A 57,671-nucleotide genomic window follows, 5' to 3' on the forward strand; every position below is an offset into this window, starting at 1 on the left:
GACATGGGCGGGGCGGCGGCGGTGCTCGGGGCGATGCGCATCATCGGCAAGCTCAAGCCGAAGGCCAACGTCGTCGCCGTCATCCCTTCGGCGGAGAACATGATCTCCGACCGGGCGTTCAAGCCGGGCGACGTGCTGACGATGATGAACGGCATGACCGTCGAGATCGTCAACACGGACGCCGAGGGCAGGCTCGTGCTGGCGGACGGCCTCACGACCGCGATCCGGCGCGGAGCGACGAAGCTCGTCGACGTGGCGACGCTGACCGGCGCCGTCGTGTCGGCGCTCGGCGACGCGGCGTCCGGCGTCCTCGGCAACGACGACACGCTGCGGCGCGAGCTGGAGGAGGCGGCGATCCGGGCGGGCGAGCGCGTCTGGCCGCTTCCCGCCTATGCGGACTACCGCCGCAAGCTCGACAGCGCCGCCGCCGACCTCAAGAACGGCGCGGGCCGCGAAGGCGCGGCGAGCATCGCCGGGCTGTTCGTCGGCGCGTTCGCGGAGGAGAAGCCATGGGTGCACGTGGACATCGCCGGCACGTCTTGGATCGGCCGCCCGCGAGGCTGGGAGAGCAAGGGCGCGACCGGCGTCATGACGCGCACGCTCGCGGAGCTCGTCCTGCAAGACGGCGGCAGGGGCCTCCGCTGAAGCAGGCCTGGACCGACAAAATCCTTTGCGTTCTTTACCGATTTCCCGTATCATAGGATAAACGTTACCCTACCATGTAAGGAGTTCTGCGATCATGACCGCCAAACCGAGCAAGATTGTCGACTGTACCGTCCGTGATGGAGGCCTTGTGAACAACTGGGACTTCAGCATCGAATTCGTTCAAGACCTGTACCGCAGCCTGGATGAGGCGGGCGTCGAGTATATGGAGATCGGCTACAAGAACTCGCCGAAGCTGCTCAAGGGCGCGGATGCCGCCGGTCCTTGGCGCTTTCTGAACGATGACTTTCTGCGCAAGGTCATCCCGAACAAGGGCAGGACGAAGCTGTCCGCGCTCGTGGACATCGGGCGCGTCGACGAGAGCGACGTGCTGCCCCGCACGGAGAGCATGCTGGACCTGATCCGCGTCGCCTGCTACATCCAGGACGTGGACAAGGCGCTGGAGCTCGTCTCGCTGTTCCATGAGCGCGGCTACGAGACGACGCTGAATATCATGGCGCTGTCGAACGTCATGGAGAACCAGCTGATCGAGGCGTTCGACGCCATCCGCGAGAGCGTCGTGGACGTCGTCTACGTCGTCGACTCCTACGGCAGCCTCAAGCCGAGCGACTTCGCCTACCTGATCGACAAGTTCAAGCAGCATCTGCCGAACAAGAAGCTGGGCGTGCATACGCACAACAACCAGCAGCTCGCGTTCGCCAACACGCTGCTCGCCGTCGACAAAGGCGTCGAGTACCTCGATACGAGCGTCTACGGCATGGGCCGCGCCGCCGGCAACTGCAACACGGAGCTGCTCGTCGCCCACCTGCCGGGCACGAAATACAGTGTCCGCCCGGTGCTGGAGATGATCGAGAAGCACATGCTGCCGCTTCGCCAGAAGGAAGAGTGGGGCTACATCATGGAGTACATGGTGACCGGCCTGCTCGACGAGCATCCCCGCTCGGCGATGGCGCAGCGCGGCTCGGACAAGCAGGACCGGATCGTCGATTTCTACGATCAGCTGACGACCCCTGAAGTGCTGCACGGCAAATAAGCCGCGTCCGCTCCGACCGGAGCCTGCAAAGCCGCCCCTGACGACCGCCAAGGTCCGAGGGGCGGCTTCTTTGCGTCCGCATGCCCAGGAAGTATGCGTTTACAAGGGAGGCGCGACCTGCTATTGTTTTAGTTCCGAGAGAGAAGAAGGCAGGAGAGGATCGCATGTACCGAGTGTTGCTGGCCGATGACGAGGCCGACGTACGGGAAGGATTGCTGACGGAAATCCGCTGGGAGGAGTGCGGCTTCGAGATCGCGGCGACGGCCGAGAACGGCCTGGAGGCGCTGGAGCTGGCCGAGCGGCTGCTGCCGGACGTCGTGCTGACGGACATCCGCATGCCGTTCGTGGACGGGCTCGAGCTCGTGCGGCGGCTGCAGACGGCGCTGCCGCTCGCCAAGACGGTCATCCTCACCGGCTACGACGAATTCGACTACGCCCGTCAGGCCGTCTCGCTGAGCGTCGACGAGTATCTGCTCAAGCCGTTCACGGCGGCGAGCCTGACGGAGCTGCTGCGCGGCCTCAAGCAAAGGATGGACCACGAGCGGGCGGAGCGCGAGGATGCGCGCGAGCTGCGGGAGCACTATCACCGGAGCCTGCCGCAGCTGAGGGGACAGTTTCTCAGCTCGCTGCTGTACCGCCGCTATCCGGAGGCGTCGATCCGCCGCAAGGCCAGTCAGTACGGCCTGAGCCTCGAGGGAGAAGGCTGCTCGGTATCCGTCGTCCGCATCGGAGAGCCGGAGGAGGGAGCGCCGTTGGTCGGCTCGCTGCAGCAATCGCCGGATGAGGAGCTCAAGCTGTTCGCCGTGCTCAACGTGGCCGAGGAAATCTGGTCGGAGGCGAGCCGCGGCATCGCCTTCCTCCATCAGGACAGCATCGTGCTCATGGACTTCGGCGTCGCCGAGGAAGGCTGGAAGGAGAAGCGCCAGCAGACGCTGGAGCAGCTGGCGCGCAGCGTGGAGTTCTACCTGCGGCTGCCGGTGACGATCGGCACGGGACTGCCCAAGCGCAGCCTGTCCGAGCTGCAGGAAGCCTACGAGGAAGCGCTGCTCGCGCTCGACTACCGGCTCGTGCCGGGCATGGACCGCCTCGTCTTCCTGCAGGACGTCGAGAGCCGGCCATCGGAGCCGCTGCGCTTCGACGAGCTGTGCGAGCAGGCGCTCGCCCGCTGCCTCAAGGTCGGCACGCCCGAGGAGCTGGAGGCGCTGCTTGCGGACATTCTCGGCGAGATCCGCGAAAGCCATGCGTACAGCGGCATCCAGATGTACCTCATGGAGGTGCTGACGGCAATCTGCCGCACCGCGCAATCCGCCGGCGTCGAGCTCGAGGAGCTGCTCGGAGCCGGCGCGCAGCCGTATGCCGAGCTGTCCCGGCTGACCGGCCTCGGCGAGGCCAGGCGCTGGCTCGGGGAGCTCGGCGCTGCCGTCATGCAGCGCATCGCGGGCACGCGGCAGCATGCGTACAAGGACCTGGTGGAGGAAGCGATCCGGTTCACCCGCGCGCATGCGCACGAGCCCGAGCTGTCGATCGCGATGGTCTGCTCGCATCTGCACATCAGCGCCGGTTATTTCTGCGGTCTGTTCAAGCGCGAGGTGAAGCTCACGTTCCTCCAGTACGTGCTGCAGCTGCGCATGGAGCTGGCGCAGGAGCTGCTGCGCTCGACGGAGCTCAAGGCGTTCGAGATCGCGGAGCGCATCGGCTTCTCCGAGCCGAACTACTTTAGCTTCTGCTTCAAGAAGCATACCGGCACGACGCCCAAGGAATACCGCAGCCGGGCCAAGGAAGCGGAAGCGGGGCCGCTGCCGTGAAGCGGACGACGCTGAGGGAGGCGGCCCGCCTCAAGGAGCGGGTGCGCCATTCGCGCGTCAGCAGCATCCAGTCGATCGTCACTTGGTCGTTCTCCGTCATGATCGTCATCGCGATCGGCACGGTCGCGTTCCTGCTGCACGACAAGTTTTCCGCATCGGCGGAGCGCAGCGCCTTCACCTCCTCCAGCCAGATCGTCGATCAGGTCAGCTACAACCTGGAGGACTACGTGCGAGGCTTGTCCAGCTTTTACCGGGCGATCGAGCAGAACCTGCTGGACAAGGGCGAGTGGGACGGCAGCGAGGTCGACACGCAGCTCGATACGCTCATGGGCAGCCGCGACGACATCGTGTCGATCGCGCTGTTCGCCGAGGACGGCACGCTGCTCAAAAATCGTCCGGCCGCCCAGCTGCGCCCGAGCGCCAACGTGACGGGACAGGGCTGGTTCCAGGCGGCGCTGCGCGTGCCGGACCATCTCGGATTCTCGCTGCCGCATATCCAGAACCTGTACAAGGGCGGTTATCCGTGGGTCGTCAGCATGAGCAAGCGCGTCACCGTGCTGCAGAACGGCCGGGAGCAGGAGGTCATCCTGCTCGTGGACATCAACTTCAAGCAGATCGACGAGCTGTGCAGCCGGATCAGCCTCGGGCGCAAGGGCTACGCCTACATCATCGACGAAGGAGCAGGCAACATCGTCTACCATCCGCAGCAGCAGCTCATCTACATGGGGCTCAAGCGGGAGAACGTGGAGGGCGCGCTCGTCTCCTCGGGCGACTACGTGGAGGAGCTGGACGGAGAGCGGCGGCTCGTCACCGTCAAGTCGGTCGCGAACATCGGGTGGAAGATCGTCGGCGTCAGCTATCTCGACGAGCTGCTCACGACGCGGGAGGAAGTGAACCGCTATCTCGTGCGCGTCGTGGCGGTCGCGCTCGTGCTCGTGCTGCTCGTCGGCATGGCGCTCGCCCGCTCGATCATCCGCCCGCTCAAGCGGGTGGAGAAGATGATGCGCTCCGTGGAAAGAGGCCAGTTCGACGTCGAGCTGCCCGTCGAGGGGCCGCTCGAGGTCGAGCGGCTGTCGCGCCGCTTCAACCTCATGGTGCACAAGATCCGCCAGCTCATGGGGCAGATCGTGCTGGAGCAGGAGTCCAAGCGGCGGCATGAGCTGGAGGCGCTCCAGGCGCAGATCAACCCGCATTTCCTCTACAATACGCTCAACTCGGTCGTGCGCATGGCCGGCATGAGCCGTGGCGAGGAGGTCGTCACGATGATTACCTCGCTGTCCAAGCTGTTCCGCATCAGCCTCAGCCAAGGACGCACGCTCATCCCGGTGAAGGACGAGCTGGAGCACGCGCATCATTACCTCACGATCCAGCAGATGCGCTTCGGCCGCAAGTTCACGTTCGCCATCGAGGCGACGGAGGAGGCGGAGAGCTGCCGGACGCTGAAGCTCGTGCTGCAGCCTTTGCTGGAGAACGCGATCGAGCACGGGCTGGAATACTCGGCGGACGAAGGGCGGATCGAGGTGCAGGCGTTCGTCGAGGACGGCGTGCTGACGCTGCTCGTCGAGGACAACGGCGCCGGCATGGCGGCGGAGGCGGCCGCGCTGCTGCTGGAGCGGGGATCGGGCGAGGCGCTGGCGGAGCGCCGGCCGTCCCGCACGGGCAAGGGCTCCGGCGTCGCCCTGCGCAACATCCACGACCGGATCCGGCTGTATTACGGCGCTCCGTACGGCCTCGAGTTCCGCAGCGAGCTGGAGGAGGGCATGACGGTCACGGTGCGCATGCCGGCGGAAGCGGCAGAGGAGGAGATCGACGATGAAAAGCGATGACGGAACCGATCGGCCGATCTTCGCGTACACGAGCCGCGAGGGACGGCGGCGTCCGGCCAGCCGTGCCGTTGGCGAGGGCGGACGCCGCCCGCGGACAACCACATGGGCAAGGCGGACCGGCGGTCTGATCGCTCGGTGGACGGGAGGGCTCATGCGCAGCCAGGCCAGCCGCCGCCCGCGGCCGGCCTGGCTGCTGGCGATGCCGCTGCTGGCCGTCCCGCTGCTGGCGGCCGCCGGCTGCGCGGGCTCCGCAGAGCCGTCTCCGCCGCCGTCGCCGCGTCTGGCCGCGCTGATCGCGCCGCAGACGGACGGCGCACTCGCAGGCGCGATCCGGATCGGCGCGGAGGCGGCGGCCAAGGAGTTCGGCTACCGGCTCGAGTACGTCGACAAGACGGCGGGACGCCCCGGCGCAGGCCAAGTGGAAGCGGCCGGCCGCGCGCTGAAGGCGGGCGCGGAAGCGCTGCTCCTCGACCCCGACAGCGAGCAGCAGCTCGACGAGGTCGTCCGGCTCGCGCGTGCTGCCGGAGCGGCCGTCATCACGCTGAGCGACGCCTATCCCGTCGGCGGCGTCGCGAGCGCGGTGACGATCGACAACCGCGAGGCCGGCCGCCAGGCCGGAGCGGCGATGGCCGAGCTGCTCGGCGGCTACGGACGGGTGGCGGTGCTCGGCGCCGACTCCTCCGCGCTCGGCTACGCGGAGCGGCAGGAGGGCGTGCTGGAGGAGCTGGCCCGCCATCCGGACATCACGATCGCCAAAGGCTATTCCTGCGGCATGTCCTCCGACGGCTGCGCGGAGGCGGCGCGCCAGCTCATGGACGAGACGGACGGCATCGTCGCCCTCCAGGAGCAAGGCGTGCTCAGCTCGGCCAAGGAATCGCTCCGGCGCGGGGCGTCCTCCGAGGTGAAGATCGTCGGCTTCGGCAGCGAGACGGAGCAGCTGGAGCTGCTGCAGGACGGCGTCATCGACCGCCTCGTCGTGCAGAGCGGCTTCAACGCCGGCTATCTCGGCATGCGGCAGGCCGACCTGCTGCTGCGCGGGGAAAAGCCGGAGGCGAGGATTACGCTCGCCACCAAGGCGGTCAGTCCCGACAGCATGTTCTGGATGGACAACCAGAAGCTGCTGTTCCCTTTCGTCAAATAGGCCCGGACGGGCCTATTTTTTGTCTGACGGAGAAAAGCTGATGAAGATTTCGATAGAAAGCAGGAAGATTTTCGATTCGAAAAAAACGCAGGCCCTTTCATAATAAGAGCATGAGAACGGACGGCGGCGCCAAGCGGGCGATCGCCGCCGAATCCCCATCCCACACCCTCCAGGAGGTCATCCGAATGAAAAAACAAGCAGCACTCGCGGCCGCGCTCGCGGCGGTCATGGTCACGGCGGCCGGCTGCGGCGGCAACAACGGCGGCGGCAACGCAGGCGGCGACTCCGGCGGAAGCGGCGGCGACCAGCCGAAGATCGGCGTAGCCATCTACAAGTTCGACGACACGTTCATGACGGGCGTCCGCAACGCGATGACGGCGGCGGCCGAGGGCAAGGCCAAGCTCGACATCGTCGACAGCCAGAACGCGCAGCCGACGCAGAACGAAAAGGTCGATCTGTTCATTTCCAAAAAATACAAGGCGCTGGCGATCAACGCGGTCGACCGCACAGCGGCCGGCGTCATCATCGACAAGGCCCAGGCGGCCGACATCCCGGTCGTGTTCCTGAACCGGGAGCCGGTGGCCGAAGACATGAACAAGTGGGATAAAGTGTACTACGTCGGCGCGAAAGCAGAGGAGTCCGGCACGCTGTCCGGCCAGATCATCGCCGATTACTGGAAAGCGAATCCGGAAGCGGACAAGAACAAGGACGGCGTGCTCCAGTACGTCATGCTGCAGGGCGAGCCGGGCCATCAGGATGCCGAGCTGCGCACGAAGTACTCGATCCAGGCGATCGAGGACGCCGGCATCAAGGTCGAGAAGCTGGAGCAGGATACGGCGATGTGGGACCGCGTCAAAGGCCAGGACAAAATGCAGGCTTGGCTGGCGGCACGCGGCGACAACATCGAGGCCGTGCTGGCCAACAACGACGACATGGCGCTCGGCGCGATCGAAGCGCTGAAGGCGGCGGGCTACTTCACAGGCGACAAGTTCATGCCGGTCGTCGGCGTCGACGCGACCGCTCCGGCGATCCAGGCGCTGCAGGACGGCACGCTGCTCGGCACCGTGCTCAACGACGCGAAGAACCAAGGCGGCGCGACGGTCGCTCTGGCGGCAGCGCTGGCTAAAGGCGAGACGCCGACGAAGGAGAACACCGGCTACGACATCACGGACGGCAAGTACGTCTGGATCGCGTACAAGAAGATTCTGAAGGACAATATCGCCGACGCCCAGCAATAAGCGGGGCTTGCGGCTGGGGAGCCCGAAGCCCGGGACGCGGCGGGCTCCCTTTTGCTTCCCGCCGGTCCATGGCGGCAGCGGCATGGACGACTGACTTTTCTCGCAAAGGAGGCGCGAGCGATGAGCTCCCCTTACCGATTGGAGATGCGCGGCATCTCCAAAGCTTTTCCCGGCGTGCAGGCGCTGAGCCAGGTGACGCTGAACGTGCGCCCCGGCACGGTCCACGCCCTCATGGGCGAGAACGGAGCCGGCAAATCGACGCTCATGAAATGCCTGTTCGGCATCTACAAGCCGGATGAAGGCGAAATCTATCTGGACGGCGAGCGGGCCGACATCCCGAATTCCAAGGCCGCGCTCGCCCATGGGGTATCGATGATCCACCAGGAGCTGCATCCGGTCCCGCACCGCAGCGTCATGGAAAACATCTGGCTCGGCCGGTTTCCGCTCATGGGCGTCTGGCCGCTGCGGCTCGTCGACGAGCGCCGCATGCGCCGCGATACGGAGGCGCTGCTGCAGGACCTCGGGCTCGACATCGATCCGATGGCGCAGGTCGGCAGCCTGTCCGTCTCCAAGATCCAGTCGCTGGAGATCGCCAAGGCCGTGTCGTTCCAATCCAAGGTGATCGTCATGGACGAGCCGACGTCGTCGCTGACCGGCAACGAGGTCGAGCAGCTGTTCGAGATCATCGAGAAGCTGCGGGGACGCGGCGTCTCCATCATCTATATCTCGCACAAGATGGAGGAGATCCTGCGCATCTCCGACGACGTGACAATCATGCGCGACGGCAAGTACATCGGCACCTGGGAGGCGTCCGAGCTGACGACCGACCTCATCATCAGCCGCATGGTCGGCCGCGACCTGAACGACCGGTTCCCGGAGCGCAGCAACGTGCCTTCCTCGGTCATCCTCAAGGCCGACGGCCTCACGTCGACGAATCCGATGTCGTTCAAGAACGTCAGCTTCGAGCTGAGGCGCGGCGAGATCCTCGGCGTCGGCGGGCTCGTCGGCGCGCAGCGGACCGAGCTGATCGAGGCGCTGTTCGGCCTGCGCCAGCTGAAGGCCGGCACGATCGAGATCGACGGGCGCAAGGTGAGCATCAAGTCGCCGGCCGACGCCAAAAAGCACGGCATCGCGCTGCTGACGGAGGAGCGCCGGACGACAGGCATTTTCCCGGTGCTGTCCGTGTACGAGAACACGATCATCGCCAACCTCGGCCGCTACCGCAGCCGGATCGGACTCATCGACGAGCGCAAGGGACGGCGCGAGGCGGCGGACAACGTCGCGAAGTTCCGCACCAAGACGCCGAACGTAGATACGCAGATCCGCAACCTGTCGGGCGGCAACCAGCAGAAGGTGCTGCTCGCCCGCTGGCTGCTGACCGATCCGGACATCCTGCTGCTCGACGAGCCGACGCGCGGCATCGACGTCGGCGCCAAGTTCGAGATCTATACGATCATCGCCGAGCTCGCGCGGCAGGGCCGCACCATCGTCATGATCAGCTCGGAGATGCCGGAGCTGCTCGGCATGTCCGACCGCATCATGGTCATGAGCGAAGGACGGATGACGGGCATCCTGGACGGCCGCAAGGCGACGGAACAGGAAATCATGCGGCTGGCCGCGCAGCAGCGGATGGCTTAGCCAGGAGGGAACAGCAATCATGAGCACTCAAATGAACACGCCGGCGAAAAGGCCGGCCGGCCAGGCGATCCTGGGCTATCTGAAGCATCTTGTCACCAATCGGGCGATCTTCCTCGTCCTCATCCTGCTCGTCGTCGCGATCGCGATCATGGACCCGACGTTCCTCGCGTACTCGACGCTGCGCGACATCCTGCAGCAGAACTCCACCCGCGCCATCATCGCGCTCGGAGCGGGCTTCGTGCTCATCACCGGCGGCACCGACCTGTCCGCGGGCCGCGTCGTCGGCCTGACGGCGGTCGTCTCGGCTTCCATGCTGCAGGTGGACACCTATGCGGCGAAGTTCTTCCCGAACCTGCCGGAGCTTCCGGTCTACATCCCGATCTTCGTCGGAATCTTCGCGGGCCTGCTCGTCGGCTGCGTCAACGGCTTCATCATCGCCAAGCTCAAGGTGCCGCCGTTCATCGCCACGCTCGGCACGATGGTCGCCGTATATGGCCTGAACTCGATCTACTTCGACTCCGAGCCGAACCAGTCGCAGCCGATCGCCGGCCTGCGCAAGGACTTCACCATCTGGGGCACGGGCTCGATCGACTTCGGCGGCGGCTACACGCTGCCGTACATCGTGCTCATCGCGATCGGCGTCGCGCTCGTCTGCTGGGTCGTCTTCAACAAGACGCGCCTCGGCAAGAACATGTACGCGATCGGCGGCAACGTGCAGGCGGCGCATGTGTCGGGCATCAACGTCGCCCGCAACCTGATCTTCATCTACGCCATCGCTGGCGCCCTGTACGGCCTCGGCGGCGTGCTGGAGGCCGCGCGCACCGGCGGCGCGACGAACAATTACGGCAACATGTACGAGCTGGACGCGATCGCGGCCTGCGTCGTCGGCGGCGTGTCGACGGCGGGCGGCATCGGCACCGTGCCGGGCATCATGGCCGGCGTGCTCATCTTCGGCGTCATCAACTACGGCCTGACGTTCATCGGCGTCAGCCCGTATTGGCAGCTTATCATCAAAGGACTCATCATCGTGGCGGCGGTCGCGTTCGACATCCGCAAGTATGTCGCGAAGCGGTAGGAAGTCGAAGCTGCGCGAGGCAACGCGAAGCTTGGCAAAGCTGGGCAACACGATGCTAGGCGACGAGGGGCAGCGAAAAGAAAGCTAGTCGAGGCGAGGTCGGGGCGCAAGCCCGGACCTCGCCTATTTTTGCTCTAGGTGCGGCCCTAGGGGTATGGTAAACTATTCCCAACCGAACGAAAGCGAAGGAGGAAGGCCGATGGCGAGAGACAAAGTGCCCCGTTAATCCCAAGACCGGACCGAAGCAAGAGCTAGGGCTGACGTCCGTGCAGGCGCCTGCCCAGGCATCTGGGCTGCCGTCCACGCAGGCATCTGTGTCGCCGTTCGGGCATGCTTCAAAGCGGGCGTTGATGCAGACGCGCATGCACGCTCCCATGCAGACGTCCGTGCATCCGCTCACGGCGCCGCTCGTGCTCGCGCCCCTCCCCCGTTTTTCTTCTCTGCTGGAATGGAGGAAAAGCGAAAGGGAGGATGGGGACTATGAGAGACTTGACCGAATGGAATCGTGCAAAACGGATGGATGTGCCTTGGAGGGAGCTGCGCTTCGGGCTGGAGATCGAGTTCGTCGGCGGCGAGCCGGATCGGCTGGAGCTGCTGCCAGGCTGGACGATGGCGCTGGACGAGAAGCAGATCGATGGCGACGGAGAGGCGTCGGGCAGCGAGCTGCAATCGCCGCCGCTGCGCTGGGAGGAGCTCGGCCAGGCGGAGGAGATGCTGATGCGGCTGAAGCGGCAAGGGGCGGAGGCCAACTGGAGCTGCGGCCTACATGTGCATGTCGGGCTGGAGGCGTTCGGCGAAGCCGCGATGCCGGCGCTGCTGCAAGCGGCGCTGAGCTCGCAGGCAGCGCTGAGCGGGCTGCTCGACACGAGCCCGCATCGCCTCTTCTACGCGCCGCCGATCACGGCGGAGATGGCGGAGGCGTTCCGAGCGACTGGAAATCTGGATGCGCTGAGGCGCAGCGGACGTCCGCAATCCCATCGCTGCGGGATCAACTTGAGGCCGTGGAGCGAGATCGGCACCGTCGAGATCCGCTATGCGAACGCATCGCTGGAGGCGGTCGAGGTGCGGCGTGTCGTCGAGCTCTGCCTTCGGTTCGTGGATGCCGCCTGCAGGGGAGAGCGGCTTCCGGCTGAGCCGGCCGCTCTGGCCGCGACGCTCGGAGTGCCGTCCGGCGGCTATCCGCCGCGCGCGGAACCGCCTCGCTGGCATCGAGAGCGGATGGCGCTCGAGAACGCCCTGCTGCCGCAGCTTGCCGCTCAGGCGGCGCAGCTCGTGCCGGACGGCGAGATCCATCACATCATCGCCGCGGACGGCGGCGTCGAGGTTTTTGTAGAGGACGGCGAAGGCTCGCTGCATGCGTTCCGCTGCACGCTTGCGGCGGGCGGACTGGAGCGGCGTAGACAGGAAGGAGTGGAGGTCAATGGAACAGCACCTTCAGGAAATTCAGCAAAGGCTCCTCGTGGAGCTGGCAGCGGTGCAGAAGGAGCGGAGGCTGCCGATGGCGCCGGGCGATGAGCCGCTCGACCAGGAGCGGGAGGCGCGCCTGGACCGGGAAGCAGCGCGGCTGCTGGAGCTGCGGGACCGGCACGTCGGGGACGATGGATCAAGGCTGCGGCTGCTGGCGCTCGTGTCGGGGCTGCAGCTGCGGAACGGCAGCTTGAACCGCTCGCATGAAATTTCCCAGGAGCTGGACTGTCCGGAAGGCAGCTACCTGCATGGCTTGATGCACCGGATGGAAGGGGACTTCTCCAACGCGAAGTACTGGTTCCGCCTGGCTGGACCGCATCCCCGCGCGGATGCGTGGCGGGAGCAGACGGAAGCGCTGCTGGACGGGACGCCGGACGCGGAGGCAGCTCTGGTCCGCCGGCTGCGCCGCGAGCCGGGCGTGGACGCCGCGATGCTGACCGACCTGGCTGCCGCCTCGGCCCTCACCGGGCATGCCGGAGCGGACACGCCGCTGCTGGAGCGGGTGCAGGAGCTGGAGCTGCAGCTGCTGCTGGAAGCGCTGGCTGAAGGCGGGGAGGACCGGTCATGAGCGTCGGGACGGCATTCGGAGGCACGGACTGCAGGCAAGACCATGGTCCAGTCCGCAGCGCCGGACAGCTGCCGGACGCGCTGGTGTACGCCGGCGAGGTCCGTTCATGAGCGGCGTACTGACGCCGGTCGTCTGGCTGCTGATCGCCGTCGCGCTCATGGCAGGCCCCGTCTCCCGCCTGACCCGGCGCATCCGCGAGCTGGAGGACAAGGTGCGGGAGCTCGAGGCAGAGGTCCGTTCTCCCGAGCGGAGAAGGCGCGGCCTGCGCGTGCTCGATGGCGGGGACAAGGAGAAGTAGAGGAACACGGTATGGTTGCGGAGCAGGATCGTCGGAGCTCCGATGGAGCTTGGAGGAGCCTCGACGGAATCCGGGCAGAACTTAGACGGAATCCGGGCAGAACTTAGACGTAATCCGGGCAGAACCTAGAAGGAATCCGACCAGAACCTAGACGGAATTCTGGCAGATCCTCGACGGAAATCTCGCAGAACCTAGACGGGATTTCTGGTAAATCCTCAACGGAACCCCGCAGGAAACGGTGCACGGAATAATCCGGCTGGAGGAATCGGCAGTTCAGCCAAGCAAACAAGACGAAGCCTATGGAATAGAGGCTTCGTCTTGTTTGCGTTTCCGCAGCTTGAAGGCATGGAGGGCGACGGCACAAGACTCGGCATTACTGGTTACCGCCGAGGCTGTGGCCTTGGTTTGACGCCGAACCGCCATTGACGCCGAACCCGCCAGTGATGCCGAAGCCATCAGTGACGCCGAACCTGCCAGTGACGCCGAACCTGCCAGTGACGCCGAATCAGCCATTGACGCCTAACCCGCCAGTGACGCCGAACCTGCCAGTGACGCCGAATCAGCCATTGACGCCGAACCCGCCAGTGATGCCGAGCCCATCAGTGACGCCGAACCTGCCAGTGACGCCGAATCAGCTATTGACGCCTAACCCGCCTCGCTGCCGAGCCTGCTGCTATGATCGAACTTGGGCCAGCTCCCACCGCTGAAAGCGGGGGATAACGACGAATCAAATCGTTACGAGGCCATAATCGGCCAGGTTCAGAATCTAACGACGTCTGGTGAGCTTAGAAGTCCAAAAAGCAATTAAATGGGGGTCAATGAGGGAATTGGGGCTGTTTAACCGTCTGACGCGTCGTTAGCTTTTAAAAGCCGTTCCAAAGCGCCCCCTAAGCGCTTCAGGAATCGTTAGGAAATAGGCCGGACCGGTCGGCTTTCAGAGAACGCACTGCAAGGTCGGAGAAAGCGCGGTAGCGCAGAGTCGTATCGAGCGATAAGCGGGTTCACCATCTGAGGGCTCATTTGCTGGCGGCGGCGCTTCGGGCCACCGGCTCATCGTTGCCGAAGCCGCCTGCGAAAAAAGAAGCCTCCGCCTAAGCGGCGTCCCGGCCAGCATCTGCTTGCCGCGCACTCGCGTCCATGCTCGCCGAAGTCTGAATCAGACGCCCTTCAGCTCGCCGTCTCCGCGCAGCGCCGCCGCCCGGTGAAGCTTGTTCGCATGGAAGTACGCCGTTCCTTCCAGCATCCGTCCGTCCCTCGCCAGCGCCGATATCTCGACGCCGATGTCCGCTGCCGTGTAGAAATAATCCAGCAGCTCGTCGTCGGCCACGCCGTTCACGTCGATATACCACAGCCGCGAGCCGGCTTCCGTGACGAGCGCCAGCTCGGCCGACTCCATCTCTAGCTCCTTCGTCCAGCCGCCATGGGACAAGGTCAGGCTAAGCAGCGCATATGTTTCCATGTCGATGATCTCTCCGTTCTGCTTGTGTCCGTCCGTCGCCGAACCGACTGCCGGCAGCTGAGCGAGCCTCGAGCCGCCGGGAATATGCTCCTGATTGTACCTGCCGACCTGACGGGATGCAACCTTTGGCCAAGGAACGCCGTCCATCACAGCAGGACCCATAATTGGGCCAAAGTTCCATGTCGAGTCGAAGGGGGCGGTGGAATGAGCGATAAAGACACGAGCATAAAAGGAACGAGTGTAAAAGGAATGAGTGTAAAAGGAACGAGCATGAAAAGAATGAGTGAAGAAGAGAAAAGCGCAGCAAGACGCGCGTCGAACAAGCAGGGACTCCATGCTTCAGTCGATCAGAAGCTATGGGCGAAGCAGGAGTTCCAGGCATCGCGGTTGAAAAAGCTTCGCATGTGCAATGCGAGCAGCGGAAGGCTGCTGCGGGGAACGATGGCTGGACTGCTCGCGGTCGCCATGCTGGCCGGCTGCGGAGAGGCGGATGAGGATCGGCGCTACGACGCAGGATCTGCAGCGGGTGGCGAGACGACGGCGTCCGCCGATACGGCCCAAACGGCATCCGGAGCCTCTGTCGCTGCCCGAAGCTCCGAAGCTTCCAAAACGCCTGAAAATTCCGGTTCCACTCCCTTATCGACTTCCAAACAGGATCGGAGCCTGTCTCTTCCGCCGGAAAAGCAGCAGCGGCCGGAGCCGCAGGCCGGCATGCTGACGGCAGGCGAGTGGGATGACCTCGGCGCCTGGAGCCGGTGGATGAAGCTGGTTCAGGACAGCCCTTATCCGGCGGCTTGGGGCTTCGCTCCGACGAAGCGCCTCGCGGTGCAGGTGATGGCCCAGGGCGAGCCGGCCCGCGATGCCGAGGTCATCCTGCACTGCGGCGGCAAGCGGGAGTGGACGGCTCGCACCGACGCCGACGGCAAGGCGACGCTGTTCGCGGATCTGCTGGAGGCGGAGGACGGGCAGGAAGGTCCGATTCGGAACGAGCCGGCTGCTCCGACCGAGGGGAAGGGGAGCATCGAGGATCGGCCGGCGGCTCCCCAAGGCTGCTCGGTCCAGATTGATGCAGGCCACGGGCTGATCGTGCGCGACGCAGAGACAAAGGACTGGGCCGGGCGCGTCATGAAGCTCGAGACGGAACGAGAGGCGCCGCAGCCGGATGCCGTGCTCGATCTGTTGCTCATGATCGATACGACCGGCTCGATGGCCGACGAGCTGGATTACTTGTCCACGGAGCTGACAAACGTCGTCTCCCGCGTCAAGAAGAACATCGGGCAGGACCTGACCGTCCGCATCAGTCCGAACTTCTATCGCGACCGCAAGGACGAGTATGTCGTCCGCTCGTTCCCGTTCCTGGAGGATGCCGTCAAGGCGCAGGCTCATATCGCCCGGCAAGAGGCCGACGGCGGACAGGATTATCCGGAGGCGGTCGCCGAAGCGCTGACCGACGCCGTGCTGGAGCATGACTGGAGCCGCAGCGCGAAGGCGAGACTGATGCTGCTCGTGCTTGACGCGCCGCCGCATCAAGGGGAGCAGGAGCGGGAGAGCATCCAGCTTGCAGCCGCCGAAGCTGCGAAGCAGGGCATCCGCATCGTGCCGATCGCCGCGAGCGGCACCGATCTCGAGACGGAGCTGCTGATGCGCACGCTGGCCGTCGCGACCGGGGGCAGCTACGTGTTTCTGACCGACGACAGCGGCATCGGCAACGGCCACAAGAAGCCGGAGGGCGTCGAGCCGCAAATCCTGCCGCTGAACGATCTGCTCGTCGATCTCATCTCCCGGTACGCGGGGGGAGAAGCTTGACCTTGTCTTGGCGAACGCGCGCATGGACGGGACGGCGGCTCTTGCCAGGCCTGTAAGGGATTCGGTCTAAGCCAGCCGCCATACGAAGCAGCAGCCCCTCGCAGGGCTGCCGCAGCAGCAGCCTGATTTCGGCCATCGGCCGCAGTCAGGCTGTTCAGCATTTCTGAAGCACGTACCGATAACTAATTAACGGCCGACGTCTCTTGCAACGGCAACGGCGGATTCCACGTCACTCACGAACCCCCAGGCCGATCCGCGAAAAGGCGGTCCCGCAGCCGGAACTTGCACCAGGAAGGACTCCTCATGAAGAAACAATCGCTGCTGCTCATCGCCCTGGTCCTGACCTTCCTCGCCGCCGCGGCCTGGATCGTCTATGCCTGGCTCCAGCCGGAAGAAAGCTATCCCGAGGCAAAGGAAGGCGTGCTGGACGCCAGAGGGTGGGACTTCTCGAAGCAGGGAATCATCCCGCTGCGAGGGGAATGGGAATTCTACAAGGACAAGCTCCTCGCCCCGGCCGATTTCGCCCGCAACAGCGATGAGCTGCAAAGCGGCCGCAGCCTGCTGAGCGTGCCCGGAAGCTGGAAGGGCGACGGCTTCGGAGCGGGGACGTACCGGCTCCGCATCGAGGTGGGCGAAGCCGATTATTACAGCCTGCGGGCGAAGAAGATCCGCCTGTCCAGCCGGATCTACATGGCCGGCGACGAGATCGGCGGCAGCGGCTCTCCCGATCTGGATCCGCAGAGCTTCGTGGCCAGCAACCTCCCGGTTTTCGGCACGGCCAAGGCGGAGAGCCGCACGATCGACATCGTCATCCAGGCGGCCAGCTACCGCTATCTGCAGGGCGGGCTGGTGCAGCCACCGGAATTCGGCTTGGCCGAAGACGTGGCGGACAAGCGGGACATCTCGCGCATGGCGGACATGATCCTCGTCACGACGCTGCTCGCTTTCGGCATCTATTTCACCGGGATGTTCAGGCAGTGGAGACGGGAGCCGTACCTGTTCTACTTCAGCCTGTTCTGTCTGACGCTGGGGATGTTCTTCAGTCTCGACAACGAGATCGTGCTCGCCTCGCTGCTGCCGTCGATCTCGTTCCTGCTGCTGCAGAAGCTGCTGTTCATCCTGCCTTCGCTGTCGATCCTGTTCTTCATCCATTACGTCCGGCTGTACCTGGGCGACAAGCCCAGCAGGCGGCTCAAGGCGTTCCTCGGGGCCAGCTACGGCTATCTGGCGGTCCTGATCCTCATCCCCAACGAGGGCCTGGTCCCGATCCTGTGGCCAGGCATCCTCATGCAGATGCTGGCGTTCGTCTTCATCTTCACGTCGATCTTCCGCAACCGGCATCTGGGCGTGAGAGTCTACTACATCCTGCTCGGGACGTTCTTCCTCATCATCAGCTGGGTGTTCGCCCAGACGCGCTATCAGCTGGCGCTGGACAGCCCATACTACATGATCGTCACGCTGCTGCTCGTCGTGCTGTCCCAATCGTTCCTGATGACGGACCGGCTGCGCTCCGCCTATCGGCAGAGCGAGCGGCTCGCCAGCAAGCTGTTGGTTCAGGATCGGCAAAAGGACGAGTTCCTCGCCAAGACGTCGCATGAGCTGCGCACGCCGCTGCACGGCATCGTCAACCTGTCCCAGTCGCTGCTGGACCAGGAGCAGGCGCCGCTTCTCCCGGACCATCGCGACAACATCCTGCTGCTGAACCGGCTCGGGAGGCGGCTCGCCGGGCTGGTCAACGATATCCTCGACCTCAACCGGATCCGCTACGGGGAGCTGGCCGTGCAGATTAGGCCGGTGGATGTCCGGGTCTCCGCCGAAATCGTGTGGGAGACGCTGTCGATCGCGCCCATTCGTCCCGGCATCCGGCTGCTCGACGAGCTGCCGGAGGGGCTGCCGCTCGTCCTGGCGGACGAGAACCGGCTGCGCCAGATTCTGCACAACTTGCTGGAAAACGGACTTAAATACACCGACCGTGGAACGGTGTCCCTTTCCGCCGAACGCCAGGGCGACATGCTGGCGATTACCGTCGGCGACACGGGTAGAGGCATCCCGCAGGACCAGCGGGACGAGCTGTTCCTGCCCTTCGTGCATGGCCGCGAAGCAGGAGCCGGCTCGCGCGAAGGCATCGGGCTGGGCCTGAGCATCGCCAAGCAGCTGGTGGAGCTGCAGGGCGGGATGATGTCGCTGGAGTCGGAGCTCGGCCGCGGCTCCCGGTTCACGTTCACGCTCCCGGTGGCCGGAGAAGCCTCGGCGCAGGAGGCGGCAGCTTTTGCAGTAGCTGGAGGTGCCGCCGGGGCTGCCTTCGCGTCGGAGGCTGCGGACGTCTCCCCGGCCGAAGGCCGGGATGGCGATATGGCGCACGGACTCGCCGTCCTGCCGCCTGCCGCCCCGGGGAACGAGGGAGCCGGGTTTTCAAAGGCTTTCCACATCCTCGTCGTCGACGACGAGCCATCCAATCTGAAGATCGCCACCGACGCGGTCGCCTCGCTGGGACATCGCTTCACGGCGGCCGGCAGCGGGGCGGAAGGGATCGAGGCGCTGCGGAGGACGCAGCCGGATCTCGTACTGCTCGACCTGATGATGCCCGGCGTGTCCGGCCTGGACATCTGCCGGGACATTCGCTCGCGGCATGGCTTGGCCGAGCTGCCGGTGCTCATGCTGACCGCGTCGGGCCAGACGGGGGACATCCTCGCCGCCTTCGCCGCCGGCGCCAACGACATCCTGCAAAAGCCGTTCGAGCTGGCCGAGCTGAGAGCCCGCGTCCAGTCGCTGCTGGCGATGAAGAGCTCTTCGGAGCAGGCGGTGCGCCGGGAGATGGACTTCCTGCAGGCCCAGATCACGCCGCATTTCCTGTACAACACGCTGAACGCTCTGATCGGGCTGAGCTACAAGGACGTGGACCGGCTGCGGGACACGATCCAGCATCTGACGACCTATCTGCGCGCCAAGTTCACGTTTGTCCTGCTGGGCGAAGCCGTGCCGCTGGAGAGGGAGCTGGAGCTGGCCCGGGCGTACCTGGCGATCGAGCAGCTGCGCTTCGGCCAGCGGCTGCAGGTGGAGGTGGTTGCCGACGAGGAGGCGCATGCGCTGCTGCCGCCGCTGACGCTTCAGCCGATCGTAGAGAACGCCGTCCGCCACGGCATCGGGCCCAAGCCCGAGGGAGGCACGGTAAGGATCGAGATCCGCAAGACGCCCGGCGCGGTCGAGATCAGCGTCGAGGATGACGGAGTCGGCATGGACGCGGACATGCTGGCGCGGCTGGAGGCAGGACAAGCCGGCGGCATCGGCATCGGCAACGTGAACCGGCGGCTGCAGATGAAGTACGGGCGGCGGCTCGCCATCGTCAGCGAGCCGGGAGCCGGCACCAGGATAACGATGACACTGACAGAGGAGAGGCTGCCGTGAGGGCGATTCTGATCGACGATGAGGAAATGGCGCTCGACGTGCTGGAGATCCGCCTGAACGAGGCCGGCGGGGTCGACGTCGTCGGCAAGTTCCAGCAAGTGGCGGACGCGCTCGCGCGCTGCGGGACGCTGCGTCCGGAGCTTGTCTTCCTCGACATCGAGATGCCGGGGATGAACGGGCTGGAGGCCGCCGAGGCGCTGCGCGGCATCTGTCCGGACGTCGAGGTGATCTATGTGACGGCTTACCACCACTACGCGGTGGACGCCTTCGGCACGGCGGCGATCGGCTACCTGCTCAAGCCGGTCGCCAAGGACAAACTGCTGCAGGCGCTGGCCCGCTACAAGAGCCTGCAAGACCGGCGCGGCATCCGCCGGTATGTCGCTCCGGGCGTCACGGGCTATATGGATCCCCCGGCCGGTCCGGCAAGCTTGTCGAGCGCCGAGGACGGCGCTCCGCCTCCGCTGACGCTGAAGGTGCTCGGCAGCATGGAGCTGTACAGCGCGGACGGCCGCTTGCTGACCTGGCGCACCCGCAAGACCAAGGAGCTGTTCGCGTTTTTATGGCATCACCGCGGACAGCCGGTCTACAAGTACGCCATTCTGGAGCACCTATGGCCGGATGATCCCGGCGACCGGGCGCAGAAGCTGCTGCATACGTCGCTGTATTACTTGCGCAGCCTGCTCAAAGCGGAAGGCTGCGGAGAGATCGTCCGCTACGGCGACGAGCGCTATTGGATCGACCCGTCCGCCATCCGAAGCGATCTGGAGGTGCTGCTGGAGAGGGTGAAGGGGGGCCTGTCCGCAGAGGACGGACGGCAGGCGATGGCTCTGTACCGAGGCGATTACCTGGAAACGGAGCATTATCCGTGGGCGGACGCGTTCCGCATCGAGCTGCGCTCGACGGCAGCCGCAGCGCTGAAATCCGCCATCCCCGGTGGGGACATCGAGCTGCGGACGTCCCTGCTACGCAAGCTCATCGAGCTGGAGCCGGGCAGAAGCGAGCATTACGACCGGCTGGCCGAAGCGCATGAGCAGGCCGGCGATGCGGGTGGCGCGCGCCAGGTGCTGGCGCTCAAGGAAAAAAACAAGCTGGAAGAAGGCTAGCGCCAGATGGCCGGATGAAAACGCGAAAGGCGGTCGGGAATTCGTTCCCGACCGCCTTTTTTGTCGGTTTTTGACAGCGATGTTGTGAAAGTGTTGAGAAGGGGCGTGGTACGCTGGGCCAAGCAAGCGCAGCATCACTATCCGGAGAAGGTGGAGGAACAATGAAAAAATGGGGATCGCTGCTGGTCGCGATCACGATGCTCTTCACGATCGTGCCGACGGCATTCGGAGCTGTCCGCACGGGCTGGGACCTGAAAAGTCCGCGCGGCATAGCGACGGACAGCAGCGGACGCATCTATGTGACGGATACGGGCAATCATCGCGTCCAGGTGTACAATCGCGACGAAAGCCTGGCGATGACGATAGGAGAATCGGGCGTACCGGGCTCGGACAACGCTCATCTGAATACGCCTCTGGCGGTCGCCGTCGATCCGTCGACGGAGGAAATCTACGTCCTGGAGAACTATGTCAATCGTCGGATTCAGGTCTTCAGCAGCCAAGGAAGCTGGCTTCGCAGCCTTCCGTTGGGTCCTTCGCCCAATCCGGCTCCAGAGGCGATGGCGCTGGACGGCAAAGGGCATCTGTTCGTCTCCGATCAGAATTACCTGGTCTATCGGATGAATACGGACGGCACCGGGTACAAGCAGATCGCGAACTCGCCGCCGATGACCGATCGCCCGATGGGAATCGCGGCGGATTCCAAGGGCAACGTGTACATCACGCAATATTTCACGCATACGGTGCTTGTCTATAGCTACAACAGCGCTCAAGACACGTATGCCCTGACAAAGACGCTCGGGGAGAAGAACGTGCCCGGAACCGACAACGCCCATTTCAACAAGCTCTGGGGGGCGCATGTCGACCGCAGCGATCGACTGCACGTCGTCGACGGCGGCAACAAGCGCGTGCAGGTATACAACAGCGACGGCAGCTACCGCATGACGCTGACGGATCCAACCCTGACCAATCCGTACCAGGTGACGACGGACCGCGACGGCAACGTCTATGTGAGCGACAACTACAGGTCGATCCTGATGTTCGACGCTCAGGGCAGATTCGTAAAGACGCTCGGCCAGAACGTCGTGCCGACGTTCGACGGCAGCCAGACGACGCTGACCGTCGCGCAGGACTCGCTAGCCACGGACCTTACGACGCAGCTGAGCGTCACCGACAGCGACAGCGGCCAGACGCTGAGCTGGACGGTGACGTCAGCTCCGGCGCACGGTACCGTGAGCTTGGGACTAGCGACGGCCGCAAGCGGCGGCTCGGGGCTGGCTCCGGCCGGCGGAATCCGCTATCAGCCAAGCGCGGGCTACTACGGCGCGGACCGGTTCACGGTCGCGGTGAGCGACGGAGCGGGCGGCACCGCTTCCCGCACGATCCAAGTCACCGTAAAAAGGCAGGCGGCGGCGCCGACGGCTGATCCGGCCAGCGGCTCCGTCCTGCCGGACGGCAGCGTCATCGCTCTGTCCACGGCGACAGCCGGCGCGGCGATCCACGCCACGACGGACGGCACGATGCCGACGACAGCGAGCGCTTCCGGCACGACCGTCGCCATCAGCGGCGCGCCGGGAGAGACCGTGACGGTGAGGGCGATCGCCGCAGGCCCGGGCCTGGTCGACAGCGCCGTGGCGGACTTCTCCTACACGATCGCGATGCCGATGTCCAGCAATGCCGATCTGCAAGCCTTGTCGCTGTCGGCAGGCGCAATGAATCCGACATTCGCGAGCGGCACGCTGCATTACACGGCGGATGTGTCCAGCGATGTCTCCAGCTTGACGGTGTCGCCTAGCGTGGCGGACGCGGTCTACGCCACGGTAGCCGTCAGCGTCTATGACGGCGCAGGCCGCCTGGCCGGCGGCCCGCATGTGTGGAGCGGCGCGGCTTCTTCGCCCGCGCTGCCTCTGGCGGAGGGCGACAACCTCATCGAAGTGACGGTGACGGCGCAGGACGGCAGCAAGGCCGTCTACACGGTGAGCGTGCGGAGAGCGGCAGTCCCGACGCCGACGCCGTCCGACAAGCCGGCCGAGCCATCGGCGGAGCCGACGGAGACGCCGAAACCGAGCGAAACTCCGACACCGACGGAGGAACCGTCCCCGAAGCCGACCGAAACGCCGAGACCGACACCGAGCGAAACCCCGGCACCTACATCGACGCCGACCTCCGGCCTGAGCATGACGGTGAACGGCCAGCCGAAGGAGCGGCTGGTGCAGACAGCGACGGAGCAGGCGAACGGGCAGACGATCCTCGTCGCGTCCGTCGACAGCGCGAAATTGCTGGCGCAGCTGGCGGCTGCGGGCGACGGGGCCGTGATGGTCATTCCCGCTGCGGGCGAGCCTGTCGACGGCGTCTCCGTCCTGCTGACCGGAGACGTCGCTCAAGCGATGGGCGCGCGCCGGGCCGTACTGGACGTGCAGGCGCCGGGCGGCAGCTACGCGCTGCCGGCGGCGCAGATCGATATCGCGCGCCTGGCGGCTGAGCTGGGAGCGGGCGAGCGTCTTTCCGAGATCGCCCTCCGCATCCAGGTCGTGCCGAGCGACGCCGCGACTGCGGAGCTGGCGCGGCAGGCCGGGCTCCGCCAAGGCTTCCGCGTGGCGGCGGCGCCGGTCGAGTTCGCCGTCACGGCGACCTACGGCGGCAAGACCATTTCCGTCGACCGCTTCAGCTCCTATGTGAAGCGCGGGATTCCGCTGCCGCAAGGCGCGGACCCGGCCAAGATTACGACCGCCGTCGTCATCGGCAAGGACGGCACGGTCCGGCATGTGCCGACCTTTATCGAGAAGCGGGGCGACTCGCATGTTGCGATCGTCAACAGCTTGACGAACAGCGACTACACGCTCATCTACCATCCGGCCTCCTTCGGCGATGTCGCAGGGCATTGGTCGGAGCGGGCGGTGAACGACCTGGCCTCGCGGATGGTCGTGAGCGGAGCGGACGCGGACCATTATCGTCCGGACGCGGCGGTCACCCGCGCCGAATTCGCCGCGATTCTCGTGCGGGCGCTCGGCCTCGGCCCGAGCTCCGCAGCCTCGCCTTTCGCTGACATCGACCCGGCAGCCTGGCATGCGGGCTCGGTCACGGCGGCAGCGGCCTATGGCCTGGTCCAAGGCGACGGTCAAGGCTCGTTCGGTCCGAGCCGCAGCGTGACCCGCGAGGAAGCGCTGACGATGCTGGCCCGTGCGATGACGCTGGCCGGCTTGGATGCGGCCGGATCACCCGCCGGCCCCGATTCCCTCGCTGCGCACAGGGATGGCGGGCAGGTCAGCGCCTGGGCGCAGGATGCGTTCGCGGCCGCCTTGCGCCACGGACTCGTCCAAGGCTCCGATAAAGGCTTGGAGCCGAAGCGGCCCATCACCCGGGCGGAGACGGCTGCGCTCGCGCAGCGGCTGCTCGTCGCCGCCGGACTGATCGACCAAGCGGGCTCCAGGTAACAAAAGCAAAAGGGCTGTCCCATCGATGCCGGCGTGAAGCCGAATCGAACGGGACAGCCCTTTTTTGCCTGGAATCGATTAGTTTCGAAGCCGCGCCCGCGAGCGCAGGAAGTAGGCGTCCTCGAGCGTCGGCTCCTGGACGGAGAACTCCGGACCGGGACAGTCCGGCGCGAGCAGCCGGACGCTCAAGCAGTCCAGCTCCGGCCGAACCTGGAGCAGATTGCCTCCCGGCAGCTCCCGGTAGCGCTCCGGCGAGACCGAGCCGCCCCATACCGAGCCGGGCAGGGAGGACGTCCATGCCTGCGGCGTGCCGTGGAACTGCGGCTTGCCGTCCGCGAGCCATAGGATGCGGGACGCCCAGGCTTCCCATTCGTTCAGCTCATGCGTCGAGACGACGACCGCTCTGCCGCGGGCATACGAGGCGAGAAAGCGGATCAGCCGCAGCCGCTCGAGCGAATCCAGCGCGTTGAGCGGCTCGTCCAGAAACAGGTAGTCCGGCGAGCCGATGACGGACTGGGCGAGCGCGATCCGCTGACGGATGCCCTGCGGCAGCGTCTTGATCGCGCGCCTGCGGTACGGCTCCAGCTGGAACAGCCCGATGACGCGGTCGGTCTCCGCGCGGCCGGCCTCGCCCTTGAGCTCGGACAGATAGCGGAGCAGCCGCTCCATCCGCATGTCCTCGTACAGCTCCAGACCCGTCGGCACGTAGCCGATCGATGCGCGGATCGCCGCCAGATCGCGGTCGCCGCTCATGATGCCGTACCGGATGCCGCCTTTGTCGGGGAATTCGGCCGTCGCCAGCAGCTGCAGCAGGGAAGACTTGCCGGAGCCGTTGGCGCCGGCCATGACGGTGATGCCTTCGCGCAGCAGCAGCCGGGGCACGTCCAGCGTGAACGCGCCGGCCCGCCGCTCCCAGCGCACGCCGCTCAGCTCGATCATCGGCGGGCCTCCTTAGACGACCCGCTTGATGACGAGGCTGCGGCGGTACGCCATCGAGATCATGAGCGCGCCGGCCCCGAGGCAGAGCCAGTAGATGGCGGTGCGGATCGCTTCCGGCGCGGAGCTGCCGCTTTCCGGCATGCGCAGCACGTACTCCATGATGTTCCACGCCATCCAGAACAGCGAGCCGATGACGAACGAGCTTTTGACCCCGGCCCGCAGCATGACGTAGGCCGCGCCTCCGGCGATGAGCAGGATGAGCGACATCCACTGGAGGATGAACGGCAGCACCGGGAACTGCTCCATGCGCGTCGCCAGATAGAGCGAGGCCGCTACGCCGAACAGCACGTTGAGGCCGCCGACGATCATGACCCGGGCCATCAGCAGCAGCGCCGGCGGATACGGCGTGATGCTCTCGATCGTGCGCATCTCGCGGTTCCAGCTGCGGAAGCTGTACATCAGGCCGGAGAGGAACATCATCGGCAGGAACAGCGACAGCTTTGCACTCACCTCGCTCAGCATCGACGAGCCTTCCTCGCCGGAGCCGTAAGGCAGAATGTACATCAGCATGAGGAACACGCCCAGGCTGGCGAGCCAGTAGGCCCGCGAATACGCGCCGAGCTGGGTGCGCAGCAGCTTCAGCAGCGTCGGACGCCGGGCATCCGGCACGCTGCCTCCCATCCAGTCCGGCACGCCTCTGCCGGCCAGCTCCGGGCGCAGAGAGTCGAAGGCCGGCTGCAGCGATACCAGCAGGCGCGCCGTATCCGAGGCCGTCACGGGCCGAACCTGCAGCGAAGCCAGGGGACCGCGTAGCTCTTCTTCGAGCTGCTTCAATTCCTTATCGTTCGGCGATTCCATCCGCTTCCCCTCCTTCCGCCCGCTTCGGGGCTTCCTGCTCCTTGCCGAGCTTCGTCTTGAGCCTGCGCAGAGCCTTGTATAGATGCGTCTTCACCGAACCGAGCGGCAGCTGCAGCGCGTCGGCGATGTCCTGCAGCTTGAGATCCTGGTAAAAGCGGAGCAGCACGACCTCGCGCTGCACCTGCGGCAGCTCCTCGAGCGTCTGCCGGATCTCGCGCCTCGTCTCCGAGCGCTCGGCCATCTCCACGACCGAGGGCCGCTCGTCCTTGCGCTCCGGCGGCTCGCCGAAGCGGTTGCGGTCGGTCTGGTAGCCGGAGCTCTTCCAATAATCGCGGCACTGGTTCATCGCCACCCGGTACAGCCAGGCCTGCACGTTGTCCGGACTGCGCCGGTCCTTGAGCTGGCGGAGCAGCTTCAGGAACGTCTCCTGCACGACATCCTCCGCACGCCCGGGATCCTTCAGCTGGCGCTGCAGGAAGCCCGAGAGCGGAGCATGGTAGCGGTGGACCAGCGCCTCGAAGCTCGCCTGGTCCCCGTCCATCATTCCCTGGACCAATTCTTCATCCGTCACCGTCACGCGGTCATCCTCCTTCATCATCCGTCATCCTCGGCCAGCGGTCGTCCGGCATGCGCTCGCGCCATTCCCTCATGAAATCCTTCACCGTCACAAACGGCGGAGAGTCGGCGGCCAGCCGCTCGCCGGCACCGCTGCGAGGCGGCTCCGGCAGCGTCAGTCCATGGCCGCGGAAATGCTCCAGCACCTCGCGCACGAGCGGCGCGTCCCCTCGTTCGTACGCCGTTTGGACGAGCGAGCGCATCGATTTCCATGCCGGAAGCCCTTCCGCCTCGACGCGGTAAGGCTCATCCGGACCGCGCTGCTTGTTATAGAGATAAGCATAAGCCGAGCGGATCGCCAAGGCAACGGACTCGCCGCCGGAAGGATCCTCCAGCGCGTTCTCCTTGGCCATCGTCTCGCCGCGCCCGACATCGCCGAACAGCAGCAGGTCGCTCAGCGCGTCCTCGGCGTAGCCGTCCAGATTGCGGTGCTCCGTCTGCGGGATGAACAGCGTGTCGTTCTCCGCATGCCAGGAGCGGTTCACGCTCGGCGCCTCGACCGGCGCGCCGATCAGGTGCATGGGGAAGAAGAACACCTGCCGCACCGCGTTCAGCGGGGAAGCGGCCAGCTCCTCCAGCCCCTCGCGGCGCAGCTCGAAGCGCTCCAGGAACGCTTCCGCCTCGTCCCGGTTGCCCGGCGTCGTCACGACCCGGATCGGCTCGCCGTCGCGACGGACCGTCTCGAAGCGGCCTCCGACGAGCGTCAGGCCTGCGCCGGAGACGCCTTGGAAGCGCATGGTCCCGTCCGAGCCGGGCTTATCCGGCAGCGTGCCGAACAGCGGGGCCCGAAAGCCGGACACGACGACGGTGTATGCCGCATCCGGCGTCAGCGCGGACGCCGGGCGGTCGAGCAGCCGGCCGTCTTCGTCCAGCGCGAGCAGCGTATCGCCGCCGGGCAGCGGATACCAGCCGAGCGAAGCGGGCAGGTAGAGCGCCTCGGAGCGGAGAAAGGCCAGGTAGCTCTCGCTCCCGCCCGGTCCGCTCAGCCATTCGTCCAGCGCTCCGCCGTAGCGGATTTCGATCTTTTGGACGGACCGGTCGGCATCGAGCATGAGCTCCGGAAAGCGGATGCTGTCCCCTTTGCGCTCCCAGGCGACGGGCACGCCGTTCAGCTGGACCGACCGCACCTGCAGCGACGGGTAAAGCAGCAGCGACACGATGCCGGGATCCTTGTAGCGCAGCTCCCGCCCCGGCTCCGCGGGCAGCAGCCGCCCCTTTTCGGTCGGCAGCTCCAGCGTCGCCTCGACCTCGAGCCCGGCGCGGCCGGCAAGCTCGACCTGCAGGTCCATCCGCTCCAGCCGAAACCGGTAGGAGGCGGGATCGAGCCGCTCGTCCGGCGCGGCCGCCATCTGTTCCAGCTGGGCGCGATGAACGTCGCGGGCTGCCTCCAGGGAGGCGAACGGCGCGAATGCCGCTGCTGCGGTCAGCATCGCGACGATCGCCAGCAGCCACGGACGGCGACGGTTCAGCGGCGGCTTGTGGCGGCCGAGCAGCGCCGCTCCGGCGACGAGCAGAAAGAGCGAGAAGGCGGCTCCGAAGCCCATGATGCGCAGCAGCTCGCCACGGGCGAGCGGCCAGGACCAGACCTCGTTGCCGAGCAGGCTGTTCTCGAACAGCGGCTGCAGGTAGAACGCCTTGAGCCAGCTCCACTCGTAGACCGGCCGGATGTAAGCCTGCAGGAACAGCGAGCCGAACACCCAGGCGCAGAAGGCGGCCGGCAGCGAGAAGCGGAGCGGCAGCAGCACGCCGAGGAACAGGCCGAGCGCCAGCGAAAGGGCGAAGGCATGCTCGTACAGCAAGCCATACAAAGCGATGTGCCTCCACATCGAGGAGAAGGCCAGTCCGTGCCGCAGCGCCGAGGCGGCGTACGCCGCTCCGACAGCGGCGGCGTAGAGCGTCATGTAAGCCAGTCCGGCCAGCCATTTGGCGGCCATCCAGCTCCCGGCGGACAGCGGCAGCCGGAACAGCCACTCGGCCGAAGGATGAAGCAGGTCGCGCCGCATGAGCAGCACGCCGAGCAGCAGCGGGATGGCGGTCGTCAGCATGAGCAGCATCTGATGCGTGTCGGAGGCGTACAGATTGACGTCCTGCGACGACTCCGGACGCAGCCGCCACGTATGCAGCAGCATCCAGACGGAGGCCGCGGCCGGCAGCAGCAGCGTCCAGCGCAGCAGCAGCAGGGAGCGCAGCTCCATCGCCGCTTGGCGGAGCACTCCTCGGATCATCCCGGACCTCCGGAAGGCTGGCGGTTCATGAGCATCAGGTAGCCTTCCTCGAGCGTCGGCTCGACCCGCTCCGCGAACGGAGACGGCGGGCGGTCGCTCAGCGCGCGGCAGAGGATGCCCTCCTCCGTGCGCCGCGCGCTGAGCAGCCCGCCGAGCGGCATGCGCCGCCATTCGTTCTCCGACGTCTCCCAGGCCCAGGTGCGGTCCTCGGCGAAGCCGGCCAGCCCTTGCGTGCTGCCGTGGTACAGCAGCCGCCCTTCGCCGAGCACGATGACCTCGCTGCAGCTGGCTCCGATGTCGCCCAGCACATGCGTCGACAGCAGGACGACGCGCGTCGCCGCGGCCTCGGCAAGCACCCGCCGCAGGCGGATGCGCTCCTCGGGATCAAGTCCCGCGGTCGGCTCGTCGACGATCAGCAGATCGCCGGCAGACAGCAGCGCCTGCGCCACGCCGAGCCTTTTGGTCATGCCGTAGGAATAGTGCCGGGCCGGCAGGTCGGCCTCGCCGAGCAGGTTCACCTGCTCGAGCACCTCGTCGACCTTGCGCCGGCGTTCGGCCGCGGACTCTCCGCCTTGAAGCGACGCGGCATGCAGCAGCCACTGTCGGGCGGAGAATTGCGGCAGCACGCGGATGTTCTGCGGCAGGTAGCCGATGCGGCTGCCGCTGCGGCGAAAGTCGCGGACCGAGCTGCCGCGCAGCAGCGCGTCGCCGGTCGTCGGCGCAACCATCCCGGCGAGCAGCCGGAGCAGCGTCGACTTGCCGGCTCCGTTCGGGCCGAGCAGGCCGTGGAGGCCGGGACCGAGCTCCAGCGACAGCGGGCGCAGCGCCCAGCCCGTCTTGTATTGTTTTCCCAGCTTGCAAGCGGTTAGCATGTAGATGTGAGCCTCCTGTGCAATCGACGACTGCCTCGCGCAAAAAGTTTCTTGATACCAGCAGTATACCATCCGCCGCCCTGCCGCGCCGCTTCGCGGCCTGCGGGGGGCGGTTGACAAGCTCGCTCAGACGTCAAATAAGGAGAGAAAACGCGAGGGGGAACGCGCATGGATAGGGAAGGAACGGCTCATCCTCTGACGGGCGAGCCGTACGGAGACCGGGCGGTCCGAATCGCACCGGCTAAGGGCGGCTCCGGTTGGGCCGGCATGGCGGACGAGGAGCTGCAGCGGCGGCTCGCGCATGCCGCGCGCTGGCTGGAGGAGGCGGGCTGGGACTGGCTGGAGGATGCGATGCCGTCGTACGAGTCGGTGCTCGCCGTCTACGATCCGGTCAAGCTGTGGAGGAGCCGCGGCTGCGGTTCAGGCGGGGAGGCCGGGGAGGAGCAGGCGCCGTGGCGGCTCGCGATCGGCCGGCTCGAAGAGCGGCTCGCCGCGCTGCCGCCGCTGCCGGAGGAGGAGTCGCGGACGATCATCGAGATTCCCGTCCGGTACGGCGGCGCAGCGGGGCCAGATCTGGCCGCGTCGGCCCGGCGCAGCGGCATGTCGGCCGAGGCGTTCGTCGAGGCGCATTCCAAGCCGCTTTATCGGGTCGTCATGCTCGGCTTCCTGCCGGGCTTCCCGTATCTCGACGGCTTGCCTCCCGCCCTGGCGCAGCCGCGCCTGGACTCGCCGAGGCCGCGCGTGCCGGCAGGCTCTGTCGGCATCGGCGGCGGGCAGACCGGCATCTACCCGTCGGAGTCGCCGGGAGGCTGGCAGCTGATCGGCCGGACCGACCTCCCGCTGTTCGATCCCGCGCGTCAGCGCCCTGCGCTGCTCGCTGCCGGAGACCGGCTGCGGTTCGTTCCGATCTAGGACTTTCGACTTTGACTGGATATGGGCAAAAAGGGCTATGAATTTCGGCTGGACCTTCATTTTTTCGATCCCGATCCCGATAAAAATCGGGAAGGACGAACGAACAGGGGGAGAAGTCGATTCGAATCAAACTAAAAAATGGGAAATCGCGGCTCGCCGGCGTGACTGCTGCGGCGATGCTGCTCGGAGCGGCATCGCTGCCGGCGTCTGCCGGCGCAAGCGTCGAGGGCGGCGCCGGTGGCGGCACGTACTTCACCGACACCGACAATTGGGGTGGAGGAGCGGCCGGAACCGAGGCGGACGGCGACCTGGACCAATCTGCAAGCCGCATCTCCAACGGCCACGCCCTGTACCCGATCGAGCTCAAGATCGCCGGGGTGGACAAGCGGCCCGCCGAGAGCGCGCGCCTGCTCGTTCGCGCCTACGACGTCGATGAATTCGACGGCTCGCAGAGTTCGGGCACGGGCGAGTGGGACCGGGTATACCTGTCGGACCGTCCGGAGGACATCGTCCTCGGCCCTCCGTATACGGAATGGCCGACGGCGGGCAACTGGAGCGGGGCGACGGCAGCCTACAAGCGGGAGTTCGCGCAGGCGGCGCATGTTGGCGCCCTTTCAGGGGCGAACGAGAAATGGAACACGACCGTGCTCGAGCTCGATCCGGAGCGCATCCGTCTCGGCGATCAGTACGTCGGCGTATCGATCCATCAGTATTTCAAGTCCTCCAATCTCAACACCGGCTGGGTCACCGAAATCGACTGGGCGCAGCTCGTCGTGGACGGCGGCATTCGCGACAAGGCCGAGTTCACGAGCGCGGGCATCACGGTCAAGCCGGGCAGAATCTCCGTCGACGCGTCGTTCCTGGCCTCTGTGCAGAACAGCGGCAGCCGCAGCTTCTCCATGGAAGCCAACGTCATCCAGGAGACGAAAGACGCCGACGGCACGGTGCGGGAGGTCAATCTCGATCTCAACGCCAAGCTCGTTCCGAGCCTCGCGCCGGGAGCGTCTGCCGGCTGGACCGTCGAGTTGACCGATGCGACCATCACCCCCGGCCAGAATTATCGCGTCAACCTGATCCTGTTCGAGGATCGGGGCAGGAACGGATCGAATCCGGATCCGGGCAAGGTCCAGCATCTGCTGGACATCCCGACCGCGCAGATCCTCATGCTCAACGAAGACTTCTCCAAGCCGTCGGCGTCGTTCGCGCCGGCCGACTTCAGCTCCAAGTTCTACAAGACGAACGGCGTCGAAGGCGGCGTAACGCTGGCGAACGGCACCAATCTCGAAAAGATCCGGATCACGTCGCTGCCGGACCCGCAGGACGGACAGCTGCTGCTGGACGGCGCGCCGCTGGGCAGCGCGGACATCGGCAGGGAAATCGCGCTGGCCGACACGGCCAAGCTCGGCTTCCGTCCCGTATCGACGACCGACGGCCAAGCCGAGTTCGGCTGGACAGGGTTCGCCGAAGGCAAATATGCCGCCGATCCGGCTCAGGCGAGCTTTGCGGTCAACCGTGCTCCCATCGTGGATACGGTGAGCAAGCAAGCGCTCAAAAACGTGCTGCTGGCATTCTCGCCTAGCGATTTTGCCCAGCCTTCCGCCTATGCCGATCCGGAAGGCTCGCCGCTCGCCGAGGTTCGCATCTCCGAGCTGCCCGACCCGGCACTCGGCAAGCTCTACCTGAAGCGGACCGATGCGCCGTGGACGGCGGTACAAGCCGGCGCGGCAATTGCGGCCGCCGATCTGGACCGGCTCGTCTTCCAGCCTGAGCCGGGCGCCACGGGCACAGTCGCCTTCCGCTGGAACGGCAGCGACGGCGAGCTGTTCGCGGCTGCCGACCGGCAGGTGCATATCCGCATTAATACGCCTCCGACGGCGCTCGACTCGAGCCGGACCGGACCGATGGGAGCGCCGATCGAGTTCGCGGCTCCAGGCGGAGGCAGCCGCTTCGACGCTCTGTATCAAGATGCGGACGGCGACGCCATGCGGGGAGCCGCGTTCGACCTGCCGGCCGGCTTCGCGGCGAGCGGCACGCTGAGCTACATCGACCCGGCCACGACCGAAACGGTCTATGCCGAGCCGGGCCAGCGCACGCTCGTGCCGGCGCTCGCGTTGTCTTCGCTGCGCTTCGTTCCTGCGGCGGACCTCGGCAACGGAGCGCTCGTCGAGATTCCGTGGCTGCCGACCGACGGCAAGCAGCTGGCCGAGCAGCCGGCGCGGGTGCGGATCGCCTATGACGGCATTCCGACGGCGGATTGGCTGTCGGTCTCTGCCGACGAAGGCGTCTCTTCCATCCGGCTGACGCTGTCGGGCTCCGACCGCGAGTCGGTGACCGGGCTCGTCTACCGGCTGCTCCCGGATTCCGGCCCGCAGCGCGGTACTCTCCGCCCTGCGGAAGGCGCGGACGGCAGCGGCTGGATCTACGAGCCGGATGCCGGCTTCGTCGGCGGTACGGACCGGTTCCAGTATGTCGCGGTAGACGAGGCCGGGCAGGAGAGCGAGCCCGCGACCTATCTCGTCGTCATCCACAAGGCGCTTGACGGATGGGCTGGGGACAAGGCCCAGGGGGATCCGGCCCGCTTGACGGCGCTGCCGGGACATCCCGTCCGGCTGTCGGCGGTCTCTTCCCTGGCGGCGGAGCGCGTGAGCGCGACGCTGGCGGGCGCGGAGACGGACCTCGTCTGGATCAATCCGGCGACGAGCGCGGCGGAAGGGTACAAGCGCTGGGAAAAAGCCGGCTTCCTGCTGCCGCAAGCGGACGCGGGCGACTATGAAGCGGTCTTCACCGCTTTCGGCATTCACGGTACGCCGCTTGGCGAGGATGGGACGCGCCGGGCCGACAACTGGGTGCGCGTGCTGGCCACGAAGGTCGCCTTGAAGGCTGATCCGGACCGGATCGTCGGCGACGGCCGCTCCCAAACGGAGCTGACCGCCGTCGTGACGGACGGGCAAGGCTTGCCGGTGAGCGGCGTCGCCGTCGTCTTCTCGGCCGGCGCCGGATCGTTCCCCGACGGGGCCGAGGCGACGACCGGGGCGGACGGCAAGGCAACGGTCCTCTATCGCTCCGCCGCCATGTCCGGCACGGACGAGCAACGCGTCGCCGTGACGGCGGCCGTGCTTGACCCGGCCAAAGGGCTCGCGGCCGAGGCGTCCGTCGAGCTGACGTATTTGCCTGCCCGCATCCAGGGGGTGCTGACGGCCGGGCGCTCCAATGCGCCGGTCGCCGGCGCCGTCGTGCGGGCGACGCTCGACCTGGACGGCGACGGCGTCATCGAGCCGGGCGTTGATTTTGAAGCGACGACGATGACGAACGAGCGGGGAGAATACGCGATCCCGGTGCCCAAAGGCGATGCCGTCTACGAGCTCGCCGTCACGCAGACGATCGAGGTCGGCGGCGTGGCGACGCCGATCACGTATAAGCAGAAGGCCGTCGTCGGCAGCGCCGACGGGAGCGGCGAGCAGTCCTTTGAATCCGAAAAGACGGTAAGCGGCATCGTCCTGCTGAAGCGTCCGGACGGCGGGACGGCGAAGCTGCCCGCAGCGGCGGCGGGCCGCTCGAGCGTCTATTTCAAGGACAGCCAGGGACGCTACATGACCGGCGGCGACGGCAAGCCGATCGCTCAGCCGCTCGGTAGCGACGGCGTGTTCTCGGCGGCCGGGCTTCCGGTCGGCGCCTATACGTTCGAGGTCCGCTACGAGATCGAGCCGGGCGTGCAGGCGGTGCTGACCAAAGGCGAGGCTTACGTCAAAGCAGACGGCGAGCTCAATCTGCTCGCGCAGCTCGTCGATCCGTACGGAACGGTGACCAGCAGCGCGACCGGAGCCGCCATCGAAGGCGCGGCCGTCTCGCTGCATTACGCCGACAGCGCGCGCAACCGCGCTGCCGGCCGGACGCCGGGCGAAGGCGTCGTCCTGCCGAAGCTGGACGGCTTCGAGCCGAACGACAACGCCAGCCCGCGGCAGGCGACCGATCCGCACGGATTCTATGCCTACATGGTCTACCCCGAGACGGATTACTACCTGACCGTCACCAAGGACAATTACGAACCGTACCGCAGTCCGGTGATTCCGGTCGAGTGGGACATCGTCAAGCATGACGTGCAGCTGAAGCCGCTCGAGATGCCCGTTTCGCTGCCCGAGCCGCGTCTGGCCGTAGAAGTATCCGCCGCGCAGATGGTCGTGCGCGAGGAGAGCGAGACGGTGCTTACCGTCGCGTACAAAAACGTGGGCACGGCGTGGCTGTCCGGCGGAAAGCTGGACGTCGCGCTGCCGGAAGGCGCCGTTGTCGTCCTCGCCGAAGGCGCGACGATCGAGGGCGGCAAAGCCGTCTGGAGCGTGGAGGGGCTGAACGCGGGGCAGTCGGGCGAGCGCAGGCTGACCGTCCGCTGGCCGCGTCTGGACGCCAAGGAGCGCGACGCCGACGTGAGCGCGACCTTTGCCGCCGGCGGCGGCACGGCCCGCTCCGTCGCCAAGTTCAAGCTCTACTCCGACCGCTTTGAGCCGCTGGCCCACGAGCGCTACATCCGCGGCTATCCGGATGGCGGCTTCAAGCCGGGGCAGACGCTGACGAGGGCGGAGGTCGCGGCGATCGTCGCCCGCCTGTCGGACGGCACGGCGGCTGCGGCTCCGGCATCGTTCGGCGACGTCCGCCCGGGCCACTGGGCGAGCGGGTACATCGCCGAAGCGTCGGCCAAGGGCTTTTTCAACGGCGATGCGAACGGCCGCTTCCGGGCGGACGCGCCGGTGACCCGCGCCGAGCTGGTCGCGGTCCTGTCCCGCTTCCTCGGACTCGAGCCGGGCGAGCCGACGGGCAGCCGCTTCACGGATACGTCGGGCCACTGGGCCGTAAAAGAGATCGAGGCGATGCGCGTCGGCAAGTATTTGAACGGCTATCCGGACGGCAGCTTCCGTCCGAACCAGCCGATCCGCCGCGACGAGGCGGTCTCCCTCATCAACGGAATGCTGCGGCGCGGCCCGCTTCATGGGGCGCAGCCGCTGTTCGCGGACATGCCGCTCGGCCACTGGGCCTTCGGCGCCGTCATGGAGGCGTCCGTCTCGCATGAGTCGGCGCGCGAGGAGGATGGCTCGGAGCGCTTGCTGTCCACAGTTCAGGACGACATGGAGTAAGTGGTTGCAGCGGGATAGGGCTGGAAGCGGCCCTTTCCGGCAAAAGCGGCATCAGGCGCGAGAGCCCTGATGCCGCTTTTTTTTGCTTTCCCCGCCGACGGGCAAGAGCGCCGCTCAGACGGCTTCGATCCGGCCGAGCGCGAGAACGGCGTTATGTCCGCCGAAGCCGAACGAGTTGGACAGCCCGACCTCGAGCTTCTCGCGCCGCGTGGCGGCAAGGACGCGGAGTCCGCAATCCGGGTCGGGCTCATCCTGATTGAGCGTCGGCGCGATCAGCCCTTCGCGCAGCATGCGGACGAGCGTGATCGCCTGCGCGCCTCCCGCCGCGCCAAGCATGTGGCCGGTCATCGACTTGCCTGCGAATACGGGCACGATCCCGCCGCGATCGCCGAGCGCGCCGAGGATCGCCCGGCTCTCCGACAGATCGCCGGCCGGCGTGCCGGTCGCATGCGCGCAGACGATGTCGACGCGCTCCGCCTCCAGCCCGGCATCGGCGAGCGCAAGCCGCATGGCGGCCGCCGCGCCGCGCCCGGTCGGCTCGGTGGCGACCCGATGGTACGCGTCGGAGGACGCGCCGTAGCCGAGCACCTCGGCCAGCGGCTCGGCCCCGCGCGCGAGCGCATGGGCGAGCGTCTCGAGCACGACGATGCCGGCTCCCTCAGCCATGACGAACCCGGTGCGGCTGCGGCCGAAAGGACGGCTGGCTGCCGTGGGATCGCCGTCGAACGAGGCGAGAGCGGTCGCGTTGTCGAAGCTGGCGACCCCGATCGGGACGACGGCGGCTTCCGTTCCGCCGGCGATGGCGACATCGGCGATGCCGGCCCGCAGCAGGCGCGTCGCTTCTCCGATCGCCGTATTGCCGATCGAGCAGGCGGTCACCGGCGCCAGCGCCGGCCCGGTCAAGCCGTAGCGGATGCTGATTTCCGCTGCGGCCATGTTGGCGATCATCATCGGCACGAGCGTCGGACTGACGCGGCCATGGCCGCGGCTGCCGAGCACGCGCGCCTGCTCCATCAGCGTGCCGAGCCCGCCGATGCCGGAGCCGACGTAGACGGCGGTCCGATCCGCAACGAGCCGGCCTTCGCCGAGTCCCGACTGGGCGAGCGCTTCTTCGGCTGCGGCGAGCGCGAACTGGACGAAGCGGTCCATCTTGCGGGCTTCCTTGCGGCCGAAGCGGACTTCTCCGTCCCAATCGGGCACGAACCCGGCGATCGCCTGCGGGTCGGCCTGCTCCAGCCATTCTTCCGGCCAGTCGCTTTCCCGGATGCGCCGGATGCCGGATCGGCCTTGCGCCTGGGCGCTCCAGAGCGTCTCCGCGCCGGCTCCGAACGGACTGACGGCGCCCATGCCCGTGATGACGACGCGGTGCTCCTTGAATGCAGCGGATTCCTTGCGGTGCAGCAGCATGTGCTTCATCTCCTTCGCAATAGGGGGATAGAGGAAGTTTGGCACAGCTCTTATGCTGGTACAAGTTGTCGTTTATACTAGGATAAAAGGTAACGGGATAAAGGAGGGGCGGCATGAACCGTCAGGCGAGGCTCAAGGCTTTATCGGAATTCCTGCGCTCCCGCCGGATGGCGCTCAGGCCGGAAGAACATGGATTCCCGGCAGGAGGCCGGAGGCGGACGCCGGGCCTGAGAAGGGAAGAGGTGGCGCTGCTCGCGGGAGTCAGCCCGACCTGGTATACGTGGCTGGAGCAGGGACGGGACATCCGCGTCTCCGCCTCGGTGCTCGATGCTGTGGCCAAGGCGCTGCGGCTGAATGCCGACGAGAAGCGGTACATGGCCTCGCTGGCGGGCGATGCGGCAGAGGGCGGAGATCCGGAGCGCGGCGCCTCCGGCGAGCCGGAGGCGCTGCCCGCGCCGCTCCAGCGGATTCTGGGCGAGCTGGACGGCTGTCCCGCCATCGTATCGGACCGCCGCTGCCGGATCGCCGGCTGGAACGAAGCGGCCGCCCGGGTCTTTCTCGACTTCGGAGCGGTACCGCCCGGAGAACGCAACATGATCTCGCTGCTGTTCACCCGGCCGGAGCTCCAGCGGCTCGCCGTCAACTGGGAGCAGTTCGTCCGGGGCTATCTGGCGCTGTTCCGCTACTACTACGGCCAATATGCGGAGGACGACTGGTACTCCGGCTATATCGAGGAGATGGAGCGCCGCGACGCGCGTTTCGCCCCGCTGTGGGAGGAGAGCCGCGTCAGCGCCGCTCCGGAGGTCATCCTCGAGTTCCGCCATGCCCGCGCAGGCAAGATGCAGTTTCAGCTGACGAGCCTGCAGGCGCACGGAGAGCGGGATCTGCGCGTCAGCGTCTACACGCCCGCTCCGGAGACGGGGACGGACCGCAAGATGCGGAGGCTGATGGGAGAGCCGCGTGGCGGTTGAGCGGATTCGGTTCATCGGAACGTGGTACCGCACAGAGTCAGCCCTCCAACGTACCGCAGCAGCGAAGGAGCTCCCGGCGGCGAAGCCCGGTCGGACCCGCGCCCTGAGGCCGATCTTCAGGCGGCGCGGATGCGCGGGATGGCGAGTTTGATTCGCCTTGAGCTACAATGGAAGCCATGACTTCGGACAAAGGGAGGGCTCGGGATGCAGGAAGCGGCCATTACGATCGTTCGGACCGGATTCGGCGCGGAGCTGCAGCATCTCGGCCGTCCCGGGCTGCGCGGGCAGGGCATGCCGGCAGGGGGCGCGATGGACGCGCTGTCGCTGCAGGCGGCCAACCTGCTCTGCGGCAACGAACGCGGCGCTCCCGCGCTGGAGCTGGCGCTCGGAGGCGCCCGCCTGCGCGTCGACGCGCCGGAAGGCCTGCTCGCCGCGATCTGCGGCGCCGACATGCCCGCCGACCTGGACGGCGTGCCGCTGCCTTCGCGCCGCGCGGTCTATGTGCCTTCTGGCGGCACGATTTCGCTCGGCGCGGCGCGCTCCGGCTGCCGCGCCTACCTGGCTGTCGCCGGCGGCTTTGCCGCGCCGGCGGACAGCCGCGCCGCCGGCGAGGCTGGGAGCGCCGGCGGCATCGGCCGGCGTCTTGCCGCCGGCGAGGCGCTTCGCCGCAGCGAGCCTACGGCGCGCGGCGCAGCGCTGCTGGCGGCGCTCGCGGAGCGCGCCGCCGAGGCTGGCGGCGGCGTGCCGACGGCCGCCGCGCCTTGGCTCGCGCCGCGCCTCGTGGCGCGCGGCGGCGCAGGCTCCGGCACCGTGCTGCGCGCGGTGCCGGGAGCCGCTTACGGGCAGCTGGCGCAGGCGGCCCGGCAGCGGCTGTGGCGGGAGCGGCTTGCCGCCTCTCCCGCCAGCGATCGGATGGGCGTCCGGCTCGTTCCGGACGCCCATCCGATCGAGCTGGAGCGCCGCGCGGAGCTGCGCTCGCACGGCGTGCTGCCGGGCGCGGTGCAGCTGCCGCCCGGAGGCCATCCCGTCGTGCTGGCGGCAGGCTGCCAGACGACGGGCGGCTATCCCGTCATCCTGCACGTTATCGCGGCGGATCTGCCCCGGCTCGGCCAGCTGCGGCCCGGCGACGAGATTCGCTTCTCCCGCGTGGAGCTCGAGGAGGCGCAGCGCCTCCTGCTACGGCAGCAGCGGGAGCTGGACCGGCTGGAAGCCGCCCTGCGGCTTCGGACCGAGCGTTTCTTGCAGGAGCGGCACCGCGGGAGCAGACGCTGAGAGACGAATTTCAACCAATCGCGAAGGGAAGATCCAGATATGAATGAAGACCAATCGGCCGCTGCCGCTCTGGCCTCAAGCCGCGCTAAGTCCGGTAAGAGGCGAGGAGCGCCGGCCTACGTAGCCGGGCTCTATACGGCGGATGCTCCGGGCAGCTTCGTCACCCGAGAGCTGGCCGAGGCGGAGCTGGAGTTCGGCGGAATCCGCGGCGACCGCCATTTCGGCGTGACGTCCCGCGCGGACAGCCGGCAGCCGATGTACCCGCGCGGAGCCGAAATCCTCAACCGCCGTCAGATCAGCATCCTCTCTCGCGAGGAGCTGGAGGAAACGAGGGAGCGCATGGGCATCGAGGCCCTCGATCCGGAATGGATCGGAGGCAACCTGCTGCTCTCCGGCTATCCCGGCTTGACGCAGCTGCCTGCCGGATCGAGGCTGCTTTTCCCGAGCGGGGCCGGCCTCGTCTGCGAAGGCGAGAACCATCCGTGCACTGACGCCGGCAAGGAAATCGAGCGACATGTCCGGCCCAAGGAGCGCTTGCCGCAAGCCTTCGTGAAGGCCGCGCGCGGCCGGCGCGGCATCGTCTGCTCGGTCGAGCGTCCCGGCCGCATCGCGTTCGGCGACGAGATCCGCATCCTTCCCCCTCAATAACGGCATAAGGAGGCCCTAACCATGCGAATACCGACGATCGACCTGAACGCCGATTTCGGCGAAGGGTTCGGCATGTACGACTTCGGCGCGGACGAAGCGCTGCTCGGCTCCATCACGAGCGCGAGCATCGCCTGCGGGTGGCATGCCGGAGACGCCCGCACGATGCGGACGGCGGTCGAACGCTGCCTGCGCGCGGGGGTGGCGGTCGGCGCCCATCCGGGCTATCCGGACCGGCAGGGCTTCGGCCGCCGCGCGATGGCGCTGGATGCCGAGGACGTCTATGAGGCGGTCCTTTATCAGACCGGCGCGCTGCAGGCGTTCGTGCATGCGGCCGGCGGCGAGCTGCGCCACATCAAGCCGCATGGCGCGATGTACCATCGCTGCGACGCCAGCTTGGACCATGCGGATGCCGTCGCGAAAGCTGCCGTCGCGCTGGGCGGGCTCGCCTTATACGGTCCCCCGGGAGGAGCGCTGGAGCGCGCGGCCCTTTCGGCGGGGCTGCCTTTCGCGGCCGAAGGCTTCGCCGACCGCGCCTACTTGCCGGACGGCTCGCTCGCCGGCAGGGATCGGCCTGGCGCCGTGCATGACGAACCGTCCCGAGCCTTGGCGCAGTCGCTCGCGATCGCGCAGCGAGGGGAGGCCCCGGCCTTGGGCGGGGGCTTCGTCCCGGTGGCGGTCCGAACGCTTTGCCTGCACGGCGACGGACCGCGAGCGGCCGAGCTGGCCGCGCTCATCCGCGCCGGTCTGGAGTCGGCCGGAGTCGCCGTCGCCTCGCCTTGGCAGCCATGAGCGGCCGCTCGGACACGCGTCACGTCCCGACCGCGTCGTCGGCTCCGGCCGTCTCAGCCACGCCGCCGGCCTGTCCGCCGTCTGCTGCATTCCCCGTCTGGGTGTTTGTCTACGGGACGCTTCAGCCAGGACAAAGCAACTTCGCCGTCGCAGCCCCGTTCGTCCTTGCACGGCAGCCGGGACACGTGCGGGGACGTCTCGTCGACGCGGCGAACGGCCGTTATCCGGCGCTCGTCCGCGAGCTTTCTCCTGTAGACCGAGCCGTCCGAGGCTGGTGGCTGAAGCTGGAGCGCGATGGTTTGGCTGCTTGCGATCGGCTGGAGGACTTTTTCGGCCCGGAGGAGGCCAATGATTACGAGCGGATTTGGACCCGGGATCTCGACGATCCGGATCGTCAGGGCTGGATCTATGTGTGGCCGAGCGACCGCGGCTGCTCCGATCTGCTGAGCGACATCTGGCCTCCCGGGAGCGTCCCGGAGTCGAAGTCGGGCGAACCGGAATAGGCTCAAGAACGTCCCGCCCGAGCTTTACGAACGAGGCGGTTTGTTCTTGAGCTGTTTTCGTCCAGCCTTGCCGGCAAGGGGGGACTAGGCGTTCGGGACCTGGCGATTCGGCGGCTCGGGCTCGAAAGCGATCAGCGTTACCTTGCGGCCGCCTTCGTCCGTCAGCGACTGCTCCAGCTCCCGGATTCTTTCTACGTCGGCGAGGGGGAGCTCGGCATATCGGTACGGCTCGAAGGGCTGGGATTTGCTCATCTGCGTTCACCTCCTCTTTGTAGCGTTCGCTCTCCGCCGCATCTTTATCCAGATAAAGGGAACCGAAAAAGCGGAGCTTTGAGCGGAAGCCGCTCGAAGGGAACGACGCTCACGATCCGCCCGTCGGCCCACTGAATTGACGACCTGGCGGCATCTTCAGGGCTTGGCTCGATCATATCGAGTGGCTCGGAGCAACTCGGGCGAGGGAAGTGGCTGAATGATCGGAGATGCGCGGAAAAACCGAGCAACTCGGGTGTGAGAGAGGCAGGACGATCGGAGATGCGCGGAAAAACCGAGCAATTCGGGTGTGAGAGGGGCAGGACGATCGGAGTTGCGCGGAAAAACCGAGCAATTCAGGTGTGAGAGGGGCAGGACGATCGGAGTTAGGCGAAAAAACCGAGCAACTCGGGTGTGAGAGAGGCTGAACGTCGAAGTTGCGCGGAAAAACCGAGCAATTCGAGCCATCGTCCTCTGCTTCCACCAGCGGCAGCCTCAGCCGCAACGACGGTCTGGCGATGCCTCCCCCAAATGTTCACATTCCGGCTTGGTCGAGATGGAGCGCATCAAGTAAACTAGAGGGCAAGAGGAAGGAACGAAAGGGAGTGCCCCGAGCGCATGAACGCCATTCTACGCAACGAAATCCTATCGGACTCTGTCCGAAAGGAAACGGCTACGGAGCGGTCCCTGGCCGCTTGCCATAGCGAACTTTCCGCGAAGCGGCCAACCGCCTCGGCCAAGCCGGCCTTGGCCGCCGGCCTCCACGCCGCCGCTGGGTCCCCGCCTTGCGCTCGCTCAGCGCCGCCCCAGCGGCTTCGCTCAGCGCTGCCCCAGCGGCTCCGCTCTGCGCCGTCCCAGCGGCTTCGCTCAGCGCTGCTCCAGCGGCTCCGCTCTGCGCCGCCCCAGCGGCTCCGCTCTGCGCTGCCCCAGCGGCCAAGAGCGCCGCGCGCCGCGCGCCTGGCGCTGCGCCGGATGGCCGCCGCGCTGCTCGGCGTCCTGGCGCTGCTCTCGCTGCTGCTCGGCCTCCCGCAGCAGGCGGCAGCGCATGCCTCGCTGCTCGAAGCGAGCCCGGCGGCGGGGGCGCGGCTCGAGGCGGCGCCGGCCGAGGTGAAGCTCGTCTTCAACGAACGCGTCGAAGGCGCCGTCGGAGCGCTCGAGGTGCTGGACGGCAGCTCCGACCCCGTGACCGCCGAGCGGGCGAAGCTGAGCGAGGACGGGCTGGCGCTGACGCTGCCGCTGCCCGAGCTGGACCAGGGCGTCTACACGGTCAGCTACCGCATCGTTTCCGAGGACGGCCATCCGATCGGCGGCTCTTACGTGTTCGTCATCGGAGACCCGCCTGCGGCGCGGGACGCCTCGACGTTCGACGTCCATGCGCAGCTCGGCCATGCCAACCACGCCGAAGGCGGGCTGACGACGGCCAGCCTCATCCAGTACGCCGCGCGTTTCCTTTATTATGCCGCGCTCATGCTTGCCGCCGGCGCGGCGCTTTGGCCGCTCTTGTACCGGCAAGGGTGGTCCCGCATCGCCGATCCGCTGCGCGGACGGCTCGAGCGGATGCCGCAGCAAGCGCTCGTGCTCGTCGCGCTGCTCTACGTCTTCGTCGAGACGCAGCTGCTCATGGAAGGCCAGCCGACCTCCGAATGGATCCGGCTGTTTACGGCGACAAGCGTCGGCCAGAGCTACCTGGCGCTGCTGCTGCTCGCCTTCGTCGGCCTCGCGCTGCCGGCCGGCCGCGGCGCGCTGCGCTTCGTCTGGGCGCTGCTGCTGCTCGCGACGGAGGCGTGGAGCGGCCATGCGGCCGCAGCCGCTCCGCGCTGGGCGGCGCTCGCGCTCGATTATGTCCATCTCGTCTTCGCGGCGCTGTGGGCAGGCGGCCTCATGCTGCTGCTCTTCCTCTGGTCCGCCGAGCGCAAGGAAGCCGGACGCTTCGCCGCACGCTTCTCGCGCATGGCGTGGATCAGCATCGTCGCTCTGACGCTGTCGGGCATCGGCCTGACGCTTCTGTACATGACCAAGCCGGAGTATCTGCTGCTGACGCCGTGGGGCATCCTGCTGCTCGTCAAGACCGGGCTGGTCGTGCTCGTCGCCGGCGTCGGATTCTTCCTGCGCAGCCGCATGAAGCGGTCCGGCTTCCCGAGCGGCGCGCTGCTCAAGGCGGACGGCGCGCTCATGGCACTCATCCTCGTCATCGTCGGCGTCTTCACCTACATCAGCCCGCTGCCGGCCAACGAGCCGGTCGGCTGGCACAAGATGGGCAGCGAGATGCACGTGTCGATCCGGATCACTCCCAACGTGCCCGGCGACAACGAGTTCGCGGTCCGCATCTGGATGCACCAGAGCCTGGGCGATCCGAAATCGGTCAAGCTGCGCCTTCAGTCCGAGGACAAGCCGGAGCTCGGCGCGATCGAGATTCCGCTGGAGAAGTTCGAGGACGACGAGATCAGCACGTTCGAAGGGTATACCAAGACGGCCTACCGCGCCAGCGGCACGTACTTGCCGTTCGCAGGCCGCTGGACGGCCGAGGTCCGCGTGATGGATAAGAACGACGACGAACGGGTCGAGCGGCTCGGCTTCCGCAACTACTGACGCCGGGCGGTCGCAGCGGGCGGGCACGGCCTGCCGGCACGAGAGAGGAGGTGGACGATGAAGGCAAGCACGATCAAAAGGCTCATCCTGTGGACGCCGACCGTCCTGACGGCGGCATGGGAATATGCCCGCCATACGTTCCTGCTGCCCTACGTGTCCATGGACACGGGCAACCTCATCAGTCCGATCCTCGTCTTTCTCGTCACGGTGACCCTGCTCTCCAAGCTGTTCGCCATGCTGGAGAACGTGCAGGAGGAGCTGCGGCGCGAGCAGGCGGTGAAGGCGGCGGTTCAGGAAAGGGACCAGATGGCGAGGGAGCTGCATGACGGCATCTCGCAGTCGCTGTTCCTGCTGTCGGTCAAGCTGGATCGCCTCGACCGGGCGGAATCGCCCGAGGAGGTCAAGCAGGCGAGCGAGCAGATTCGCGGGACGGTGCGGCATGTATACGAGGATGTGAGGGAAGCGATCGCCAGCCTGCGTTCGGCGGATACGGCGGCGGAGAGCGGGATGCCGTGGCTGCAGCCGCTGCATGATGCCGCGGCGGAGCTGGAGGAGTCGGGGACGCGGACGGAGATCGACTGGCAGCTGCCCGACCTGCTCCTGACGAGCCGGGAAAAGGTCGAGCTGCTCGCGATCGTGCGCGAGGCGCTCATGAACGTGCGCAAGCATGCCTCCGCCTCGTTCGTCCGCGTCGTCTGCCGGCAGGAGGGAGCGGACGGCTTCCGCTGCGCCGTCGCCGACAACGGAGCGGGCGCCCCGCCCGGAGCCGAGTCGGCCAAGGGCCACTACGGCGTGCGCATGATGCGCGATCGAGCGGAAGGAGCGGGCTGGAGCTTCCGCTTCCAGAGCCCCGGCACGGAGGCGGGAACAAGCACGCTTGTCGAAGTCGCTCGTCAGCCGTCCCACAAAAAATCGAAGCCATGACTACCGAGGAGGAGAATAGATGAACGCTGCCGAACGGAACGAGCCGGTGCGGGTGCTGCTGGTCGACGACCATCCGCACGGGCGCGAGGGGATGAGGATCATCCTTTCGGAGGACCCTTTCTTCGAGATCGCCGGAGAAGCGTCGGGAGGAGAGGAGGCCGTCGCGCGGGCCGAGGAGCTGCAGCCGGACCTCATCCTGATGGACATCCGCATGCCGGGCGTCGGGGGACTGGAGGCGACCTCCCGCATCAAGGCGCTGCTGCCGTCCGTCAAGATCGTCATGGTGACGGTGTCCGACGACATCGCCGACCTGTTCGAGGCGATCAAGCGGGGAGCCCAGGGCTATCTGCTCAAGAACCTCTCTCCTTCCGCCTGGCTGGATTACCTGCGGGCCGTCTCGCTCGATCAGGCTCCGATGAGCCGGGAGCTCGCCACGCGCATCCTGCATGAATTTCTGCCGGGAGGAAGGTCGTCCGGCGCCGCGGACCCGCAGGCATCGCCGTCGTCCGTTTCCCGTTCGGCCGCGTCGGCGCTGTCGCCGCTCACCGAGCGGGAAAAAGAAATCCTGGAGCGGGTCGCGCGCGGCGACTCCAACCGCGAGGCGGCGGCTGCGCTCGGCATATCGGAGAATACGGTCAAGAACCATCTCAAGAACATCCTGCAGAAGCTCCATCTCGACAATCGGGTGCAGCTCGCGCGTTACGCGTTCGAGAACGGGCTTATGAATCGCGGCCCGGGCGCAAGCTGAACGGTGCGAGAGGATCGGCCTCGGCGGCGGCTCGTCATCCATGGGGATGCGGACCGACCGCCGTTTTCATTTCCGCCCTGATCGTAGCCCTTTCGAGTCATGTCCGTTGCCGGATGCAATCTTATACTAGTAAAATAAAAGCGGGGAACAATCGTTCCGCAGGAGGGAATCGACATCCATGCCCGGCAGCGCCTCAGCGCGGCTTCAAGCCGCAGGCGGACTCCGGACGGATCGAGCTTCTCGATGCGGCCGGGGCTTTAATTGCCCCTCATTGGCCTGGATGCCGATGAACAGCTTGACGTGACGAGGGAAGGAATGGATGCCGCCGATGGATGAACATGAAAAGGGGCCGAGGCCGATCGGGACTGCGACGCCCGGCCACGCGGCCGTGACTCAAGGATTCTCTCCCGAGCCGGAAGCGGCGGCTGCCGCGCCGCATTGGCGGAGGTACGTCGCCAAAATGGCCGGAGGCGGAACCAATCCGCTTCGGAACAGCCCCAGGCAGGCATTGCTAGGAGCCGCGGGAGGCTTCGCAGCCGTCCTCGCGCTCGCGCTGCTGACCCGGTGGACGTCCAAGCCGTGGCTGATGGCGCCGCTGGGAGCGAGCTGCGTGCTCGCCTTTTACGCGTGGGACGCGCCGCTCTCGCAGCCCCGCAGCATCGTGGGCGGCCATCTGATCTCTTCGGCCTCCGCCTTGCTGTGGCTCAAGCTCGCGGGCAGCGGCCCGTGGCAGATGGCGGCCGCCGTCGCGACAGCCATGTTTCTGATGGTGCTGACCAAAACGCTGCATCCGCCCGCCGGCGCCGATCCGCTGCTCATCCTGGCCGCGCAGCCGGACTGGAGCTTCCTGCTGCAGCCGGTGCTCTCGGGAAGCCTGCTGATCGTCCTCGTGGCGCTGCTGTACAACAACGCGCTTCCCGGCCGCCGCTATCCCACGTACTGGCGCTGAGGCCGGTCGGACGGCGCCTCTTGAGTTGCATTTTCCATTCGCTCTGGATATAATGAGCCAAGATATCCACCAGCATCGATGGAGACCAGTACGCCGTGCCTGGCCCGACAGGGAGGGACCGCCGCCGATTGAGAGCGGTCCCCGGCAGCCAGCCGGCCGAATTCACTCCGGAGCTCGAGCCTTGAACGCGTCCGCCAGGACGCCTGTAGAGGCTCGCGGGCAGCCGTCCGTTATCCGGCCTTCAAGCAGCCCGGCGCATCCGCGCCAGGGACGAGCGGCTTTCCGGCGGGGTTCCCGCCTTCAGGAGATGCCCCGCCCCCCGGCTGGAATCAGGGTGGTACCACGGTCCTTTCGTCCCTTGCGGAGATAGGGCCTTTTTGTTTTTTCACAGCGGCATTCCGGCGGCAGCCGGGGCCAAGTTCGAAGGAGGCGTAAGCGATGAAGGAACGTTTGGAGGCTTTGCAGGCGGAGGCGCTGCAGGAGCTGCAAGGAGTCGCCGGACCGCAGGAGCTCGGCGAGCTCCGCGTCAAGTATCTGGGCAAGAAAGGCGCGCTGACCGAAATTCTGCGCGGCATGGGCGCGCTGAGCGCCGAGGAGCGTCCGGTCATCGGCGAGGTGGCCAACCGCGTGCGCGGGGCGATCGAGGCCGTCATCGAGGACAAGGCGGAGGGCTACCGCCGCGCCGAGACCGAGCTGCGGCTGCGCTCGGAGACGATCGACGTGACGCTGCCCGGCAGCGCGCTGCCGACCGGAGCGGTCCATCCGCTGAACAAGGTCGCGCAGGAGATCGAGGACATCTTCATCGGCCTCGGCTACACGATCGCCGAAGGCCCCGAGGTCGAGACCGACTACTACAACTTCGAGGCGCTCAACCTGCCCAAGAACCACCCGGCCCGCGACATGCAGGACTCGTTCTACATCACCGACGAGATCCTCATGCGCACGCAGACATCCCCCGTGCAGATCCGCGCCATGAAGGCGATGAACGGCAAGTCGCCGCTCAAGGTCATCTGTCCCGGCAAGGTGTACCGCCGCGACGACGACGACGCGACGCACTCGTTCCAGTTCAACCAGGTCGAGGGGCTCGTCGTCGGCAAAGGCATCCGCATGAGCGACCTGAAGGGCACGCTGCTGCAGTTCGTGCAGGAGATGTTCGGCAAGCAGGCGCGCATCCGGCTGCGCCCGAGCTTCTTCCCGTTCACCGAGCCGAGCGCCGAGGTCGACGTCACCTGCTCGCAGTGCGGCGGCAGCGGCTGCCGGATGTGCAAGCAGACCGGCTGGCTCGAGATTCTCGGCTGCGGCATGGTTCACCCCAAGGTGCTCGAGGCCGGCGGCTACGATCCCGAGGAAGTGACCGGCTTCGCCTTCGGCATGGGCATCGAGCGGATCGCGCTGCTCAAGTACGGCATCGACGACATTCGCCACTTCTACGCCAACGACCTGCGCTTCCTGAGCCAGTTCGAGCGGATGTAAGGAAAGAGAGGGGACTAGCGCCATGAAAATATCGACGAACTGGCTCGCGGACTACATCAGCCTCGAAGGGCTGACGCCGCAGGAGATCGCGGAGAAGATGACGTCCGGCGGCATCGAGATCGACGCCGTCGAGGCGATGGACAAAGGCGTGACCGGCGTCGTCGTCGGCTACGTCAAGGAAAAGACGAAGCATCCCGACGCCGACAAGCTGAACGTCTGCAAGGTGGACGTCGGCGCCGGCGAAGACCTGCAGATCGTCTGCGGCGCGGCCAACGTGGACGCCGGCCAGCATGTGCCGGTCGCGACCGTCGGCGCCAAGCTGCCGGGCGGCCTCGCGATCAAGCGCGCCAAGCTGCGCGGCGTCGAGTCGCAGGGCATGATCTGCTCGGCGCGCGAGCTCGGGCTGAACGACAAGCTGCTGCCCAAGGAGCTGCAGGAGGGCATCCTCGTCCTGCCGAAGCTGGAGCTCGGCAAGCCGATCGGCGAGGTCCTCGACCTCAGCTCCCATGTGCTGGAGCTCGACCTGACGCCGAACCGATCCGACGCGCTCAGCTACCTCGGCGTCGCCTACGAGATCGGCGCGCTGACGGGCCGTCCGGTCAAGCTGCCGGAGAGCGCCGTGTTCGGCGCGGCGGACAAGACGGCGGACCGCCTGTCGGTGCGCATCGACGCCCGCGAGGCGTGCGCGCACTACAGCGCCCGCTACATCCGCGGCGTGCAGGTCGCTCCGTCGCCGCTCTGGCTGCAGAACCGGCTGATGGCGGCCGGCATCCGGCCGATCAACAACATCGTCGACGTGACGAACTACGTCATGCTGGAGTACGGCCAGCCGCTTCACGCCTTCGACGCGGACCGGGTCGCCGGCGGCAGCATCGTCGTGCGCTTCGCCCGCGAGGGCGAGGAGCTGGAGACGCTGGACGGCCAGCTGCGCAAGCTGCAGCCGCACATGCTGGTTATCGCGGACGGCGATCGGGCGATCGGCCTCGCCGGCGTCATGGGCGGGGCGAACTCCGAGGTGGACGGCGACACGACGAACGTCATCCTCGAATCCGCCAAGTTCGACGGCTCCGTCGTGCGCCGCACGTCCCGCCAGCTCGGCCTGCGCTCGGAGGCGAGCCTGCGCTTCGAGAAGGAAGTCGATCCGGCGCGCGTCATCCCGGCGCTCGACCGCGCGGCCTCGCTGATCGCGAAGCTCGGCAGCGGCCTCGTCACGGAAGGCATCGCCGAGGACGTGGCGCGCACGTACGAGCCGGCCGTCATCGAGGTGTCCCTGGAGCGCATCTCCGGCTACCTCGGCGCGGACATCTCCAAGCTGGAGGCGCAGGCGATCTTCGGCCGCCTCGGCTTCGACTCCGAGGTCGGCGACGGCTCGATCCGCGTGCAGGTGCCGACGCGCCGCGGCGACATCTCCCGCGACGTCGACCTGATCGAGGAGGTCGCCCGCCTGTACGGCTACGACAACATCCCGACGACGCCGATCGTCGGCGAGACGACGCCCGGCTCGCTGACCGCGCCGCAGGCGGTGCGCCGCGAGCTGCGCCGGCGCCTGTCGGACGCCGGCCTGCACGAGGTCATCAGCTACTCGTTCACGGCTCCGGAGCGCACGGGGCTGTTCCCGGATCTCGCGCCGGACGCCAAGCCGATCCGCCTGGCGATGCCGATGAGCGAGGAGCGCAGCGTGCTTCGCACGACGCTGCTGCCGCAGCTGCTGGAGACGGCGGCGTACAACCGCAACCGCAAGAACCATGATCTGGCGCTGTTCGAGATCGGCACGGTGTTCCACACCGACGAAGAGACGCTGACGCGGCTGCCGCAGGAAAAGCATCGCTTCGCGCTGCTGCTGACCGGAGCCCGCCGCGCCGCCGCGTGGAACCGCAAGGCGGAGAAGACGGACTTCTACGACGCCAAGGGCGTGCTCGAGACGATCTTCGCCACGCTCGGCCTCGGCGGCTCGGTCTCGTACGAGGCATCCGCTCCGGCCGGCCTGCACCCGGGCCGCACGGCCGCCGTCAAGCTGGACGGAGAGCGCGGAGCCGAGACGATCGGCTACGTCGGCCAGCTGCATCCGGAGCTGCAGCAGGAGCTCGGACTCGACGACGTCTACGTGGCCGAGCTGGAGCTTGGCGCGGTGTACGACGCGGTCGACCGCGACATCGTCTACCGCACGCTGCCGCGCTATCCGGCGGCCGACCGCGACATCGCGGTGACGGTGGAGGAGTCGGTGCCGGCGGCCGCTCTGGCCGCCGCCGTCCGCGGGGCGGCCGGCGAGCTGCTGGAGTCGGTCCAGGTGTTCGACGTCTACACCGGAGAGAAGCTCGGGGCGGGCCGCAAGAGCGTCGCGCTGGCGCTCGTGTACCGCCATGCGGAGCGCACGCTGACCGACGAGGAGGTCGCGGCGGCGCATGCCGCGGCGGTGGCCGCGCTGGAGCAATCTTTCTCCGCGGAATTGAGGAAATAGGCAGGAAACGCAGGAAGCCGCATCGAAGTAATCCCGCGAGGGAGCTGCCGATGCGGCTTTTCCTTGTCTGAGGGGGCTTGGCGAAGCCGGAAAGGCCCCTGAATCGTTCTTATCCACATGGACTTTTCCGCCCTGGGACGGGCGATCCAAAATAGACAGGCAGCAGGAGAGCAGCTCAACGAGCAACGGGAGGATACCGCCTTGAAGGAAGCCGATCGCTTGAGAGTAACGGTCGATATATACGGACATCAATACCGGTTGACGGGACACAGCAGCTCGGATTATATCCGGCGGGTCGCGCAGCTGGTCGACGAGAACATGCACAAGCTGGCCAAGGGCTACCCGAGGCTGGACATGCCGAGGCTGGCGGTGCTTGCGGCCGTGCATATGGCGGAGGACGTGTTCCGCCTGCGGCAGGACAGCGAGCTGCTCAAGGAGGAGCAGAGCATCCGCAAGACGCTGATGGGCGAGCTCGACAAGGCGCAGTCCGCGGCGGAGCAGGCGCGCGAGGAGCTGGAGCTCCGCGAGCGGCGGACGGCGGAGGAGCTGGAGCGGCTGCTCGGAGAGCGGGAGGCGGCGGAGTCCGCCCTGCGCGCCGAGGCCGAAGAGCGGCTGGCCGCCGTGCAGGAGGCGGTCAAGGAGGAGTCGCAGCGGCTGGAGCGGCAGGCAGCCGCTGCGGCGTCCGAGCTGGAGCGGCGCTGGGGCGAGGAGAAGCGGCGCCTGATCGAGGAGGACCGCGTCCGCGCCGAGGAGCTGGAGCGCCGGCATGAGGCGGAGCGCGGCGAGGCCGCGCAGATGCTGGAGTCGGAGCGGCAGGAGTGGGAGCGGCTCTACGAGGCGGAAGCAAGCGAGCGCGAGTCGCGTCATGCCGAGGCGATGGCGGAAGCGGCGCGCCGCCATGAGGCGGAGCAGGCGTCCGCGCGCGAGCAGCTCGAGCGGGAGCGGCGCCGGCTGGCCGTACAGCTGGAGGAGAGCCGCGCGGAGCTGGAGCGGCGGCTCGAGGAGGAGCGCGCCGAGGCCGCAGCCGTGTTCGAGAGCCAGCGGGCGGAGCTCGAGGCGGCGCATGCGGCCGAGCTCGCCGCGCGCGAGGAGGCGTTCGCCTCCCAGCTCGCGGAGCTGGAGACGCGCCTGCTGGAGCGCGTCCACGAGCTGGAGGCGCTGCATGCCGGGGAAGCCGAGGCGCGGGAGCGCGAGCGGGCGGAGCTGGAGCAGCTCTACGAAGCGGAGTGCCGGGAGCGCGAGCAGGAGCGGTCGACGCTGCTCGAGGCCCAGCGGGCGGAGCTCGAGACGCTCGAGGCGCGCCATTTGCTGCGCGCCGGAGAGCTGGAGGAGCAGCTGCGCGAGGCGCGGCAGCAAGGCGAGCAGAGCCTGGCGGCGCTTCGATCGCAGCAGCGGGCGGAGCTGGAGGGCGCGCTCGCGGGCCGCGATGCCGAGCACCGCGGCGAGCTGGAGCGGCTGCGTGCGGAGCACGAGCTGCAGCTCGCCGAGGCGCTGGAGCTGGCGCAGGAGGCGGAGTCCGGCTTGCAGTCGCAGCTGACGGAGAGCGCTTCCGCGCTGGAGGAGGCGCGCCGGCGGCTTGCGGCGCTGGAGCAGCGCCTGCAGGAGCAGCAGCGGGAGCAGCAGCAGCGGCTGCAGGAGCTGCAGGAGGAGCAGCTGCATGTGCTGCAGGAGCTTCGGCAGGAGCAGGAGCAGGCGCTGCAGGAGCAGCAGCAGGCGCTGCAGGCGGAGCGCGAGCGCAGCGGCCGGCTGGAGCTGAAGCTTGCCGCCGAGCGGACAGGACGCGAGGAGGCGGAGCGGCTGTTCGCCGAGGCCGGCGAGCGGGCCGAGGCGCTGGAGCGCGGCGAGGCGGAGGCGCGCGAGCAGCTGGGCCGCTCCGAGGAGCGGCTGGAGGCTTCGCGCCGCCAGCTGGAGGCTCAGACCGGCCGTGCCGCCGCGCTCGAGGCGGAGCTGGAGCGGCTGCGCGCCGCGTCCGCGGCCGAGCGCGAGGCGGCGGCGACCGAGCTGCGCGAGGCGCTGGAGCGCGCGGCGGACGAGATCGGCCATGCGCGCGAGCAGGCGCAGGCCGAGGCGGCCGAGCAGGTCCGCGGGGCAGAGCGGCGCGCAGAGGCGCTGCAGGCGTCTGCCGCGGAGCAAGCGGAGCGGCTGCGCCGCGAAGCCGGTGAAGAGCTGGAGCTCGCGCGGCTTGCGGCGCAAGAGGATTCCGAGCGGCTCGTCGCCGCCCATGCCGAGGAGCTGGAGCGGCTCCGCGCCGAAGCCGAGGCCGAGCGTGCCGGCGGCGCGGAGCGCCTGCGCGTCCTGGAGGAGCGGGCGTCCGGCGAAGCCAGCCGGGCCGAGGAGGCGGAGCGCCGCCTTGCCGGAGAGAGCGAGGCGCGGAGGCAGGAGCGGTCCGGCTTGGAGCAGGAGCGCGATGCGGCCCGGCGCGAGCTGGCGGAGGCGCGCTCCGACTGGTCCAAGCGGATCGCCGATGCCGAAGAGCATCTGCTGCTCGTCATGGAGCAGGAGGAGGCGCGCGGCCGGCTGCTGGAGGAATCCCAGCGCATGCTGAGATCGACCCAGGAGGAGCTCGAGCTGTCCCGGCAGCGGACGGCCGAGCTGGATGCCCGGCTGCGCGAGTCGGCGAGCCGCCTGCAAGAGGCGCTCTCGTCCCGCGACGAGGCGGAGTCCGCCCTGCGCGAGAAGCTTGCCGCGTCCGAATCGGCTCGGGAAGCGCTGGAGCGCCGCTTGTCGGAGACCGCGGGCCAGGCCGAAGCGCTGCGCGAGCAGTCCGAGCGGGACTGGCAGCGCCGGCTGGACGAAGCCGCCGCCGAGCGGGAGCGCTTGAGCGGGCTTGCCGCCGGTCTGGAAGAGCGGCTCGAGCAGCAGACCCGCCAGGCGGCGGACCGCGCCGAGGCCGAGCAGGAGCTGCGTCGTCAGCTGGAGCTCTCGCATCAGGAGGCCGCCGTCTCCGGCAGCGCGGTCGAGCGCTTGGAGGATGCGATGCGGCAGCTCGAGGAGGAGCGCTTGGACAGCCGTCAGGATTTGGGCGAGCTGCAGCGCGACAACGAGCGTCTGACGGCAGCCTACGACAAGCTGCGGACGGAGTTCGAGCTGCTGCGCACGGAATATTCCAAGCTGCAGACGGAATACAACGAATGGATCGAGCTGATCGAGCAGAGCTGACGCATGCAAGCGCAGCAGCCCGAGCGGCGGGCGATCCGCCTTGCGGAGCCTTGCGGACCGGAAACGGTGACCGCAAGGCTTTTTTTTAATCCTATAGTAGGAGTTGGAATAGAAAAATCCCCCAGTGCTAAAGTACTTTTCTCCCTGTCGCCGACTCCCTGAATCATCTAGTATTTAGGTGAAATAGACCTTCTCCGCTCTTTGAAAACTGTAAATATAAGGAATTTATACCTAGATCGGACGCATTTCATCCTTGTCGAATATCGTCTCCTCTCTGCACGCTGAGCCCTAACGCCTATGCGCATTCTCCTTGCGGCGTGCAGGTTTTTCTCCCCAAGACCCCCGGCACCGAGAGCTTCGCGCCGCTTTGCGCGGTTATCCTTTACCCAATTAATCCTTTCCTTCGCTAACCCTTTACTCTGACGAAAGGCGGTGCCTCCATTCCGCAGCTTGCAGCTGCGATGAGCCAGAGCTCCCGAACCGTCTCTACCATTCCGAAGAGGAGAGTGTCCTAATGTTCCGAGAAATCCACAAATCCAAAATCCACCGCGCCGTCGTCACCGAGGCGAACCTCAACTATGTCGGCAGCGTCACGATCGATCAGGAACTGCTCGATGCAACCGACATCTGGGAGAACGAGAAGGTGCAGATCGTCAACATCAACAACGGCGCTCGCCTGGAAACCTATGTCATCCCCGGCCCGAGAGGCTCCGGCGTCATCTGCCTGAACGGCGCCGCGGCCCGCCATGCCCAGCCCGGCGATCTCGTCATCATCATGTCCTACGCGATGATGGCCGAGGAGGAAGCGCGCGGCTACGTCCCCAAAGTCATCGTCATGGATGCGGACAACCGGATCGCAGCCGCCTCCTACCGCGAGCTGCACTCCACGATGATTTGAAGGGAGACGCCGCGATGGATGCTTGCACTACCTTGACCGGCCTGCTCGCCTCCAGGCGCTCCAGCGAGGCCGGCATCACCTTTGCCGAGCCGTCCGGAGAGCGCTTCGTGACCTACGGCGAGCTGGAACGCCGGGCAACGGAGCTGCTCGGCCCGCTGGTCCGCCACGGACTCCGGCCCGGGCGCCATGCGGTGCTCCAGACGGAGAGCAACGAGCGCTTCGCGCTCCTGTTCTGGGCCTGCCTGCTCGGAGGAGCGGTTCCGGTGCCCTTGGCCGCCGCCCGCACGGACGAGCAGAAGCGCAAGCTGGCCGCCGTGCGCGCCCAGCTGCCGGATCCGCTCGTCCTGGCCGACGCCGAGCTGGCCGATGCTGCCGGGAATCAGGCCGGCGTCGTTCCGTATCCGGCCCTCGAAGCCTTGCTCGAACGCGCCGAGCCGGCGGTGCTTGCGGACGAGCCGCCGATCCGGCTGCACGCCGCCGATCCGGACGAGCCGGCCTTCATCCAGTTCACCTCCGGCTCTACGGGCGATCCCAAAGGCGTCGTCCTGACGCACGCAAACCTGCTGGCCAACATGCGCGCCATCGTCCGCGGAGCGCGCTCCGGGCCGATAGACTCCTCGCTGAGCTGGCTTCCCTTGACCCATGACATGGGGCTGATCGGCTTCCACCTCTCGCCGCTGCTGGCCGGCATGAACCAGTGGCTCATGCCGACGTCGCAGTTCGTGCTGCGGCCGATGAGCTGGCTGGAGCTGGCGAGCCGCGAGCACATCACCTGCCTCGCCTCGCCCAATTTCGGGCTCCTTCATCTGATGCAGCATTTCAAGCCGGATCAGGCCGGTTCGTGGGACCTGTCCGCGGTGAGGCTGCTGTTCAACGGTGCGGAGCCGATCTCGGCAGAGGCCTGCCGCGCCTTCCTGGAGCTGCTGAATCCTTTCGGCCTGCGCCCGCAAAGCCTGTTCCCGGTCTACGGCCTTGCGGAGGCTTGCCTTGCCGTCACCTTCCCCGATCCGGACGAGCCGCTGCGCACCGTACATGTCCGCCGCGGACGGCTGCGTCCGGGAGAAGCCGTGCCGCTGGCGGAGGCGGGCGACCTGCAAGCGATGGAGCTCGTCGAGCTCGGCACGCCGGTCGCCGGCTGCGAGGCTGCCCTGTTCGACGGGGCAGGCAAGCGGCTGGGCGAGAGCGAGGCCGGACTCGTCTGCATCCGGGGAGCCAACGTGACCCGAGGGTATTTCAACCGGCCGGACGCCAACCGGGAGCTCATCCGCGACGGCTGGCTGAACACCGGCGACATCGGCTTCTTCCACGAAGGCCGCCTCTATTTGACGGGAAGGATGAAGGACATCCTGTTCGTCAACGGCCAGAACTACTATCCGCATGACCTGGAGGAGCTGCTGGCCGAGCTGCCGGCCTGCGCGGCCGGCAAGGCTGCGGTCAGCGCCGTCTCGGACCCGCGGACAGGCTCCGACATCGCTGCGGTTTTCGTGCAGCACCGCGGCAAACCGGAAGCGTTTCTGGCCATCCGGCGCCAGGTGCGCGTGCTCCTCAGCCGCCGCGCCGGTCTAGAAGCCGGCCCCGTCGTGCCCGTGAAGCGGATTCCCAAAACGACGTCCGGTAAAATCAAGCGCTTCGAGCTGGCGGACGAGCTGCTGGCCGGGCAGTTCGCCGCCGCGCTCGAGCTGCTGGATGCGGCCGAAGCGGCCGCGGCCGCGCAGGAAGCGCTGCTTGCCCCTGAAGCGGACAAGACTAGCCTGAACGAGGGAGCCGCGGCGGCGGGTCCGCTTTCTCCGACAGAGGAGGCCGCATCATCGACTGGACGCTTGGCGGACAGCCGAAACGTGCGGTCTGCCGTCTCCGTTCCGAAGGACGAGGCGGGAGCGGCCGGTGGACCGACCGCGATCGAGAGCCGGCTGCTGGATATCTGGATGGAGATTCTCGGGACGGAGCGGCTCGGTCCGAACGACTCGTTCCTGGAGCATGGCGGCAATTCGCTGCGCGCCGCGCGCGCCGCGGCCCGCATCCAGGAGGAGCTGGAAGCCCCCCTGTCGCTGGCGGAGCTGCTGCGCCATGACACGGCGCGCGCGCTCGCGGCCTATGTCGAGCAGCGGCTGGCCGAGGGAGTCCGGACGGCTCCGGCGTCCGCGCCGCTCGTCCGCGCCGACCGCGGCTCCTATCCGGCTACGCCTGCGCAGCGGCGGCTCCATCTGCATGAGGAGCTGTATCCCGGTACGCTCAGCTACCGGCTTCCCTACGAGGTCGGCATCGAAGGTCCGCTGGATATGGCCCGGCTTGCGGCCGTCTGGGAAGCGCTCGCCGAGCGGCATGACGCGCTGCGCACGTCGTTCAGGCTCGTGGAGGGGGAGTTGGTCGCGGAGATCGCGACGAGGGTGGAGCTGCCCCTCGCGATGACCGATCTGCGCGCTCTGGCTCCCGATGAGGCCGCTGCAGCGGCCGCTTCGCGCCGGAGATCGTTTTTGCGGCCGATGGATCTGGAGCGCGCTCCGCTGCTGCGGCTGGAGCTGCTGCAGCTGCCGGGCGGGCGCCATGCGCTGATGCTCGACGCGCATCACCTCGTCACCGACGGCAGCTCGATGGGGGTGCTGATGCACGATCTGGCGGCCTTGTACGACGGACGCCCCTTGCCGGAGCCCTCGCCGGGCGTCGGCGATATCGCGCTGCAGGAGCTTGACGCCGCCGTCTCGGGGGCGACGCGCTCGGCAGAACGGTATTGGAAGGCTCAGTTCGCCGATGGAATTCCGTCGGCGCCGCTGCCGGCGGATCGTCCTCGGCCGCTCTTGCCGACCTTCCGGGGCGGGGTGGAGCGGCTCCAGCTCGACCGCGAGCTGTCGGAGCGTCTGGCGCAGCTGGGCCGCAGCGCCGGCACGACGCTGTACGCGGCGCTGCTCGCCGTATACGGCTTGCTGCTGGAGCGGTATGCCGGCGCGGACGACGTCGTCGTCGGAACCGCCTATGCGCGCCGCGTCCGCCGCGAGACGCTCGGCACCGTCGGCTTGCTCGCGACGCTGCTGCCGCTGCGGCTGAGGGGCAGCAGGCAGCGCACCGTGCTGGAGTGGGTGCGGGAGGTCGGGGAGACGTCCGCAGCCGCGATCGAGCACGGCGACATCGGCTAC

The 57,671-nt window shown here is 67.2% G+C and carries 39 protein-coding genes (2 of these 39 only partly in view); 31 read left to right on the plus strand and 8 right to left on the minus strand.

All coding sequences use genetic code 11. From position 1 onward, the window contains the following. From HGI30_RS06970 to HGI30_RS07020, 11 genes are all read left to right on the plus strand, one after another. Nucleotides 1-645, plus strand: partial view of a leucyl aminopeptidase gene (locus HGI30_RS06970; protein WP_235680350.1) — the end only. 912 nt of this gene lie to the left of the window's left edge; the window shows 645 of its 1,557 coding nt (coding positions 913-1,557); the start codon falls outside the window, past its left edge; its stop codon occupies nt 643-645. Nucleotides 646-739: 94 nt separating this feature from the next. Beyond that, nucleotides 740-1,696, plus strand: a complete 957-nt coding sequence (locus HGI30_RS06975) for an aldolase catalytic domain-containing protein (RefSeq protein WP_206110035.1) — start codon at nt 740-742, stop codon at nt 1,694-1,696. A gap of 164 nt (nt 1,697-1,860) precedes the next feature. Further along, nucleotides 1,861-3,501: a response regulator gene (locus HGI30_RS06980; protein WP_168906965.1), complete on the plus strand. Its 1,641-nt coding sequence runs from the start codon at nt 1,861-1,863 to the stop codon at nt 3,499-3,501. Nucleotides 3,502-3,599: 98 nt separating this feature from the next. After that, nucleotides 3,600-5,327 (plus strand): cache domain-containing sensor histidine kinase, encoded by a 1,728-nt coding sequence (locus tag HGI30_RS06985; RefSeq protein WP_168909774.1) that lies wholly within the window; start codon nt 3,600-3,602, stop codon nt 5,325-5,327. Further along, the gene (locus tag HGI30_RS06990; RefSeq protein ID WP_168906966.1) at nt 5,314-6,468 is read left to right on the plus strand and encodes a substrate-binding domain-containing protein; all 1,155 of its coding nucleotides are present in this window, start codon (nt 5,314-5,316) and stop codon (nt 6,466-6,468) included. Before HGI30_RS06985 ends, HGI30_RS06990 begins: the two co-directional genes overlap by 14 nt. Nucleotides 6,469-6,653: 185 nt before the next feature. After that, nucleotides 6,654-7,706, plus strand: a complete 1,053-nt coding sequence (locus tag HGI30_RS06995) for a galactose ABC transporter substrate-binding protein (RefSeq protein ID WP_168906967.1) — start codon at nt 6,654-6,656, stop codon at nt 7,704-7,706. Between the two features lie 120 nt (nt 7,707-7,826). Next, nucleotides 7,827-9,344: a sugar ABC transporter ATP-binding protein gene (locus HGI30_RS07000; RefSeq protein WP_168906968.1), complete on the plus strand. Its 1,518-nt coding sequence runs from the start codon at nt 7,827-7,829 to the stop codon at nt 9,342-9,344. A 31-nt stretch (nt 9,345-9,375) separates the two neighbouring features. Then, complete coding sequence (mglC, locus tag HGI30_RS07005) at nt 9,376-10,419, plus strand: galactose/methyl galactoside ABC transporter permease MglC (RefSeq protein ID WP_168909775.1); 1,044 nt, start codon at nt 9,376-9,378, stop codon at nt 10,417-10,419. Nucleotides 10,420-10,899: 480 nt separating this feature from the next. Further along, entirely contained in the window at nt 10,900-11,934 is a 1,035-nt protein-coding gene (locus tag HGI30_RS07010; RefSeq protein WP_168906969.1) for an amidoligase family protein, read from the plus strand. Next, the gene (locus tag HGI30_RS07015; protein ID WP_168906970.1) at nt 11,918-12,454 is read left to right on the plus strand and encodes a hypothetical protein; all 537 of its coding nucleotides are present in this window, start codon (nt 11,918-11,920) and stop codon (nt 12,452-12,454) included. Before HGI30_RS07010 ends, HGI30_RS07015 begins: the two co-directional genes overlap by 17 nt. 106 nt (nt 12,455-12,560) lie before the next feature. After that, nucleotides 12,561-12,752 (plus strand): hypothetical protein, encoded by a 192-nt coding sequence (locus tag HGI30_RS07020; RefSeq protein ID WP_168906971.1) that lies wholly within the window; start codon nt 12,561-12,563, stop codon nt 12,750-12,752. A gap of 1,156 nt (nt 12,753-13,908) precedes the next feature. Here HGI30_RS07020 and HGI30_RS07025 read toward each other — a convergent pair. After that, on the minus strand, nt 13,909-14,211 hold the full coding sequence (locus tag HGI30_RS07025; RefSeq protein ID WP_168906972.1) for a hypothetical protein: 303 nt from the start codon (nt 14,209-14,211) through the stop codon (nt 13,909-13,911). Nucleotides 14,212-14,598: 387 nt separating this feature from the next. Here HGI30_RS07025 and HGI30_RS07030 point away from each other — a divergent pair, with 387 nt between their 5' ends. The 4 genes from HGI30_RS07030 (at nt 14,599) to HGI30_RS07045 (ending at nt 23,956) form a co-directional block, all read left to right on the plus strand. Further along, the gene (locus tag HGI30_RS07030; RefSeq protein ID WP_168906973.1) at nt 14,599-16,017 is read left to right on the plus strand and encodes a vWA domain-containing protein; all 1,419 of its coding nucleotides are present in this window, start codon (nt 14,599-14,601) and stop codon (nt 16,015-16,017) included. A gap of 303 nt (nt 16,018-16,320) precedes the next feature. Next, nucleotides 16,321-19,422, plus strand: coding sequence for a hybrid sensor histidine kinase/response regulator (locus tag HGI30_RS07035; protein WP_168906974.1), 3,102 nt, complete (start codon nt 16,321-16,323; stop codon nt 19,420-19,422). Beyond that, nucleotides 19,419-20,525 carry a response regulator gene (locus HGI30_RS07040; protein ID WP_168906975.1) on the plus strand — a complete coding sequence of 369 codons (1,107 nt, stop codon included), beginning with the start codon at nt 19,419-19,421 and terminating at the stop codon, nt 20,523-20,525. Before HGI30_RS07035 ends, HGI30_RS07040 begins: the two co-directional genes overlap by 4 nt. Before the next feature lie 161 nt (nt 20,526-20,686). Next, a complete protein-coding gene (locus HGI30_RS07045) occupies nt 20,687-23,956 on the plus strand; it encodes an S-layer homology domain-containing protein (RefSeq protein WP_168906976.1) in 3,270 nt (1,089 codons plus the stop codon). 78 nt (nt 23,957-24,034) lie between these two features. On the opposite strand, the gene HGI30_RS07050 is transcribed toward HGI30_RS07045, so the two are convergent. Genes HGI30_RS07050 through HGI30_RS07070 form a run of 5 tightly spaced genes read right to left on the minus strand, consistent with a single transcriptional unit; the run spans nt 24,035 to nt 29,465 of the window. Next, nucleotides 24,035-24,895, minus strand: coding sequence for an ATP-binding cassette domain-containing protein (locus HGI30_RS07050; RefSeq protein WP_168906977.1), 861 nt, complete (start codon nt 24,893-24,895; stop codon nt 24,035-24,037). Nucleotides 24,896-24,907: 12 nt separating this feature from the next. After that, nucleotides 24,908-25,753, minus strand: a complete 846-nt coding sequence (locus HGI30_RS07055; RefSeq protein ID WP_168906978.1) for a hypothetical protein — start codon at nt 25,751-25,753, stop codon at nt 24,908-24,910. Further along, nucleotides 25,734-26,351 carry an RNA polymerase sigma factor gene (locus HGI30_RS07060; protein ID WP_235680352.1) on the minus strand — a complete coding sequence of 206 codons (618 nt, stop codon included), beginning with the start codon at nt 26,349-26,351 and terminating at the stop codon, nt 25,734-25,736. Before HGI30_RS07060 ends, HGI30_RS07055 begins: the two co-directional genes overlap by 20 nt. Further along, on the minus strand, nt 26,335-28,593 hold the full coding sequence (locus HGI30_RS07065; RefSeq protein WP_168906979.1) for a M1 aminopeptidase family protein: 2,259 nt from the start codon (nt 28,591-28,593) through the stop codon (nt 26,335-26,337). Before HGI30_RS07065 ends, HGI30_RS07060 begins: the two co-directional genes overlap by 17 nt. Beyond that, entirely contained in the window at nt 28,590-29,465 is an 876-nt protein-coding gene (locus HGI30_RS07070; RefSeq protein ID WP_168906980.1) for an ATP-binding cassette domain-containing protein, read from the minus strand. The genes HGI30_RS07065 and HGI30_RS07070 overlap by 4 nt, the downstream gene beginning before the upstream one ends. A gap of 168 nt (nt 29,466-29,633) precedes the next feature. On the opposite strand from HGI30_RS07070, the gene pxpB reads away from it, so the two are divergent. Further along, nucleotides 29,634-30,377: a 5-oxoprolinase subunit PxpB gene (gene pxpB, locus HGI30_RS07075; RefSeq protein WP_206110036.1), complete on the plus strand. Its 744-nt coding sequence runs from the start codon at nt 29,634-29,636 to the stop codon at nt 30,375-30,377. A gap of 161 nt (nt 30,378-30,538) precedes the next feature. Next, the gene (locus HGI30_RS07080; protein WP_168906981.1) at nt 30,539-35,503 is read left to right on the plus strand and encodes an S-layer homology domain-containing protein; all 4,965 of its coding nucleotides are present in this window, start codon (nt 30,539-30,541) and stop codon (nt 35,501-35,503) included. A 114-nt stretch (nt 35,504-35,617) separates the two neighbouring features. On the opposite strand, the gene HGI30_RS07085 is transcribed toward HGI30_RS07080, so the two are convergent. Continuing rightward, the gene (locus HGI30_RS07085) at nt 35,618-36,910 is read right to left on the minus strand and encodes a beta-ketoacyl-[acyl-carrier-protein] synthase family protein (protein WP_168906982.1); all 1,293 of its coding nucleotides are present in this window, start codon (nt 36,908-36,910) and stop codon (nt 35,618-35,620) included. Between the two features lie 113 nt (nt 36,911-37,023). Between HGI30_RS07085 and HGI30_RS07090 the strand changes: the two genes are divergently transcribed. From HGI30_RS07090 to HGI30_RS07110, 5 genes are all read left to right on the plus strand, one after another. Beyond that, nucleotides 37,024-37,881 (plus strand): helix-turn-helix domain-containing protein, encoded by an 858-nt coding sequence (locus HGI30_RS07090; RefSeq protein ID WP_168906983.1) that lies wholly within the window; start codon nt 37,024-37,026, stop codon nt 37,879-37,881. A gap of 204 nt (nt 37,882-38,085) precedes the next feature. Further along, the gene (locus HGI30_RS07095; RefSeq protein ID WP_168906984.1) at nt 38,086-39,153 is read left to right on the plus strand and encodes a 5-oxoprolinase subunit C family protein; all 1,068 of its coding nucleotides are present in this window, start codon (nt 38,086-38,088) and stop codon (nt 39,151-39,153) included. Nucleotides 39,154-39,192: 39 nt separating this feature from the next. Further along, nucleotides 39,193-39,801 (plus strand): MOSC domain-containing protein, encoded by a 609-nt coding sequence (locus tag HGI30_RS07100; protein WP_168906985.1) that lies wholly within the window; start codon nt 39,193-39,195, stop codon nt 39,799-39,801. A gap of 21 nt (nt 39,802-39,822) precedes the next feature. Further along, entirely contained in the window at nt 39,823-40,590 is a 768-nt protein-coding gene (locus tag HGI30_RS07105) for a LamB/YcsF family protein (protein WP_206110038.1), read from the plus strand. After that, nucleotides 40,587-41,093 carry a gamma-glutamylcyclotransferase family protein gene (locus HGI30_RS07110; protein ID WP_168906986.1) on the plus strand — a complete coding sequence of 169 codons (507 nt, stop codon included), beginning with the start codon at nt 40,587-40,589 and terminating at the stop codon, nt 41,091-41,093. Before HGI30_RS07105 ends, HGI30_RS07110 begins: the two co-directional genes overlap by 4 nt. An 84-nt stretch (nt 41,094-41,177) precedes the next feature. Here the strand turns inward: HGI30_RS07110 and HGI30_RS07115 are convergent, their stop codons facing one another. After that, a complete protein-coding gene (locus HGI30_RS07115) occupies nt 41,178-41,345 on the minus strand; it encodes a hypothetical protein (protein WP_168906987.1) in 168 nt (55 codons plus the stop codon). A 969-nt stretch (nt 41,346-42,314) separates the two neighbouring features. On the opposite strand from HGI30_RS07115, the gene HGI30_RS07120 reads away from it, so the two are divergent. The 9 genes from HGI30_RS07120 to HGI30_RS07160 all read left to right on the plus strand — a co-directional run. Continuing rightward, nucleotides 42,315-43,931 carry a copper resistance CopC/CopD family protein gene (locus tag HGI30_RS07120; RefSeq protein WP_168906988.1) on the plus strand — a complete coding sequence of 539 codons (1,617 nt, stop codon included), beginning with the start codon at nt 42,315-42,317 and terminating at the stop codon, nt 43,929-43,931. Nucleotides 43,932-43,988: 57 nt separating this feature from the next. Then, nucleotides 43,989-44,855 carry a sensor histidine kinase gene (locus HGI30_RS07125; RefSeq protein WP_168906989.1) on the plus strand — a complete coding sequence of 289 codons (867 nt, stop codon included), beginning with the start codon at nt 43,989-43,991 and terminating at the stop codon, nt 44,853-44,855. Between the two features lie 19 nt (nt 44,856-44,874). Beyond that, nucleotides 44,875-45,603, plus strand: coding sequence for a response regulator (locus HGI30_RS07130; protein WP_168906990.1), 729 nt, complete (start codon nt 44,875-44,877; stop codon nt 45,601-45,603). Between the two features lie 328 nt (nt 45,604-45,931). Beyond that, entirely contained in the window at nt 45,932-46,552 is a 621-nt protein-coding gene (locus HGI30_RS07135; protein ID WP_168906991.1) for an HPP family protein, read from the plus strand. 438 nt (nt 46,553-46,990) lie between these two features. Then, nucleotides 46,991-48,025: a phenylalanine--tRNA ligase subunit alpha gene (gene pheS / locus HGI30_RS07140; protein WP_168906992.1), complete on the plus strand. Its 1,035-nt coding sequence runs from the start codon at nt 46,991-46,993 to the stop codon at nt 48,023-48,025. A 22-nt stretch (nt 48,026-48,047) separates the two neighbouring features. Beyond that, on the plus strand, nt 48,048-50,483 hold the full coding sequence (gene pheT, locus HGI30_RS07145) for a phenylalanine--tRNA ligase subunit beta (protein WP_168906993.1): 2,436 nt from the start codon (nt 48,048-48,050) through the stop codon (nt 50,481-50,483). A gap of 201 nt (nt 50,484-50,684) precedes the next feature. Beyond that, entirely contained in the window at nt 50,685-53,642 is a 2,958-nt protein-coding gene (gene zapA, locus HGI30_RS07150; protein WP_168906994.1) for a cell division protein ZapA, read from the plus strand. A 514-nt stretch (nt 53,643-54,156) separates the two neighbouring features. After that, nucleotides 54,157-54,540 (plus strand): aspartate 1-decarboxylase, encoded by a 384-nt coding sequence (gene panD, locus HGI30_RS07155; protein WP_168906995.1) that lies wholly within the window; start codon nt 54,157-54,159, stop codon nt 54,538-54,540. Nucleotides 54,541-54,554: 14 nt separating this feature from the next. After that, a protein-coding gene (locus tag HGI30_RS07160) for a non-ribosomal peptide synthetase (RefSeq protein WP_168906996.1) crosses the window boundary here: on the plus strand, nt 54,555-57,671 show its 5' portion. Its footprint extends 9,258 nt past the window's final position; the window shows 3,117 of its 12,375 coding nt (coding positions 1-3,117); the start codon lies at nt 54,555-54,557; the stop codon falls past the right edge of the window.

The organism is Paenibacillus albicereus (assembly GCF_012676905.1).
GTDB classification, from domain to species: domain Bacteria; phylum Bacillota; class Bacilli; order Paenibacillales; family Paenibacillaceae; genus Paenibacillus_O; species Paenibacillus_O albicereus.

Excerpts from the sequence above, each read along its gene's own strand:
- HGI30_RS06975 (WP_206110035.1), top strand. The coding sequence starts at position 740 with ATGACCGCCAAACCGAGCAAGATTGTCGACTGTACCGTCCGTGATGGA.
- HGI30_RS06980 (WP_168906965.1), top strand. The coding sequence starts at position 1,861 with ATGTACCGAGTGTTGCTGGCCGATGACGAGGCCGACGTACGGGAAGGA.
- HGI30_RS06985 (WP_168909774.1), top strand. The coding sequence starts at position 3,600 with ATGATCGTCATCGCGATCGGCACGGTCGCGTTCCTGCTGCACGACAAG.
- HGI30_RS06990 (WP_168906966.1), top strand. The coding sequence starts at position 5,314 with ATGAAAAGCGATGACGGAACCGATCGGCCGATCTTCGCGTACACGAGC.
- HGI30_RS06995 (WP_168906967.1), top strand. The coding sequence starts at position 6,654 with ATGAAAAAACAAGCAGCACTCGCGGCCGCGCTCGCGGCGGTCATGGTC.
- HGI30_RS07000 (WP_168906968.1), top strand. The coding sequence starts at position 7,827 with ATGAGCTCCCCTTACCGATTGGAGATGCGCGGCATCTCCAAAGCTTTT.
- mglC (WP_168909775.1), top strand. The coding sequence starts at position 9,376 with ATGAACACGCCGGCGAAAAGGCCGGCCGGCCAGGCGATCCTGGGCTAT.
- HGI30_RS07010 (WP_168906969.1), top strand. The coding sequence starts at position 10,900 with ATGAGAGACTTGACCGAATGGAATCGTGCAAAACGGATGGATGTGCCT.
- HGI30_RS07015 (WP_168906970.1), top strand. The coding sequence starts at position 11,918 with ATGGCGCCGGGCGATGAGCCGCTCGACCAGGAGCGGGAGGCGCGCCTG.
- HGI30_RS07020 (WP_168906971.1), top strand. The coding sequence starts at position 12,561 with ATGAGCGGCGTACTGACGCCGGTCGTCTGGCTGCTGATCGCCGTCGCG.
- HGI30_RS07025 (WP_168906972.1), bottom strand. The coding sequence starts at position 14,211 with ATGGAAACATATGCGCTGCTTAGCCTGACCTTGTCCCATGGCGGCTGG.
- HGI30_RS07035 (WP_168906974.1), top strand. The coding sequence starts at position 16,321 with ATGAAGAAACAATCGCTGCTGCTCATCGCCCTGGTCCTGACCTTCCTC.
- HGI30_RS07045 (WP_168906976.1), top strand. The coding sequence starts at position 20,687 with ATGAAAAAATGGGGATCGCTGCTGGTCGCGATCACGATGCTCTTCACG.
- HGI30_RS07050 (WP_168906977.1), bottom strand. The coding sequence starts at position 24,895 with ATGATCGAGCTGAGCGGCGTGCGCTGGGAGCGGCGGGCCGGCGCGTTC.
- HGI30_RS07055 (WP_168906978.1), bottom strand. The coding sequence starts at position 25,753 with ATGGAATCGCCGAACGATAAGGAATTGAAGCAGCTCGAAGAAGAGCTA.
- HGI30_RS07060 (WP_235680352.1), bottom strand. The coding sequence starts at position 26,351 with ATGATGAAGGAGGATGACCGCGTGACGGTGACGGATGAAGAATTGGTC.
- HGI30_RS07065 (WP_168906979.1), bottom strand. The coding sequence starts at position 28,593 with ATGATCCGAGGAGTGCTCCGCCAAGCGGCGATGGAGCTGCGCTCCCTG.
- HGI30_RS07070 (WP_168906980.1), bottom strand. The coding sequence starts at position 29,465 with ATGCTAACCGCTTGCAAGCTGGGAAAACAATACAAGACGGGCTGGGCG.
- pxpB (WP_206110036.1), top strand. The coding sequence starts at position 29,634 with ATGGATAGGGAAGGAACGGCTCATCCTCTGACGGGCGAGCCGTACGGA.
- HGI30_RS07085 (WP_168906982.1), bottom strand. The coding sequence starts at position 36,910 with ATGCTGCTGCACCGCAAGGAATCCGCTGCATTCAAGGAGCACCGCGTC.
- HGI30_RS07090 (WP_168906983.1), top strand. The coding sequence starts at position 37,024 with ATGAACCGTCAGGCGAGGCTCAAGGCTTTATCGGAATTCCTGCGCTCC.
- HGI30_RS07095 (WP_168906984.1), top strand. The coding sequence starts at position 38,086 with ATGCAGGAAGCGGCCATTACGATCGTTCGGACCGGATTCGGCGCGGAG.
- HGI30_RS07100 (WP_168906985.1), top strand. The coding sequence starts at position 39,193 with ATGAATGAAGACCAATCGGCCGCTGCCGCTCTGGCCTCAAGCCGCGCT.
- HGI30_RS07105 (WP_206110038.1), top strand. The coding sequence starts at position 39,823 with ATGCGAATACCGACGATCGACCTGAACGCCGATTTCGGCGAAGGGTTC.
- HGI30_RS07110 (WP_168906986.1), top strand. The coding sequence starts at position 40,587 with ATGAGCGGCCGCTCGGACACGCGTCACGTCCCGACCGCGTCGTCGGCT.
- HGI30_RS07115 (WP_168906987.1), bottom strand. The coding sequence starts at position 41,345 with ATGAGCAAATCCCAGCCCTTCGAGCCGTACCGATATGCCGAGCTCCCC.
- HGI30_RS07120 (WP_168906988.1), top strand. The coding sequence starts at position 42,315 with ATGGCCGCCGCGCTGCTCGGCGTCCTGGCGCTGCTCTCGCTGCTGCTC.
- HGI30_RS07125 (WP_168906989.1), top strand. The coding sequence starts at position 43,989 with ATGAAGGCAAGCACGATCAAAAGGCTCATCCTGTGGACGCCGACCGTC.
- HGI30_RS07130 (WP_168906990.1), top strand. The coding sequence starts at position 44,875 with ATGAACGCTGCCGAACGGAACGAGCCGGTGCGGGTGCTGCTGGTCGAC.
- HGI30_RS07135 (WP_168906991.1), top strand. The coding sequence starts at position 45,932 with ATGGATGAACATGAAAAGGGGCCGAGGCCGATCGGGACTGCGACGCCC.
- pheS (WP_168906992.1), top strand. The coding sequence starts at position 46,991 with ATGAAGGAACGTTTGGAGGCTTTGCAGGCGGAGGCGCTGCAGGAGCTG.
- pheT (WP_168906993.1), top strand. The coding sequence starts at position 48,048 with ATGAAAATATCGACGAACTGGCTCGCGGACTACATCAGCCTCGAAGGG.
- panD (WP_168906995.1), top strand. The coding sequence starts at position 54,157 with ATGTTCCGAGAAATCCACAAATCCAAAATCCACCGCGCCGTCGTCACC.